The organism is Acidovorax sp. HMWF018 (assembly GCF_003061035.1).
Lineage (GTDB): Bacteria > Pseudomonadota > Gammaproteobacteria > Burkholderiales > Burkholderiaceae_C > Acidovorax > Acidovorax delafieldii.
On record NZ_QAIM01000043.1, the window covers coordinates 1 to 41,540 of the forward strand.

Here is a 41,540-nt window from a genome sequence, read left to right on the forward strand (position 1 = left end):
CTGCAAGGACGGCATCAGCCACAACGAGATCGAGGACGCGAAACCCGAGCACATCGAGGCCGGGTGCAACGTGCTGCTGCACGCCATGCTGGAGCGGGCTGGTACCTAATGCTATACAAAATATAGCGGCAGATCCATGATTCCGTAGCGCTTGCACCAGTTTGGATGCAAAAAGCGGGTGGAGCGGATCAGTCCAGCTTCGTCAGCCCCAGAAAGTGGTCCAGCATGTGGAAGTGGTCTTCGAAGAATTCCTCTTCCAGGCCCGCCAGCTGGTCGATGGGGGTCCACTGCACCAGCGCCGCATCATCGTCCGCCTGCACCACTGGGAAGGGCGCATCGCCCAGGTCAAAGTAGTGTGCATGCGTGATGGTGCGACCGCGCTGGCTGCGGTCGGGGTGGTCGAACACGGCCACTGACTGCAGCGCGGCGCGCATGCGGACCTCGGGCAGGTCGCAGTGGGTTTCTTCCACCAGTTCGCGCAGGCAGGACTGCCACACGGTTTCTCGCTGCTCGATGAAGCCGCCGGGCACGGCCAGCTGGCCCTTGCCGGGTGCGTGCGCGCGGCGGATCAGCAGCACATGGTCCTGGCAGCGCAGCACGGCGTCCACCGTCACGAACACCGGCGGGTAGGGTGCGGCAGACCAGGCCTGGCGGTAACCACGCAGCATGCGCCACTCCTCCTGTAGCGCGGGGTAGTGTGGGGTCTGCGCAAAGTGCTCCAGCGTGGCGATGGTGCTCTCGGGAATCTCTGCGGCCAGCGGCGCTACGGCGGCGCGCGCGGTGGCGGGCGTGGCGCCAAAGTACGCGTCCCGGATGGCGGTGGCGTCGATGCGGCCCTGGCGTTCTATGTGAATGAGCTGCCAGCCTGGAAAGGCGCTGAGGTAGCCGCTGGTCGCATCCTTGAAGTGGCCCACCAGGCCGATGCTTGCGCCCGGGGCGGTGAGGCGCGCCACGGCCCTGCGCACCGCCTGCACCCACACGGCTTCGTTGTAGTAGTCGCGCATGGGCAGCACCTGCACCCGGGCGCTGTCTGCGGGGGCCAGGGCAGCGCGCTGCATGGCTTCGCGCTCTTGCCAGGTGAAAGGGTTCTTGGGCGAGCGTGCCTGCCACGCCGAGCCGATCACCACGATGACCTGCGGGGCGCTGTCCAGTGCACGTTGCAATAGCGCCATGTGGCCGCTGTGGACGGGCTCAAAACGTCCGATATAGATGGCGGTGTCGACCATGTGTCTCCGGCTGGTGGTGCGCTTCAGGTCCCTTCGCGTTGCTGGCGGGGGGCCGCCCATGTCCTCGCGGTGGCTGTCGCTTGCCAGGGGCTGACCGGGGCATTGGGGCGGCGTTGGAGCAGGTCGAGCAAGCAATGGGGCTGTATGCGCTGGATGTATATATGCTGGTAGCTATCTTTTTTGTAGTGATTTTACCGCCAGCCAGTGTCGTGGGTGGGAGGTGACCGTGGCAGGGCGCCCTGGCGGCGGCGGAGGGGCGGCGCTGCCAACCGCCTCTGAAGTTGCTATTGTGCGACCCGGCGGTTCATGCCGTGCATGGGGCGGGGGTGCAGGGCAGCGTGGCAAAAAAGAGATGGACCGGGCCGCACAAACGTGGCGACAATGCGCCGCTTGCACGCTGCGCGCAAAGTTTCTGTAGCGCGAATCCGTCCTTTTCGTGCTGTGGTCCCGAGATGCCGGCGTGCAAGCCCACCTGTGTGAACCTGGGGGACTGCGCCCGATATGGCGTGTCCGCACCTCCAATAACAGGCCCGCCGTGCGCTGGCCACCGAGGGAGATCCATGTCGTTGCGGCTCAAATTCAATCTGGTGCTGGCGGGCGTGCTGCTGCTGGCGGTGCTGGGCGCGGGCGCCTATGTGCACCGTTTCCTGCAGCAGTCTGCCATCGAGGAGGTGCAGCACAACTCGCAGATCATGATGCACGCCGCCATGGCCATCCGCGACTACACCACCGAGCTGGTCAAGCCCCACCTGGACGTGACGCTGGCCGAGAAATTCCTGCCCCAGACCGTGCCCGCCTATGCCGCCACCGAGACCCTGCGCCGACTGCAGAACCGGTTCCCCGGTTACGAATACAAGGAGGCGGTGCTCAACCCGACCAACCTGCGCGACCGTGCCAACGAGTGGGAAGAGCGCATCATCAGCGACTTTCGCGAAGGCCGCGCCGACCTCAAGAAGGAAGTGACCGGCGAGGTGGGCGAGGGCATGCACCGTGCCATGTATGTGGCCCGGCCCATCACCATCAAGCAGCCGCAGTGCATGGCCTGCCACAGCACGCCCGCCGTGGCCCCACCCACCATGCTCAAGGTCTATGGCGACAAGAACGGCTTTGGCTGGGGCATGAACGAAACGGTCGGCATCCAGGTGGTGAAGGTGCCCATGTATTTCCCGCTTGAGAAGGCGCGTCAGACCTTCAACACCGTGATGACGGCGCTGGTGGGCAGCTTTGTGCTGCTGTTCGTGGGCCTCAACCTGTCGCTGTCGTCGCTGGTGATCGAGCCCATGGCACGGCTCAACCGCAAGCTGGAAGACCTCGCCACCAAGGACTTCCTGACGGATCTGGTCAACCGCCGGCGCTTTTTTGAGAGGCTGGAGACTGAGATGGCCGACACCCGCATCAAGAAGGGGAGTCTGTCGGTGGTGATGTTCGACATCGACTTTTTCAAACGCATCAACGATACCTTTGGGCATGACTCTGGCGATGTGGTGCTCAAGAGCACCGCGCTGCGTGTGCGCGAGTTGCTGCGGTCGTCCGACTGCGCTGCGCGTTTTGGAGGCGAGGAGTTCATCATCCTGCTCAAGGAAACCCCGGTGGACGCTGCCATGGCGATGGCGGAGGCTGTGCGCGCGCGCATTGCAGGGGTGCCATTCGACGCCGTGGGCCATGTCAGTGCCAGCTTTGGCGTGGCCACCTGGGACCACAAGGAAGACAGCCATGCGCTCATCAAGCGCGCGGACACAGCGTTGTACAAGGCCAAGTCCAGCGGCCGCAACTGCGTGATCCAGGCCGAAGACGCCGCCTGATTCGCGTTGTTGCGTGGTTTCAGGCCGTAGCGGCCTTGGCGTCCTCGTAGTCCGCCCGGTAGTCTGCCGCCAGCGCGGTTTTCTGCTTCTCCGTCAGCAGTTTGCCTGCCATCTGGAAGAAGCGGTGCTCCTCTTCCTTCAGGTGGTGTTCCACCTTCTCAGCCAGCTTCTTGGCCAGTGGCAACCAGGCAGGGCTCGATGGCTCGGTCTCTTCCAGTGACTCCACCAGTTCGTCGATCTGGTGGTGTTCTGAAATGGCGTGGCGCGACAGATCAATGCCTGCGTCGTGTGCCATCAGCGGCACATAGAAGTGGCGGTCCTCGGCCTGGGCGTGGGCGGCGAGTTCCTTCTTGAGTTGCTCGAACAGGTCACGCCGCTCGGGCGTGTCGCCGCTGGTGTCGGTGAGTGCGCTGTACAGCACGCGCTGGCGCTCGTGGCTCTCGCGCAGGGCTTCAAAAATGGTGGTCGTATCGGTCATGGTGGGCTGTGTGTTGTGTTGCAGTGACGAAGGTGTGCAGGACTACTTGAGCACCTTGCGCGCGGCGCCCACTCCGATGGCCGCCAGCACCACAAACACCACGGCAACCACCAGGAACAGCACAAACAGCACCTTGGCAATGCCCGCTGCACCTGCGGCCACACCGCTGAAACCCAGAGCCCCTGCCACGAGGGAAATCAGGGCAAAAATGATGGCGTACTTCAGCATGGTGGTCGCTCCTTGCGGTGGATGTTGAGGCAGCGCGGGGCTGCGAAAGGGTGTGCAGGAACGATACCGGCGGCCTGTGGCGTGCGCCGTCAGTGCAAGCGGGCGGCGGGTGTAGGAGAGCGCCGCTGGCGGGCGGGTGGTGAAGCGCCAAAAGAAAAGCCGCAACGCGTGGCGTTGCGGCTTGGGATGTGGAGCGGCTCTGATGGTCTTTTGGCCTGCGCTCACATCGCTTGCGCGATACGAACTTCGCCCGAAGGCCGATACCGCGCTATTCGCGCAGCGGGCTTTACAGCCTTGCCCGTACGTTGGCTGCGGCACGGGCCTTGCGGCCCTTCACATCGCTGCGCGATATGAGCCTGCGCCGAAAGCCGGACAAGCTCGCTTCGCTCCGGGCCTTTACAGGCCCGCCGCTGCGCGCAGCGCAGCAGCCTTGTCCGTCTTTTCCCAGCTGAACTCGGGTTCTTCGCGGCCGAAGTGGCCGTAGGCTGCCGTCTTTTCGTAGATGGGGCGCAGCAGGTCCAGCATCTGGATGATGCCCTTGGGGCGCAGGTCGAAGTGCTCGCGGACCAGGGCGGCCAAGCGCTCGTCCGACACCACGCCGGTGCCTTCGGTGTAGACGGTGATGTTCATCGGCTCGGCCACACCAATGGCGTAGGCCACCTGGATCTGGCACTGACGCGCCAGGCCGGCAGCCACGATGTTCTTTGCCACGTAGCGGGCGGCGTAGGCGGCCGAGCGGTCCACCTTCGTTGGATCCTTGCCGCTGAATGCGCCGCCGCCGTGGGGGCAGGCACCACCGTAGGTGTCCACGATGATCTTGCGGCCGGTGAGGCCGCAGTCGCCCTGCGGGCCGCCGATGACAAAGCGACCCGTGGGGTTGATCAGGTAGCGGGTGTTCTGCAGCCATTCCTTGGGCAGCACAGGCTTGATGATCTCTTCAATGATGGCTTCGGTGAACGAGGCCTTCATCTTGGTTTGCGTTTCGCTCTGGTCGGGGTGGTGCTGGGTGGAGAGCACCACGGTGTCGATGCTGTGGGGCTTGCCGTCCACATAGCGCATCGTCACTTGCGACTTGGCGTCAGGGCGCAGGAAGGGCAGGCGACCATCCTTGCGCAGCTGGGCCTGGCGTTCGACGAGGCGGTGCGCGTAATAGATGGGCGCGGGCATCAGCTCGGGCGTCTCGTCGCAGGCGTAGCCGAACATCAGGCCCTGGTCGCCAGCGCCGGTGTTCAGGTGGTCGTCGGACGCGTGGTCCACGCCCTGGGCGATGTCATTGGACTGCTTGTCGTACGCCACGAGCACGGCGCAACCCTTGTAGTCGATGCCGTAGTCGGTGTTGTCGTAGCCGATGCGCTTGATGGTGTCGCGCGCCACCTGGATGTAGTCCACATGCGCGTTGGTGGTGATCTCGCCCGCCAGCACCACGAGGCCGGTGTTGGTCAGCGTTTCAGCGGCGACGCGGCTGCGGGGGTCCTGTTTGAAGATTGCATCGAGAATCGCGTCCGAGATCTGGTCGGCCACCTTGTCGGGGTGGCCTTCGGAGACGGATTCCGAGGTAAAGAGAAAGTCGTTCGCCATTTGAATAAACTCCTGTGTTCCGGCATTTGGGGCGTTGCCCTCACCCCGAAGGAGATCTGGCGAACGCTTTAGCAGATTTTTTTAACGTCGCCCTGCAAGTTGCTCATTTAACTCAGCGACCCCGTTATTTTAATGCCAGTCGTCTTTCGATTCTTTTCCGTATTTCCGCTGTGGTTGCTGCACATCATGGGCGCGGCCATGGGCTGGGTGGCGTTTGTGGCGTCTCCCACCTACCGGCGCCGGTTTCTCTCCAACTCGGCGCTGGCGGGCTATGCGTTTGGCGATGTGCGCGCCGCCGTGGCTCATGCGGGCCGCATGGTGGCCGAGCTGCCACGCCTTTGGATGGGCGCGACCATGCCCTGCGCACTCACGGGCGAAGCCTGTGTGGAGCAGGCCTATGCAGCCGGTCGCGGTATTGTTTTTCTGACCCCGCACCAGGGGTGTTTTGAACTGTCGGCACAGGCCGCTGCACGCCGCTGGAGCGCGGAGCGTGGCCCCATCACGGTGTTGTACCGCCCGGCACGCCAGGCCTGGCTGGCCAAGGTGATGGAGACCGCACGCAACCGCCCCGGTATGCTGGCCGTGCCCACCACGCTGGCGGGTGTGCGCCAGATGATCAAGGCCCTGCGCCGGGGCGAGGCCGTGGGCCTGCTGCCCGACCAGGTGCCGCCCGAGGGGCAGGGCCAGTGGGCACCTTTTTTTGGGCGCGACGCCTACACCATGACCCTGGCCGTGCGCCTGGCGCAACAGACCGGTGCGACCGTGGTGCTGGCGCGTTGCGAGCGTCTGTCCTGGGGGCGTGGCTACGTCACGCATTTCGAGCCCTTGCCCCAGCCGCTGTCCGACGAGATGGACCAGGCCGTGCTGCAAATCAACCAAGCCATGGAACATCTCATCCGCCAATGCCCCGAGCAATATCTGTGGGGCTATGGCCGCTACAAGCAGCCGCGTGGCGAGGCTGCTCCGGTCGAACCTGCCGCCGGAGGCGCCGCATGAAGGGCCTCACAGGGCGTTTGGGTGTGTGGTTCATGCGGGTGCTGGCGCTGCTGCCGTTGCCGGTGTTGCGCGGCATGGGCTGGCTGCTGGGGCAGGTGGCCTTTGTGCTGGTGGCGCCCCGCCGCAGGGTGGCGTTGCGCAATCTGGCGCTGTGTTTTCCTGACTGGACCGAAGCGCGCCGCCGTGCCGTGGCGCGGGCCAGCTTTGTCGCGTTCTGCCAGACCTGGCTGGACCGCAGCTGGCTGTGGGCCGCGCCGCGTTCGGTGGTGGAGCAGCGTGTGCGTTTGACCGGGGCGGTGCACGAGCTGGAGGGCGATACGCCCACCATCTTGTTTGCGCCGCATTTTTACGGCATGGATGCAGGGGGCCTGGCCTTGCCGCTGCGCAGCGGCCGTGCGTTCACGTCCATCTTTGCCACCCACCCTGATCCGGCGGTGGATGCTTGGTTCATGGCCGGGCGCCAGCGTTTTGGCGATGTGCGCATGCTCAACCGTTCGGACGGCGTCAAACCCATCATCGCCAACCTGCGCAAGGGTGGCTTGCTGTACCTGCTGCCCGACATGGACTACGGCCGCAATGATTCGGTGTTTGTGCCGTTCTATGGCGTGACGGCAGCCACCATTCCGTCGCTGTCGCGGTTTGCGCGACTGGGTCGCGCCAAGGTGGTGGGTGTGTATTCGCGCATGACGCCCACCGGGTACGTGGCCGAGGTTTCGCCCGCTTGGGCCAACTACCCCACCGACAATGCCGAGGCCGACACGGCCCGCATGAACCGAGAACTGCAGGCCGTGATCGACACCATGCCCGAGCAGTACTACTGGGTGCACAAGCGCTTCAAGACCCGCCCGGAGGGCGAGCCCTCGGTGTATTCCCGCTGAAATATCAGCAAAAATGGCCTGAAGCGCTAGTGCATCATGCGCTGATAGCTATTGTTTGGATAACAAAAAACGCTGCAGTTCCATGGCCACGCGCTCGGGGTGCTCGTGCACGACCCAGTGCGATGCCTGCTCCACCTGCTGCACCTGCAGCCGGGGGATCCAGCCGGGCAGGCCGCCGAGCAAGCCGGGCAGGAGGGCGGGGTCGTCCATGCCCCAGAGCACCAGCGTAGGCACATCCACCGTCAACATCGACTCGGGCAGGGTGATGGCCTGGGCGCCGGGGTCGCCCTCGCGCGGCGGGCGGATGGGGCTGGCGCGGTAGTAGTTGCAGGCACCCTGCAGGCCCTGCTGCCACAAGGCCCGGTACTGGGCGCGCACCTCGTCGGTCAGCCATGCGGGGGCGCTGCCGTCCGGGGCGTTGAAAAAGGCGAACAGGCGGCGGAAGTCGTCTTCGGCCAGCAGGGCCTCGGCATCGGGCCTGCACAAAAAATGCATGTACTGGCTGCCCGCCTGCTGGGCGGCGTTGTGCGACAGCTCGCGCACAAAGGCGCCGGGGTGGGGCGAGTTGATGATGGCCAGGCGCTTCATCAGCTGTGGCTGCTGGTTGGCCAGGTTCCATGCCACGGCGCCGCCCCAGTCATGGGCCACCAGGCATTCCAGCGCACTGCCGGGGCATTCGTGCGCGATCAGCGCGACCAGGTCCTGCACCAGGTGTTTGGCGCGGTACGCATCCACCGCCTGCGGGCTGCTGGACGGGCCAAACCCTCGCAGGTAGGGCGCCACGCAGCGGTAGCCGCCGTTCTCGGGGCGGGCAAAGTGCAGCAGCAGTTCATCCCAGATGAAGGCCCCCTCGGGGAATCCGTGCAGGAACAACAGCACCGGGCGCCCGGGGATGCCGCTCACGCGGCAGTGCAGGGTGATTCCGTGGGGGAGGTCAACAGGGCAATCTTGGATCATGGCGCTATGCATTCTGTAGCTGCCAGCGCATGATGCAATTGCGCTTGCGGCTAGTTGGGCTCGGATTCGCTGGTGGGCGAAGGCTGTGCGGGGCTGCTGCTGTCCGCAGCCGCAGGGGGCTCTTCGACGAGGGGCTTCACAGGGTGCGCCCACTGCCACAGCAGCTGGGCCACTTCATCCACCCCTTGCTTTTTGAGGGCCGAGAACATCTTCACCTCGCCGCCACCCGCGTGCAGTCGCGTAATCGACAGCACCTTGGCCTGTTCGGCGCGCGTGAGCTTGTCGGCCTTGGTCAGCACGATGAGGAACTTGAGGCCTTCCTCGACCCGGGGGCGCACCACTTCGAGCAGCGCCTCGTCCAGCTCGGTCAGGCCCAGGCGGGGGTCGCACAACAGCACGATGCCCGTGAGGCCGGGGCGGCTGACCAGGTAATTCACCATCACCTGCTGCCAGCGCACCTTGTCCGAGCGCGATACGGCGGCATACCCATAGCCGGGCAGGTCGGCCAGCACGGCGTCCATCACCCCTTGTTTGCCCAGCGAGAACAAATTGATGTGCTGGGTACGCCCCGGCTTCTTGGAGGCAAATGCCAGCTGCTTTTGCTGGGTGAGGGTGTTGATGCAGGTGGATTTGCCCGCGTTGGAACGGCCCACGAAAGCGATTTCGGGCACGTCGATGGGCGGCAGGTGGTGCAGTTGCGCCGCGGTGGTCAGGAACCTGGCGGTGTGCATCCAGCCCATGGCGATTTTGGCGTCAGGTGCGGGCGGGAGAGAGCCAGCAACTGGCGCAGAGGGGGGTGTCGTCATGGGGAGTTGGGAGAGAAAGAACCATCATTGTAGAATCGCGAGGTTTTGCGCACATAAACACACACCCTCGATATGAAGTTGCTCGCCTCATTGCTGACGGCTGCCGCACTGGCAGCACCTGTTTTTTCGGCCTTTGCAGCGGGTGATGCACCCAAAGCGGCCAAGCCGGATCTCGTCAAGGGCGAGGCCAGCTTCACTGCGGTGTGTGCGGCCTGCCACGGCGCAGACGGCAACTCGGCCATCGCGGCCAACCCCAAGCTGTCGCAGCAACACCCCGAATACCTGGTCAAGCAACTGCAGGAATTCAAGTCCGGCAAGCGCAACAACGCCATCATGAAGGGCTTTGCCACGGCCCTGTCGGATGACGACATGCGCAACATCGCCTACTGGCTCACGTCCAAGCCTGCCAAGGCCGGCTTTGCCAAGGACAAGGACCTGGTGGCCATGGGTGAACGCATCTACCGTGGCGGCATTGCCGACCGCCAGATCGCCGCTTGCGCTGGCTGCCACAGCCCCAATGGCGCTGGCATCCCTGCGCAGTACCCCCGCCTGTCGGGCCAGCACGCAGACTACACGGCGTCGCAGCTGAACATGTTCCGCGACGGCTCGCGTGCCAACAGCATCCAGATGACCCAGGTGGCTGCCAAGCTCAATGACAAGGAAATCAAGGCCGTGGCGGACTACATCGCCGGCCTGCGCTGATTGATTGCTTGATATTTGTCATGACCCGGCCTGATTGACCGGGCGGCACGGAACCTACCGCCAATAACAACCCCAAAAAGGGCGGGTCCATCGCAGCGATGGTCCCGCCCTTTTTCTTTCGCGCTTCGCAGACACCGCTCCCACCCATGTCCGACAACACCCAGGGCCTTCGCATGAAGTCCGGCTCCCAGGCCCTGCGCGCCGGGGTCGAGCTGCTGTCTTCCATGCGGTTTGCCATCTCGCTGCTGACGGTGATCTGCATCGCCTCGGTCATCGGCACCGTGCTCAAGCAGCACGAACCGGCGGCCAACTACGTCAACCAGTTCGGTCCGTTCTGGGCCGAGTTGTTCGGCGCCATCCAGCTCAACGCGGTGTACAGCGCCTGGTGGTTTCTGCTGATCCTGGCGTTCCTGGTGATCAGCACCTCGCTGTGCATTGCCCGCAACACGCCCAAGATCCTGGTGGACCTCAAGGCCTACAAGGAAAACATCCGCGAGCAGAGCCTCAAGGCGTTCCACCACAAGGCGCAGGCCGATCTGCCCGAATCGGCCGAGGCCGAGGCACGCCGCATTGGCACACTGCTGGCAGGTGGTGGGTGGAAGGTGCGCCTGCAGCAGCGCGACACAGCCGCAGGTCCAGGCACCGGCTGGATGGTGGCGGCCAAGGCTGGCGCCGCCAACAAGATTGGCTACATCGCAGCGCACAGCGCCATCGTGCTGGTGTGTGTGGGCGGCCTGCTGGATGGCGACCTCATCGTGCGCGCGCAGATGCTGCTGGGCGGCAAGTCGGTCTACACCGGGGGCGGGCTGATCGCCGATGTGAAGCCCGAGCACCGTCTGTCCGAGCGCAACCCCACCTTCCGGGGCAACCTGCTCGTGGCCGAGGGCACACAGTCGAGCACCGCCATCCTGAGCCAGTCCGACGGGGTGTTGCTGCAGGACCTGCCGTTTGCGATCGAGCTCAAGAAGTTCATCGTGGAGCACTACTCCACCGGCATGCCCAAGCTGTTCGCCAGCGAGATCATCATCCACGACAAGGCCACGGGCGAGAAGACACCCGCGCGCGTCGAGGTGAACCACCCGGCCAGCTACAAGGGCATCGAGATCTACCAGTCGAGCTTTGACGACGGCGGCTCGCACCTCAAGCTGCGTGCCGTGCCCATGGTGGCGGGCGCCAAGGCATTCGACGTCGAGGGTGTGGTGGGCAACTCCACCCAGCTCACCAACAAGGGCGGCGGCTCCGGTAGCGACACGCTGACGCTGGAGTTCACGGCGCTGCGTACCATCAACGTCGAGAATTTTGGTGGGGCTGGCCCTGGCGCCAGCGGTGCAGACGTGCGCAAGGTGGACCTGCGCGAATCGGTGGAGTCGCGCCTGGGGGCAGCCAACAAGACCGTCACCAAAAAAGAACTGCGCAATGTGGGCCCCAGCGTGAGCTACAAGCTGCGTGATGCGGCTGGCCAGGCCCGCGAGTTCCATAACTACATGCTGCCGGTGGACACGGGCGACGGCGTGCCGGTGTTCCTGCTCGGTGTGCGCGAGTCTCCGGCAGAGCCCTTCCGCTACCTGCGTGTGCCGGCCGATGACAAGGGCAGTATGGATGGTTTCATGCGCATGAAGGCTGCGCTGGCGGACCCCCAGGCCCGGGAGCAGGCGGTGCGCCGCTATGTGTCTCAGGCCATGGATGCCTCGCGCCCGGAGCTGGCCGAGCAGCTGCAGCAGTCTGCCGTGCGTGCGCTGGCGCTTTTTGCGGGCAAGGGCATGGTCGATGGCAAGCCCACGGGCGGGCTGCAGGCCGTGTCGGACTTCATGGAAGCCAATGTGCCCGAGGCCGAGCGCGCGCGCGCAGGCGAGGTCTTGGTGCGCATTCTGAATGGCACGTTGTTCGAGCTGGCCCAGCTGTCGCGCCAGCGCGAGGGGCTTCCGCCATTGCCGCAGGACGAGCAGACCCGGGGTTTCATGACACAGGCCGTGCTCTCGCTCAGCGATGCGCAGATCTACCCTGCACCCCTGGCGTTTGAACTCAAGGACTTCACCCAGGTCCAGGCCAGCGTGTTCCAGGTGGCGCGAGCCCCTGGCAAGAATGTTGTCTATCTGGGCTGCGCCTTGCTGATCCTGGGCGTTTTTGCCATGCTCTACGTGCGCGAGCGGCGCGTGTGGGTCTGGGTGGCGCCGCAGGATGGCCGCACCCACGCCACCATGGCCCTGTCCACCAACCGCAAGACCATGGATGGCGACCAGGAGTTTCTCCAGCTCGCACAAAAACTGATCGGGGCATCGCCCCGCGAAGGCACCGCATGAACACCGCGACTTCTTCCTCGACCGTCACCACGATCACCCTGAACGAGGGGTTCTTCGCTCGCCGCAACTGGTTTGACTGGCTGTTTGCCGCCATCGTGGCCGTGGGGGCGTTGTATGCGCTGCAGCGCTACGGGGCCTTCATGGATGTCTACGAAAAGGGCATTTTGCTGGGCGCCATTCCGAGCACCATCTGGCTGGGCTGGTTCTGGCGCCCGCTGCGCGTTCTGATGCTGGTGGTGGCGGCCGTGGCGCTCATGGCCATTGGCCTGTACCAGCAAGACGGGGCAGGCAGCCTGGCGCGGGCCGACACGGTGTTCGGCCTCAAGTATTTCCTGTCCAGCCAGTCGGCCATCCTGTGGATGAGCATGCTGTTTTTCATCAGCACGGCGTTTTACTGGGTGGGGATGTTTGCACGTGGCGAAGGCAAGACCATGAGCATGCTGGGCTCGCGCATTGCGTGGGTGGCGGTGGCCATGGCGCTCATTGGCACCCTGGTGCGCTGGTACGAAAGTTACCTGATCGGCCCGGACATCGGCCACATCCCGGTGAGCAACCTCTACGAAGTGTTCGTGCTGTTCTGCTGGATGACAGCGGCGTTCTACCTGTACTACGAGCAGCAGTACGACACGCGCGCCCTGGGCGGCTTCGTGATGCTGGTGGTGAGCGCGGCGGTGGGCTTTTTGCTCTGGTACACCGTGGTGCGCGAGGCGCATGAGATCCAGCCGCTGGTCCCCGCGCTCAAGAGCTGGTGGATGAAGCTGCACGTGCCTGCCAATTTCATCGGCTATGGCACGTTTGCGCTGTCGGCCATGGTGGCGTTTGCCTACCTGATCAAGCAGCAGGCCACTGAAACCCGTTGGTACAAGCTGGCGCCGCTGTGGCTGCTGGGTGTGGTGCTGTGTTTCGAGCCCATCGTGTTCCGCCAGGGGGCGACGGAGAATGGCGGCAGCTACTGGATGGTGTACTTCGGCATTTCTGCGCTGATCGTTGCGGGCATTCTGCTGGGGCGCAAGCGCATCGCGGCGCGTCTGCCCTCGTTCGAGATTCTGGATGACGTGATGTACAAGTCCATTGCGGTGGGCTTTGCGTTCTTCACCATCGCTACGGTGCTGGGTGCGCTGTGGGCCGCCGAGGCCTGGGGCGGCTACTGGAGCTGGGACCCCAAGGAAACCTGGGCCCTGATCGTCTGGCTCAACTACGCTGCGTGGCTGCACATGCGGCTCATGAAGGGCTTGCGCGGTACCGTGTCCGCCTGGTGGGCGCTGGTTGGCCTGGCGGTGACAACGTTCGCGTTCCTGGGCGTCAATATGTTCCTGAGCGGCCTGCACAGCTACGGCACGCTGTGATGATTCAAGGCCTGCTAACGACTCCCCGCGAGATGGTTGGCAGGCGCGGCAGGCATGTCGGGCATTCGGTGGCGCGCAACAACTATTGCGTCTTCGGTGTAACCTGAGCGGTCCAGGGAACGAACTAACAGTTGTTCTGCTCTACCGCTGCAGCTGTCTCACCCCACATGACCGGAGCCACCATGCTGATCCCCTCGCGCGATTCGGGTTTTCACCACCCCCATTCCTCCGAAATCACCCCCCGCTCGGTCTATGAAGACCGCCGCCAGATGCTCAAGCTGATGGCGGGTGGCGCCGCAGGTGCGGCAATGGCGGCCTGGGCGGGCCGTGAGGCCCTGGCGCAGCAGGTGGCAGTCACGCGTCCCGGCAAGCTGGCGCCTCTGGCGGGCGCCAAGTCGGCGGTGGCAGGTGCGGTTTCCATGGAGAAGCTCACGGACTACAAGGACGCGAGCACCTACAACAACTTCTACGAATTTGGCACCGACAAGGCCGACCCCGCCCGCAATGCGCACACCCTCAAGACCAGTCCGTGGACTGTGGAGGTCGAGGGCCTAGTCAAGAAGCCCGGCAAATACGGCATTGAAGACCTGATCAAGCTCAGCGCGCAGGAAGAACGCATCTACCGCTTGCGGTGCGTGGAAGGCTGGTCCATGGTCATCCCGTGGGTGGGATACTCGCTGGCCGAGCTGATCAAGCGGGTGGAGCCCCAGGGCAGCGCCAAGTACGTCGAGTTCGTGACCCTGGCCGACAAGGCCACCATGCCATTCGTCGGCTCGCGCGTGCTGGACTGGCCTTATGTGGAAGGCCTGCGCATGGACGAAGCCATGCACCCGCTGACCTTGCTGGCCTTTGGCATGTACGGCGAGGTGCTGCCCAACCAGAACGGTGCACCGGTGCGCCTGGTGGTGCCATGGAAGTACGGCTTCAAGAGCGCCAAGAGCATTGTGAAGATCCGCTTTGTCGAAAAGGAACCAGGCACCGCGTGGAACAAGGCGGCCCAGCAGGAGTACGGGTTCTATTCCAACGTGAACCCCAATGTGGACCACCCCCGCTGGAGCCAGGCGACCGAGCGACGCATTGGCGAAGACGGCTTGTTTGCCAAGAAGCGCAAGACGCTGATGTTCAACGGCTACGAAGCCCAGGTTGGCCAGCTTTACGCCGGCATGGACCTCAAGAAGTTCTACTGATGGCCCTGGTCTCGGCGCCATCGTTGGCGGTGTATGAGGCTGTGGTCTTCTCTTGATCGCGATGCGAAAACTACTGCTCCACCCCGTCGCCAAGCCAGCGGTGTTTGTGTTGTGCCTGTTGCCGCTGGCATGGTTGGTCTATGCGGCGGTGGCGAACCAGCTGGGAGCCAACCCTGCAGAGGCATTGATCCGGGCAACCGGTGACTGGACACTGCGGGCGCTCTGCCTGGTGCTGGCCATCACTCCACTGCGCGTCATCACCTCCACTCCTCAGCTGGCTCGGTTTCGGCGCATGCTGGGGCTGTTCGTGTTTTTTTATGGCGTGCTGCACCTGCTGAGCTACAGCTGGTTCGACATGGGTTTTGACATCCCGGACATCCTGCACGACATCGCTAAGCGGCCATTCATTCTGGTGGGTACATTGGCCCTGGTGCTGCTGGCCCTGCTGGCCGCCACGTCATTCAATCGTGCGATCAAGGCCCTGGGTGGGAAACGCTGGCAGGCCCTGCACCGCACCGTGTATGCGGTGGCCGGGTTGGCGGTGCTGCACTTTTTCTGGATGCGTGCTGGCAAGAACAACTTTGGCGAAGTGGCGGTCTACGCCGGCATCCTCGGCGCGCTGCTGGGCTGGCGGTTCTGGCAACGACTGCGCAAGCGGTCGGCCACACCGGCAGTTGCTGCGGCACGACGGACAGCCGCAGGACCGTCTTGAGGTTGACTACTACCAAATTGATAGCTGTCAGCGCATATTTTCAATCCGCTAGCAGCCGATTTGGCTGATTTTTAACCGTTGACTGCCCGCAGCGCTGGGCGCATTTGCCGGGTCACTGGGTCGATGTACCCGGTGGGAATCTGGTAGGCGCGGTCATCGAACAGGTCAATGCCACACATCAGGTTCTCGATCCATTCAAAGAAGTCGTTGATGGCTTCCTTGCCCATGATGGGAGCGCCGTGCTGCGGCACCAGCATGGCAATGTCGAGCTGCCGGGCCATGCGTGCCCATAGGCGCAGGATCTTGTTGGACACCATGTAGCGGCGGTGGAAGCCCTCCATGCGCGGGATGTGCGCCTTGAGGTCGGTCACCGGGACACGGGCCTCGGCTCCCGACATCATGGATACCCCCAGGTCGCCCGTGAACAGGATGCGGCTGACCGGATCGTAGAAGTGGAAATTGCCTTCGGAGTGCATGAAGTGCGCGGGTAGCAGCACCAGCTCATGGCGTCCCAGGGGCAGGTGGCCGCCGCCGTCCGGCACACCGATCACCCGGCTTTCTGTCTTGCCCACCTTGGTGAAGTGCGGCGCAAAGCGCTCCCAGACGCGCGAGATCACCAGGTTGGCCTTGGTGCTGGTCATCCAGCGGTCCAGCGATGCGATGATGTCTGGGTCTGCGTGCGAAGCGATCAGGTACGACAGCTTGTGGGGCGGGAAATGTTTGGTCATCCCCATGAACAGCTCGTTGAACGCGAGGTTGCCGCCCGGGTCGATGATCGCGCCGGTGTCGTCGTCCACGATCAGGAACTGATTGGCCTGCACGGCCTGCCCATCTTCCTCAATGAGGTCGGTGAACATCAGGCAAGCATGATTTTTGTCGCGGTAGAGTTCCAGGGCCATGGCCATCCTGCGGTGCAATAAAGCGCAGACTGTACGAGTACCCCTAGAGTTTGTGCTTGATGGAAATCAAGCGAAACCGCATTGCCTGGCGATCCTGCGCAGGCGGCTGGGTGCGTCAGCGTGGCTGGGAGGCGGTGGCAGCGGGCGTTGGCGCACCGCTGACGTCGTTGCCCGGGGTGAGTGTTTGCGGTAGCGTGGCACGCTGGCTTGCCGCAGGGCCGGTGGGCAGATACAACGGCCCCCGCTGACCGCAGCCGAAGAGGGCTGCCGCACTGGCAGCAAGGACAAGCGTCCTGACTAGAATTTGGGGAGCTTTCAACATGCGCAAATTGTAATGACCGACCTCGAATTCATGGACCACGCCGAACAACTGCTGCTTGCCGTCGAACGCAGTTGTGATCGCATCAATGACACCTCGGATGCCGATGTGGACAGCCAGCGCTCGGGGGGCATGGTGACCTTGACATTTCCCAACCGCAGCCAGATCGTGATCAACCTGCAAAAACCGCTGCACGAGGTGTGGATGGCCGCCCGGTCTGGCGGCTATCACTATCGTTTTGATGGCAGCCATTGGCAGGACACCAAGGGCGCCGGAGAATTTTTTGCATGCCTCACGCGCGATGCCTCGCAACAGTCCGGGATGTCGCTGCAGTTTGCCCCGTAACTTACTCTGCGCCCGCTCAGCGGAGGAGGGGCGCTGCGGAGTATGCGGCGCTCAGTTTCGGAACAAGTCCAGGATGCGGCTGCGCTCTTCAGAAGGCGGAGGTGCTTGGGGCGCTACTGCGGGAGACGCGGACCGGTCGTCCACCCCCACGCTCGAAACACCCGCATTGCGTGCGTACTCCTCGTAGAACCACTCACCGCCCACATTCACGACACCGGGTGGCACTGTAGGCTCCATCACTGGCACGCCCTTCAGCGCACGCTCCATGAAGCTGATCCACACGGGCAGGCTGAGCCCGCCACCGGTTTCCCGGCTGCCCAGATTGCGTGGCGTGTCATATCCAATCCAGGTGACAGCCGCGATAGTGGGCTGGAACCCTGCGAACCACGCGTCCACCGAATCGTTGGTAGTACCGGTTTTGCCATAAAGATCGGGGCGCTTGAGAGTGGCCTGGGCCCGCGCTGCAGTGCCGGTGCGGGTCACCTCCTGCAACAGACTGCTCATCACAAAGGCATTGCGTGCGTCGATGGCCCGGGGCTGCTCGTTGAGCGCTGGTGGGGTAATTTCTGAAATCACTCGCCCCTTGTGGTCAGTCACCTTGGCAATCAGCCAAGGATTGACGCGGTAGCCCCCGTTGGCAAACACGGAATAAGCGGATGCCATTTGCAGGGGCGTAACCGAGCCCGCACCCAGCGCCATGGTCAGGTAGGCCGGGTGCTTTTCTGGGTCGAATCCAAATCGTCCCACCCATTCCTGAGCGGTTTTGGGTCCTACGGCTTGCAGGATCCGGATGGAGATCATGTTTTTGGACTTCGCCAAGCCCGTGCGCATACTCATGGGGCCGTCGTACTTGCCGTCGTAGTTCTTGGGTTCCCAAGGCTGACCGCCGGTGATACCCGCATCAAAGAACAGCGGAGCATCGTTGATCACGGTGGCAGGCGTGAAGCCCTTTTCGAGCGCTGCTGAATAGATGAACGGCTTGAAGCTCGAACCAGGCTGGCGCCATGCCTGCGCTGCATGGTTGAACTTGTTCTTGTCAAAGTCGAATCCACCTACCAATGCCCGGATGGAGCCATTGCGGGGGTCAAGGGCTACAAAAGCCCCTTCCACTTCGGGCAGCTGTGTAATCTCCCATGCGCCCTTTGGTGTCTTGACCACTCGGATGACGGCGCCGCGCCGGATCTTGATATTGGGCGGCGCTTTGTCGCTGAGCCCCGACTGCGCTGGTTTGAGTCCATCGCCGGTGATCTCCAGTGAGTCGCCATTGGCTCGTGCGGCCAGGATGCGTTTGGTGGATGCTTCCAGCACCACAGCGGAGAGTACGTCTCCGTTGTCGGGGTGGTTGGCAAGGGCGTCATCAATGGCGTCCTCCACTTCCTGGGCTGCTGTGGGCAACGCAACGAACTTCTCTGGTCCCCGGTACTGCTGGCGCCGCTCGTAGTCCATGATCCCGCGCCGCAGGGCCACATAGGCGGCCTCTTGCTCCGCTGCATTGAGGGTGGTGTACACGTTGAGGCCGCGTGTGTAGGCCTCATTGCCGTACTGGGCGAAGATTAGCTGGCGGGTCATCTCGGCGACGTATTCCGCGTGGATGCGCGTGTTGTCGGGCCCCGTACGGATTTTCAACTCTTCTTTCTTGGCTTGCTCTGCTTGTTGCGCAGTGATGAAGCCGTTCTCTTCCATCCGTTCGATGATGTACTGCTGTCGAGCGCGGGCACGTTTGGGATTGCTGATGGGGTTGTAGGCAGATGGTGCCTTGGGCAAGCCCGCAAGCATTGCTGCTTCAGCAATGGAAACGGATTTCAGCGGTTTTCCAAAATAAGCCTCGGAGGCTGCCGCAAATCCATACGCACGATTGCCAAGGAAAATCTGATTCATGTAAATCTCAAGAATCTGATCCTTGGTCAGCAAATGCTCCAATTTGAAAGTTAGTAAGATTTCGTAAATTTTGCGAGTAAATGTTTTTTCTGAGGAAAGATAAACATTTCGCGCAACCTGCATGGTGATCGTCGAGGCGCCTTGGCTTTTCACACGGCCCAGATTGGCGAGGCCCGCACGCAGCACGCCTTTGTAGTCCACACCACCGTGCTGGAAGAAGCGAGAGTCTTCGATCGCCAGCACTGCGTCTTTCATGACCTGCGGAATCTCGTCGATGGGCGTGAGGTTGCGACGCTCTTCGCCAAACTCGCCCAGTAAGGCCCCTTCCGCAGAGTACACCCGCAGCGGCAATTTGGGGCGGTAGTCCGCCAAGTCAGAGATGTCCGGCAGGTTGGGGTAGGCCACCGACAGAGCCACAGCGATCGTGAGCGCCAGGCCCACGGCCGCAGCCGCCGCCAGTCCAGTGATCCACAGAGCGATGCGAACCAACCAGCGAAGCCAACTGGGACGGGTGCGAGCAGGAGAGGAGTCCGACTTGTCAGAGGACTTCGAGGGGGAGGGCGGCATATCGCTCCGATGGGGTAAGACCACCCATTATAAAAATGTCCACCGCTGGGGCTGGAAATCCGATTTCGTACTTGGCAAGGTGTCGCTGAAAGGCTTCCCGTAGTGGCCAAGCGGTATTGCAGTGCTCTGAAATTTCGTCTGCTTTTGGCAACGCTCTTCGGGCGTTACAGGGGGAAAAATCTTTGCCGGAGAACTATCTTACTGATAGCATTCATGTGAAGTGTTAAGTTTTGTTGCCTCATTTTGGCAAGTTACAGGGGACCAATCTTGATCTCAATGGGGTCTTTGTTCAATCGCCAGTCTGCTCCGCTGCTGGGAATCGACATCAGCTCCTCCAGTGTCAAGCTGGTGGAGTTAGGGCGCGATAAGGCAGGTAGTCTGGTCCTAGAGCGTTGCGCGATCGAGCCGCTGGAGCGAGGCTGGATCACCGATGGCAACATCGAAAAATTTGACGAAGTGGCCGACGCATTGCGTCGACTGGTCAAGAAGAGCGGCACTCGAACCAAAAACGTGGCACTGGCATTGCCCCCCTCCGCTGTGATCACCAAGAAGATTACGCTGCCGGGTGGAATGACGGAGCAGGAGCTTGAGGTTCAGGTCGAATCCGAAGCCAACCAGTACATCCCGTTTTCGCTCGACGAGGTGAGCCTAGATTTTTGCGTTATTGGTCCGAGTAAAAACGCGCCGGGGGACGTTGACGTTTTGATTGCTGCGTCTCGGCGCGAAAAAGTCCAAGACCGACAGGGCTTGGCGGAGGCAGCTGGGTTGAAGCCCGTGGTGGTCGATATTGAATCCCATGCATCGCGATTGGCTGCAGGGCGTCTCATTGAAGCGCTGCCGAATAAAGGCGTCGATGCGATGGTGGCGCTTTTCGAGGTGGGAGCCTTGACGACCAGTATGCAGGTGATTCGGAACGAAGAGGTTCAGTACGACCGCGACCAAGCCTTCGGCGGCGCCCAGCTGACCCAACTGATTGTTCGGCAATATGGTTTCTCTGTGGAAGAAGCCGAGAGTAAAAAGCGCAGCGGTGATTTGCCGGAAGACTATCAATCAGCGGTCCTTCGTCCCTTTGTTGACAGCATGGCCCAAGAGATTGGCCGAGCCCTCCAATTCTTCTTCACCAGCACGCCGCACAACCGTGTGGACCACATCATGCTGGCTGGCGGCTCTGCCCCACTACCAGGGCTAACCGAGGCTGTCACCCAGCAAACCGGTTTTGCGTGCAGTGCTATCAATCCCTTTGATGGTATGGAAATCGGGAGTTCCGTGCGACTGAAAAAAATGGTGCGAGAAGCGCCGTCTTACCTGACCTCTTGCGGTCTCGCTATGCGGAGGTTTCTGCAGTGATCCTCATCAACCTACTACCTCACCGTGAGGAGGCTCGCAAGCGTCGCAAGGAAGCCTTTCAGGCGACGATGTTTGCATCTTTGCTTTTAGGGCTTGCTATTGCCGGGGCCATCTACTGGTGGTTTCAGATCATGATCACGGATCAGCAGAATAAGAACGCCTTTCTCCAGCAGGAGATAAAGGTGTTGGAGGGGCAGATCAAGGAAATTGCATCCATTGAAGATGAAATTGCTTCTCTGCGTGCGCGCCAGAAGGCTGTGGAGGATCTACAGTCTGACAGAAATCTTCCAGTTCACTTGCTTACCGAATTGGTTAAACAGCTCCCTGACGGGGTATATGTCACAGCCATCAGGCAAGCTGGGCAAACGATTACCATGCAAGGGATGGCGCAGTCGAACGAACGCGTTTCTGAGTTGTTGCGTAATTTGGCAAGCAATACGCCGTGGTTGGCGAAGCCAGAATTGGTGGAAATTACTGCTAGCACTGTAGCGCTAACCTCGCGAGATCAGCGCCGAGTTTCTGCCTTCAACTTGAGATTCCAACTGGTACGCGCCAGCGACGCCCAAAAGTCCATAGCGGCAGCGAGTGTTGCGGCTTCTTCGCCTGGAGGTAAGTGACATGGCGAAAACAAAGGAAAAGAAGATAAATTTCGCTGAATGGATGGAGTCTGTCCAACGGCAGTTTCGGAACTTGGATTCCAGGGATCCTTCGGTTTGGCCAGCTCTGCCAAAGGTAATCCTCTGCATCTTTATTGCGGGAGCTGTCGCTGCGGTGTCGTGGTTTGCATTTTTGCAAGATTATGAAGTGCAATTGGATGGGGAACGCAATAAAGAACTGGCACTACGAACTGATTATCAAAAGAAGCTGGTGAAGGCCGTCAGTCTGGATGCATTAAAGAAGCAGCGTGAGCAAATCCAGCAGTATGTTATACAACTGGAGAAGCAACTTCCCAGCAAGGCTGAGATGGCTGCCCTGCTATCGGACATCAATCAATCTGGTTTGGGGCGCAGTCTGCAGTTTGAGCTTTTTCGACCAGGTCAAGTAGTTGCCAAAGATTACTATGCTGAATTACCTATTTCTATTCGGGTGACTGGGAAATACCACGATATTGGTGCTTTCGCTTCGGATGTTGCGCACTTGTCTCGTATCGTCACACTGAATAATATGACTATTACGCCCGGAACTCGTGATGGTTTAATTATGGACGCGACCGCGCGCACTTTCAGATATCTGGATGCTGAGGAGATCCAGGCACAGAAGAAAGCCGGGGGAGCTAAGTGATGAGAACTTATGCTGGGCTACTTATTGTTGGCTGCGCCTTGATGCTTGCCGGCTGTGCTCCCTCAGGTGAGGATGAGTTAAGGGTATGGATAGCTGAGCAACGGGCGAATACAAAGCCGAGCGTTCAGCCTTTAACAGAGCCGAAAAAATTTATTCCTGAGCCTTACACGCAAGACGGGGCTGTAGAACCATTCAATCAAATCAAATTAACCCAGGCGTTAAAACGCGACTCTAATCAAGTAGCTTCAAATGCGGCATTGATTGCACCGGAAATGGCGCGTCGAAAAGAGCCGCTGGAAGCTTTTCCGCTGGATTCGATTGCGATGGTGGGGAGTTTGAATAAATCAGGAGCGCCAACCGCTTTGATAAAAGTGGACAATTTAATTTATCAAATAAAGGTTGGAAGTTATCTCGGGCAAAACTATGGAAAAGTCGTGCGAATCACCGAGAGCTCAATTCAGCTGCGCGAAATAGCGCAGGATGCAACTGGGGATTGGATAGAGCGTTTCGCCACGCTTGATCTACAAGAGGGTAAAAAATGAAACAAAATAGTGGCACATTACTTAATTTTTGCCGTGGCGCTGCTATAGGCGTTTCAACGCTTTTTCTATCATTCGGCGCATTGGCCGGAGGGGATATCAGTGCTGTTTCTGGTAGCGTCCAAGCTGGCGTGGAAACATTGAGAATAGATTTCTCTGAGCCGATTGAGTCCTCGCCCACGGGTTTCGCGACGCAGTCCCCTGCGCGTATCGCGCTGGATTTTCAGGGTGTTGGGAATAGCACTGGAAAATCGGGGCACGATATTAATCTTGGTAATCTGAAATCGGTCAATATCGTGCAGGCGGGGGGGCGTTCACGTATTGTGCTGAGTTTGAAGACACCTTCTTCATACAAAACGGAAGTTCAAGGGAGGTCGTTATTTATTTCTCTGGATTCCTCCGTTGTGACCGGCAGTGTTTCTAGTCAGGTTTCGGCTTTTTCGGAGAGTCAGAACAGTAATGTGCTGCCTTTGAAGGATATAGATTTTCGCCGGGGTGCGGATGGCGCTGGGAGGGTGATTGTAAATCTCTCAAGCAATCAGGTGGGTGTTGATTTGCAGCAGCAGGCCAAAGGCATAGCGATTGAATTTATGCGATCCTCACTGCCTGAAGGACTGCGTCGCAAACTGGATGTTACGGATTTTGGAACACCGGTACAAACTGTAACTACAAGTCAAGCTGGTGAGCGCGTTCGCATGCTCATCGAGTCAAACGGCGAGTGGGAACACAGTGCGTACCAGAGTGATAATCAGTTTGTCGTTGAGATTCGCCAGAAAAAAATAGATCTTGCTAAATTAACTCAAGGCCCTGGATATTCTGGAGAGAAATTGTCGTTAAATTTTCAGAATATCGAAGTTCGATCTTTGTTGCAGGTTATTGCTGATTTTACAAACTTCAATATAGTTACGTCTGACACTGTTACTGGAGCATTAACACTGCGGCTCAAGGATGTACCGTGGGATCAAGCGCTGCAAATCATCATGGACGCCAAAGGTCTCGGCATGCGGAAGACGGGGTCAGTTCTGTGGATCGCCCCCAAGGACGAAATAGATGCTCGTACAAAGAAGGATTTTGAAGCTGCCCAAGCTATACAAAAGCTGGAGCCTCTCAAAACGCAAGCGTACCAGCTCAATTATGCCAAAGCTTCTGATATTCTCACCCAATTAACGACTAGCACTGGATCAACCAGCACCACAAGCACTAGATTTTTATCAGAGCGCGGCAGTGCGATCTCTGAACCAAGAACAAATCAGCTGTTCGTGACTGATACTCCTAGCAAGCTGGAAGAGGTGCGTCTGTTGTTAGCCAGTTTGGATGTGGCTGTGCGACAAGTACTTATTGAAGCGCGAATCGTTGAGGCTCGTGACACCTTTGGCCGATCATTAGGCGTTCGTTTGGGGGCTACCGACTTGCGTGCTAATAGAGGCGGTGATGGTGGTTACGGTATTGGAGGCAATAATCGAGTCGCTTTCGGTACTTCTTACAACGATGCTGTTGCGTCAAGTGGTGCGGGTGGGACTACCAGTACCAGCGGTAAATTTGTAAATCTGCCTGCAAGCCTCTCTAACGTGAGCAGCGTTGGGAACTTTGCACTGTCTATATTCAATTCCGCGGCTAATCGGTTTCTTACCCTGGAGCTTTCCGCCATGGAAGCCGATGGCAAGGGGCGGATAGTCTCTAGCCCTCGTATAATTACTGCAGATCAGACCAAGGCATTGATTGAACAAGGCACTGAGTATCCTTACGCTGTGACTGCTCCTAATGGGGCCACGACTCTGGCTTTTAAAAAGGCGGTGCTCAAGCTTGAAGTAACACCTCAGATAACTCCTGAAGGAAATATTATTCTGGACTTGGATGTGAACAAGGACAGCCGAGGTGAAACAACAACTCAGGGTGTTGCCATTGATACAAAACATGTAAAAACGCAAATTTTAATCGAGAATGGTGGAACAGTTGTGATCGGTGGGATTTTTGAAATGGAAGAAACCAATCAGGAAAACAAAATTCCTTTTTTTGGCGATGTTCCAGTGGTAGGTAATCTCTTTAAAAATCGAACAAAAGAATCCACCAAGCGCGAAATGCTTGTTTTCATTACGCCAAAGGTAATTTCGGATAATGGTCCTAGAAAATAACTAATTCTTTATCAATAGACTATGAAAAAACTATTTAAAGCCTTGCTTGCTATCACTGTAAGCGTGATGGTTGTCGCTTGTGGCGGCGGCGGCGGCGGCGGCGGCACTCCGAACGGTCCATCCGCAACCTTGAGAGTCTACCCCCCTGTGAGCGCAATTAGTTTGCCTGTGGGCGCTAGTGGGTCCACAGATATTGAAGTGCGTGGCGGTAAAGCACCTTATGGTGTAATCAGCTCCGATGCCTCCGTTAGTGCTTTTCTTTCAGCTGACGGGATACTATTTATTTCTGGAAATAGTGATGGGACTTCAACGTTAACGGTATACGACGAGAGTCTCCCTGTTCAGCAAGTGAAAATTACTGTAACCGCCAAAGCGGTTCCATTGGTCAGCAGTGCCGGAACTGCAGTTACATTGCGGCCGAATCAGTCCCTTCAGTTCAATGTGCGGGGTGGTGTTGGTCCATATTCTGTTAACAGTTCAGATACAAGCACTGTCAGTGCATCTATCTCTGGATCTACGGTGACACTTCTCGGACTTCCGAAAGCAGGAACTGCGACTATTTTGATCACTGATGCGGCAGGTGCTACGTTAAGTGTCACGGCCACAGTGCAGGTGGGCACGATGTCGGTTTCGCCTGCCTCTATAACTGGGCCCGCTGGTACCAGTAATTCCGTGACTGTCAACGGTGGCGTGGCTCCGTACACCGTGAGTTCAACTAACACCGCTGTTGCTACAGCGACTATCTCCGGCTCATCTGTGTCGGTATCACTGGTCTCGCAAGGTGCATCTGATATCAAGATTACGGATGCAGCTGGTACCTCAGTGGTGGTTTCTGTTACTGTGACCACTAATGTCTTGCAGGTTTCACCTGCTAGTCAAACAGTGGATGAAAAGAGTGCGACCTCCACAACTCTTACTTATTTGATCGCAGGAGGCACTGCGCCTTATACTCCCTTGGTGAGTCCGGCTGACAAAGCCTTTTTCACCACACTATCCGTAGCTGCCAACACGCTGACAGCGACCCTTCCTGATTCCACCACGGGTCCGAGATGTGTAACTGCTGATAAGGTGATTCCAATCGACGTTTACGACTCAAAACTCGTTAAGCAAACTGTTTCAGTGACGATTAAAGACGGCGGTGCTGTGGCTTGCCCATGATGATGCTTTAGTCTAAATAAAAGGCCAATTTTATATTGGCCTTTTTTGTTTTGGTGACTGTAATTTGGTACGGGTAATAAAATATGAATGTGATCAATATTGATTTGGGTGATAGAACTTATGAAATACTAGTGGGTGAAAACATCGACTTGGTTCAGTCGCTCAAAGGCATTGTTTCCGATTTTCGGATGGCTGTAATTGTTACAAATGTTATTGTTGCTGGGTATCATTTAGATCGGGTAAAAAAATCTCTAGCTCGAATATTCGAGGACGTTCGTGTTATCGAGCTGCCAGATGGAGAGTCTCATAAGAGTTGGGATTCTTTAAACAATATATTTCACTCACTTTTGAGTTGGCAATGTGATCGAAAGACGACCCTGTTCGCTCTTGGTGGCGGTGTGGTTGGTGATCTAACTGGCTTCGCGGCTGCCACCTATATGCGTGGTATACCATTTGTACAGTTGCCCACGACATTGCTCGCTCAAGTTGACTCTTCGGTAGGTGGGAAAACTGCGATTAATCATCCGTTGGGGAAAAACATGATAGGGGCTTTTTACCAGCCTCAACTGGTCATCTGCGATTTTTGTACATTGAGTACTCTGCCTGATCGTGAGCTTCGCGCTGGTTTAGCTGAGGTTATTAAATATGGGCCGATTGCAGATATCGCCTTCATGGAATGGCTGGAGCAAAACTTGAACGCAGTTATGGCCAAGGAGGCCGCGGCACTTGCTCATGTGGTTCAGCGTAGTTGTGAGATCAAAGCTTGGGTCGTAAGCAAGGATGAGAAGGAGTCAGGCTTGCGCGCGATATTGAACTTTGGTCACACTTTTGGTCACGCCATCGAAGCAGGGATGGGTTACGGTGTTTGGTTACATGGAGAGGGTGTTTCGGCCGGGATGGTCATGGCCGCTGAACTCTCCCGACGCTTGGGGTTGGTAGGCGCTGACTTTGTTCAGCGGCTGATCTCTTTGATCCAGCTCGCTGGTTTACCCACCAAAGGGCCAGTATTAGATGCTAACGACAACGCCGGTCGATATTTGGAGTTGATGCGGATTGATAAAAAAGCCGAAGCAGGCGAAATTCGGTTTGTTGTGATCGATGGCCCCGGTAGAGCACTCGTACGCCCGGCGCCAGACTCCTTGGTCCGTGAAGTTATTGATGCCTGCAGCGAGTGAATATTTGTGGTTGCTTGGATTGCCTTTTTCGAGAAGCGTAGGTGCCGTTTGATGGGGGGCTACTAAGGTGATTGGGCTCGTAGATCTGTTGCCCTTCGCATCTGCCCCCGCGCAGACCCGCGGTCGGCGTCATTCGGAGTGTCCGCCGCCCACTCGAACTGAATACCAGCGCGACCGCGACCGAATAGTCCATTCCACGGCATTCCGACGGCTTGTCTACAAGACACAAGTCTTCCTCAACCACGAGGGGGATCTATTTCGTACCCGGCTAACTCATTCGTTAGAAGTCGCGCAACTCGGGCGATCCATCGCACGGTCGCTGCAGATTAACGAAGACTTGGTTGAGGCCATCTCGTTAGCCCACGACTTGGGGCATACCCCGTTCGGGCATGCGGGGCAGGACGCCTTGAATGGCTGCATGGCCGACTTTGGAGACTTTGAACACAACTTGCAGAGCTTGCGAGTGGTGGACAAGCTGGAAGAACGATACCCGTTGTATGACGGACTCAATCTCACATTCGAGACCCGAGAGGGGATTCTCAAACACTGCTCGCGCACTCATGCTTTGCAGTTGGAGAGTGAGGAGCCCAATGGTGTTGGTGCCCGCTTCCTGCGCAATGAGCGGCCGAGTCTGGAGGCGCAGTTGTGCAATTTGGCCGACGAGATTGCTTACAACGCACACGATATCGATGACGGCGTGCGCTCTGGGTTGATTACTCTGACGCAGCTGCAAGAAGTGCCCTTGTTTGATGCGTACCGTTCGGCAGCCCAGATGGAGCATCCCGGCCTCGCCACGCCATCAATGCAGCGCCGCTTGTTGTATGAGGCGATACGGCGGATGCTGAGTGCGCAGGTGTACGACGTCATTGACACCACAAAAGCCGCGCTGCACGAGCATGCACCAGCCCATCCCGATGAGGTGCGGAAGCTTCCAGTTCTGGTGAGCTTCAGTGGTGAGATGCGCGAGCGCTCTACCGTACTCAAGCGGTTCCTCTTCAAGCATCTGTACCGGCATCCCCGGGTCATGGAGACTACGGGCCATGCCCAAGAAATCGTGCGTGAGTTGTTCGATGCCTATATGGCCCAGCCTCACGAAATGAAAGCTGCCTTTACCGCGCGAGCCCTGGAGGGCGATAGCTATGGGCGAGCGCGGGCGGTGGCCGACTTTATTGCCGGGATGACGGACCGCTTTGCGGTGCGGGAGCATGAGCGCCTGACAGGGCGCCGACTCCTGCAGGAATAGCGCACGGTTCCGAGGTGAAGCGAGATGCGTTGATTTTTTTGGGGGGGCGTCGCTGGTGTCGCGCGACTTCAGGCTCCGTTAGATGTGGCCGCCTGAAGCGTATTTGCTGTGTGGGCTTGCGTATCTATTCTTTTCCTCCGCTGCCCTCCCGCCGATGTGAGCGTGCACTGAGGGGTCCATGAGGTTTCCAGATTGGACCGCCGCTGTCGCGAGATCTGCCAACAACTCACACCGATAAAATCCCAACTCTATCCCTGCGCTTCTGCGCGCACCCATGACATCTTCCTCCACCAACGCCGCTAAGGCGCTCCTCCATTTTGTATCCACTGATACCTACGTCCAGGACACTGTCTGGTGGTTGGAGCGGGCCGTCATTGGATTGAATCTCTGTCCATTTGCCAAGTCGGTGCATGTCAAAGGGCAAATTCACTATGTGGTGAGCTTGGCCACGACCGGGGAGGATGTGCTGGAGGTGTTGCGCGAAGAACTTCAGGCGCTCGCAAAAACACCCGCAGAAGTCAGGGACACCACCTTGCTGGTGATGCCGCATTGCCTGCAGGATTTTCTGGATTTCAACGACTTTCTTGGTGACGTGGAGGACGTGGTGCACGTTCTCGGGTTGGCGGGCACGCTGCAGGTCGCAAGCTTTCACCCGCAGTTTCAGTTCGCCGGCACAGATGCGGACGACGTGACTAATTGCACCAATCGCACTCCATACCCTACGCTGCACTTGTTGCGCGAGGCCAGCATTGATCGGGCGGTGTCGGTCTTTCCCGAGGCGGAAACCATCTTTGAGCGCAACATGGAAGTACTTGAAGAGATGGGCATGGCCGGTTGGCTGGCGTTGGACGTGGGCCCTCATGACAAAGGCGGTGCGAACATGGCCGCCACTGCCGCCAGCGATGACAATCCGCCAGCACAAGGCACCGGTTTATGAATAAAAAGAACCCATCTGCAGTGACGACCGACAAGCGAATTCGCGATGCGGGAAAATCCAAGAACGAGAGTGCTGAGCTGCAGGAACTGCGCCCTGGCCAATCGGTAGAGCTGCTCAAGGAGCTGCACATCCTCACGCGGGATGGCCGTCTCAATCAGGACTCACGCCGCAAGCTCAAGCAGGTGTACCACCTGTTCAACTTCATCGAGCCCCTGCTCACGGAGCTGTCCGCCCAAGGCGGTGGGCCCACGTTGGCGGACCACGGCGCGGGCAAGTCCTATCTGGGTTTCATCCTGTACGACCTGTACTTCAAGGCTCTGGGCCACGGGCGTATCTACGGGGTGGAGACCCGGGCGGAACTGGTAGAGAAGTCGCGGGTGCTCGCGCAGCGCCTTCATTTTGAGCGGATGTCGTTTCTCAATCTATCCGTGGCCGAGTCTGCGGATGCCCGTGAGTTGCCCGACCAGATCGATGTGGTCACCGCCTTGCATGCTTGCGACACCGCCACTGACGACGCGATTGCCTTCGGGCTGCAAAAAAAGGCCCGGGCTATGGTTCTGGTGCCCTGTTGCCAAGCGGAGATGGCAGCCTGCCTGCGCCAAGGCAAGGCCTTGCAGTTGGCGCGCACGCCCCTGGCGGAACTGTGGCGTCACCCCTTGCACACCCGCGAACTCGGCAGCCAGGTGACCAATGTGCTGCGCTGCCTGTACCTGGAGGCCAATGGCTACCAGGTCACTGTGACCGAGCTGGTGGGATGGGAGCACAGCATGAAGAATGAACTCATCATCGCGCGCTACACCGGACAGAAAAAACGCAGCGCGGCCGAGCGGTTGCGGGCGCTTCTCGGCGAATTTGGCCTGGAACACGCCATGGGGGCGCGGTTTGGCATTGGTGTGGTGGCAGACCCAGTGGAGAACTTGGCTACGCATTGACGCGTGCCCAAAAGGCGCGCAAGGGCAGGCCAGAATCAAGCATGCGCCTCGCTATCTTCGTGGCGGATGATGGGCGTCGCCAGCTTGCATCGATGAGAAATAGGGGACAGGTCTATGATCGTAACTCCCATATTCCTGATCAAGACCCATGGCCCGTTTGCCACGCCTGACCCTGCCGGGTCATTTGCACCACGTCATCCTGCGGGGTAACAACCGTCAGCCGATCTTCCGCGGAGTGGAAGATTTCGACGCGCTGCTGGCGCTGTTGATGGACAACGCGCAGAAATATGCCGTGGCCGTCCATGCTTATGTGCTGATGGATAACCACTTTCACCTGCTGGTTACGCCAGCCTCACAAGACGGACTGCCCCAGATGATGCAAGCGGTGGGGCGCCGGTATGTGCAGTACTTCAACCGTCGGCATGCCCGCACTGGTACTTTGTGGGAGGGGCGCTACCGTTCCACGGTATTGCAGCCGGAACGGTATTTGCTGGCGTGCATGGTGTACCTGGACCTCAACCCTGTACGGGCCGGATTGGTGCAGCAGCCCGCTGACTACGCCTGGTCCAGCCACGCACACTGGTTGGGCTTGCGTAACGACCGGTGGTTGACGCCCCATGCGCTGTATTGGGCTTTGGGCAACACCCCGTTTGCGCGCGAGGCAGCCTATGCCGCACTGGTGCAGGCGGGCCTGGGGGCGTCGGTGCAAACGGCGTTGACCGACTCGGCACTCAGCGGGTGGGCTTTGGGCGACACCGAGTTTCTTGCGGGCCTGCAACAGCAGACCCCGCGCCGCGTGACTCGGGGAATGCCTGGCAGGCCTCGAATGGCAAAAAATCATGCAAAAACCGACGATGGCGATTGAAATCATTGGCCTCATTGCTATTGATTTTAATATGTCCCCAATAATATGCTCATCTGAATTGTGGTTTGCTTAATGGGAATCTGACCCCAATTAAACTGCTTGCCAAAATATGCTGCAATGCACTAACCTCGGCTCCCCTGCGAAAAATATAGGAGTGCGCCATGACCACGGCTGCCGAGATCCAGCATCTGCAACAACACGGTTTGTATTCATCGGGTAACGAACACGACGCCTGCGGCCTCGGGTTTGTGGCCCACATCAAGGGCATCAAGCGCCACGACATCGTGACGCAGGCTCTGAAGATTCTGGAAAACATCGACCACCGTGGCGCGGTGGGTGCCGATCCGCTGATGGGCGACGGCGCTGGCATCCTGATCCAGATCCCTGACGCGCTGTACCGCGAAGAGATGGCCAAGCAAGGCGTGACCTTGCCAGCGGCTGGCGAATACGGTGTGGGCATGATCTTCCTGCCCAAGGAACATGCCTCGCGTCTGGCTTGCGAGCAGGAGATGGAGCGCGCCATCAAGGCCGAAGGCCAGGTACTGCTGGGCTGGCGCGATGTGCCGGTGAATGTGGACATGCCCATGTCCCCCACCGTGCGCAAGAAGGAGCCCATCCTGCGCCAGGTGTTCATCGGCCGTGGCAATGACGTGATCGTGCAGGACGCGCTGGAGCGCAAGCTGTACGTGATCCGCAAGACGGCCAGCGCCAACATCCAGGCCCTCAAGCTCAAGCACAGCAAGGAATACTACGTTCCGTCCATGTCCAGCCGCACCGTGGTCTACAAGGGCCTGCTGCTGGCCGACCAGGTGGGTGTGTACTACAAGGACCTGTCCGACGAGCGTTGCGTCTCGGCCATCGGCCTGGTGCACCAGCGTTTCTCCACCAACACGTTCCCCGAATGGCCGCTGGCCCACCCGTACCGCTACGTGGCGCACAACGGTGAAATCAACACCGTCAAGGGCAACTACAACTGGATGAAGGCCCGCGAAGGCGTGATGGCCTCGCCCGTGCTCGCGGCCGACCTGCAAAAGCTGTACCCCATCAGCTTTGCCGACCAGTCCGACACCGCTACGTTCGACAACTGCCTGGAACTGCTGACCATGGCTGGCTACCCCATCAGCCAGGCCGTGATGATGATGATCCCGGAGCCCTGGGAGCAGCACACCACCATGGACGAGCGCCGCCGCGCCTTCTATGAATACCACGCCGCCATGCTGGAGCCTTGGGACGGTCCCGCCTCCATCGTGTTCACCGACGGCCGCCAGATCGGCGCCACGCTGGACCGCAACGGCCTGCGCCCCTCGCGTTACTGCATTACCGACGACGATCTGGTCATCATGGGCTCCGAGTCGGGCGTGCTGCCCGTGCCCGAGAACAAGATCGTGCGCAAGTGGCGCCTGCAGCCCGGCAAGATGTTCCTGATCGACCTGGAACAAGGCCGCATGATCGACGACGACGAGCTCAAGGCCAACATCGTCAACACCAAGCCCTACAAGCAGTGGATCGAAAACCTGCGGATCAAGCTGGACAGCATCGAGACGGGTGAAGCCGCCGCGGTCCCTGCAGCTGCCGGCCTGCCGTTGCTGGATCGCCAGCAGGCCTTTGGTTACACCCAGGAAGACATCAAGTTCCTGATGGCGCCCATGGCCAAAAACGGCGAAGAAGGCATCGGCTCCATGGGCAACGACAGCCCGCTGGCCGTGCTGTCGGGCAAGAACAAGCCGCTGTACAACTACTTCAAGCAGCTGTTCGCCCAGGTGACCAACCCGCCGATCGACCCGATCCGCGAGGCCATCGTGATGTCGCTGAACAGCTTCATCGGCCCCAAGCCCAACCTGCTGGACATCAACCAGGTCAACCCCCCGATGCGGCTCGAAGTGAGCCAGCCCGTGCTCGACTTTGCCGATATGGCCAAGCTGCGCGACATCGAGAAGTACACGCAAGGCAAGTTCAAGAGCGCGACCATCGACATCACCTACCCGCTGAGCTGGGGCCGTGAGGGCGTGGAAGCCAAGCTGGCCTCGCTGTGCGCGCAGGCGGTGGACGCCATCAAGGGCGGTGCCAACATCCTCATCATCAGCGACCGCGCGGTGAGCGCGACGCAAGTCGCCATCCCCGCGCTGCTGGCGCTGTCGGCCATCCATCAGCACCTGGTGGGCGCAGGCCTGCGCACCACGGCCGGCCTGGTGGTCGAAACGGGTACCGCGCGCGAGGTGCACCACTTCGCGGTGCTGGCAGGGTACGGCGCCGAGGCCGTGCACCCCTACCTCGCCATGGAAACCCTGGCCGAGATGCACAAGGACCTGGGCGGCGACCTGTCGGCCAACAAGGCCATCTACAACTACGTCAAGGCGATTGGCAAGGGCCTGTCCAAGATCATGTCCAAGATGGGCGTGAGCACCTACATGAGCTACTGCGGCGCCCAGCTGTTCGAGGCCATCGGCCTGAACACGGAAACCGTGGGCAAGTACTTCACCGGCACCGCCAGCCGTGTGGAAGGCATCGGCGTGTTCGAGATCGCTGAAGAAGCCATCCGGATGCACAAGGCCGCGTTTGGCGACGACCCCGTGCTCGAAACCATGCTGGACGCCGGTGGCGAATACGCCTGGCGTGCCCGTGGTGAAGACCACATGTGGACGCCTGACGCGATTGCCAAGCTGCAACACAGCACGCGCGCCAACAACTGGAACACGTACAAGGAATACGCACAGATCATCAACGACCAGAGCAAGCGCCACATGACGCTGCGCGGCCTGTTCGAGTTCAAGATCGATCCGTCCAAGGCGATCTCGATTGATGAGGTCGAACCTGCCAAGGAAATCGTCAAGCGCTTCGCCACGGGCGCCATGTCGCTGGGCTCCATCTCCACCGAGGCGCACGCCACCCTGGCGGTGGCCATGAACCGCATTGGCGGCAAGAGCAACACCGGTGAAGGTGGCGAGGACGCGGCACGCTACCGCAACGAACTCAAGGGCATCCCGATCAAGAAGGGCGACACCCTGAAGAGCGTGATCGGCGCCGAGAACGTCGAGGTCGATCTGCCCCTGCAGGACGGCGATTCGCTGCGCAGCCGCATCAAGCAGGTGGCGTCGGGCCGCTTCGGCGTGACGGCGGAGTACCTGTCGTCCGCCGATCAGATCCAGATCAAGATGGCCCAGGGGGCCAAGCCCGGCGAGGGCGGTCAGCTGCCTGGCGGCAAGGTGTCCAACTACATCGGCAAGCTGCGCCACAGCGTGCCGGGTGTGGGCCTGATTTCGCCACCGCCGCACCACGACATCTACTCCATCGAGGACTTGGCCCAGCTGATCCACGATCTGAAGAATGTCGCACCGCACGCAGGCATCAGCGTCAAGCTGGTGTCCGAAGTGGGCGTGGGCACCATCGCCGCAGGCGTGGCCAAGTGCAAGAGCGACCACGTGGTGATCGCAGGGCATGACGGCGGCACGGGCGCTTCGCCCTGGTCGTCCATCAAGCACGCGGGCGGTCCGTGGGAAATCGGCCTGGCCGAAACCCAGCAGACGCTGGTGCTGAACCGCCTGCGCGGCCGCATCCGTGTGCAGGCCGACGGCCAGATGAAGACCGGCCGCGACGTCGCCATCGGCGCACTGCTGGGTGCTGACGAGTTCGGCTTTGCCACGGCGCCGCTGGTGGTGGAAGGCTGCATCATGATGCGCAAGTGCCACCTGAACACCTGCCCCGTGGGCGTGGCCACGCAGGACCCCGAGCTGCGCAAGAAGTTCTCTGGCAAGCCAGAGCATGTAGTGAACTACTTCTTCTTCATCGCGGAAGAAGTGCGCCAGATCATGGCCCAGTTGGGCATTCGCAAGTTTGACGACCTGATCGGCCGCACCGATCTGCTCGACATGCGTCAGGGCCTGGAACACTGGAAGGCACGCGGCCTGGACTTCAGCCGCCTGTTTGCCCAGCCGAACGTGCCCGCCGATGTGCCCCGCTTCCACGTGGACGTGCAGGATCACAACATCGAGCACACACTGGACCGCAAGCTCATCGAGCGCAGCAAGCCTGCCATCGAAAAGGGTGAGCGCGTGCAGTTCATCGAGGTGGCGCGCAACGTGAACCGTTCGGTCGGTGCGATGCTGTCCGGCGCGGTCACCCGTGTGCACCCCGAAGGCTTGCCTGACGACACCATCCGCATCCAGCTGGAAGGCACGGGCGGCCAGTCGTTCGGCGCGTTCCTCACCCGCGGTATCACGCTGTACCTGATCGGCGACGCCAACGACTACACGGGCAAGGGCCTGTCGGGTGGCCGTGTCATCGTGCGCCCTAGCATCGACTTCCGGGGCGAGGCGGTGCGCAACACCATTGTGGGTAACACCGTGATGTACGGCGCCACCACGGGTGAGGCCTTCTTCAGCGGCGTGGCCGGTGAACGCTTTGCGGTGCGTCTGTCGGGTGCCACGGCCGTCGTCGAAGGTACGGGCGACCATGGCTGCGAGTACATGACTGGCGGTACGGTGGTGGTGCTCGGCAAGACCGGCCGCAACTTTGCAGCAGGCATGAGCGGCGGCGTAGCGTATGTTTACGACGAAGACGGACAGTTCGACACGCGCTGCAACCTGTCGATGGTGACGCTGGAGCGCATCCTGCCCGCCACTGAGCAGGAAGCCACGGTCCCCCGCTCGATCTGGCACAACGGCCAGACGGATGAGGCCCAGCTCAAGAAGCTGCTGGAAGACCACAACCGCTGGACGGGCAGCAAGCGCGCGCGCGAGCTGCTGGACAACTGGGCCGCATCGCGCAGCAAGTTCGTCAAGGTCTTCCCGACCGAGTACAAGCGTGCGTTGGCTGAAATTTATGAACGAAAAGTGCTGGAGGAGTCCGCTACACCAGCGGTAGCTGCTACCAAAAAAGAAGTGGCCCCCGCCAAGTAAGGCGTCGCCACACCCTTCGCACAGCATTCATAGACAAGGACATCGTCATGGGAAAAACTACCGGCTTCATGGAATACGAGCGCATCGAAGAGGGCTACAAGCCCGTGCCCGAGCGCCTGAAGCATTACAAGGAATTTGTCGTCGGGCTCGATGAGAGCCAGGCCAAGGTGCAAGGCGCGCGCTGCATGGACTGCGGCACGCCGTTCTGCAACAACGGCTGCCCGGTGAACAACATCATTCCCGACTTCAACGACCTCGTGTACCACGCGGACTGGAAGAGCGCGATCGAGGTGCTGCACAGCACCAACAACTTCCCTGAGTTCACCGGCCGCATCTGCCCCGCACCTTGCGAGGCTGCCTGTGTGCTCAACGTGAACGACGATGCTGTGGGCATCAAGAGCATTGAGCACGCGATCATCGACCGCGCCTGGGCCGAAGGCTGGGTGCAGCCGCGCCCCGCCAAGCACCAGACGGGCAAGAAGGTGGCTGTGGTGGGCTCCGGCCCCGCAGGTCTGGCGGCTGCGCAGCAACTGGCCCGCGCTGGCCACAGCGTCACGCTGTTCGAGAAAAACGACCGTGTGGGCGGCCTGCTGCGCTACGGCATCCCCGACTTCAAGATGGAGAAGTCGCACATCGACCGCCGCGTGAAGCAGCTCGAAGCCGAAGGTGTGGTGATTCGCACCGGCGTATTCGTGGGCGCCGCGAAGGACGGCCTGGGCAAGGATTCCAAAGTCACCAACTGGGCCAAGGAAACCGTCACGCCCGAACAGCTGAACAAGGAGTTTGACGCCGTGCTGCTCACCGGTGGCGCCGAGCAGTCGCGCGACCTGCCTGTGCCAGGCCGTGAACTTGACGGTATTCACTTCGCCATGGAATTCCTGCCCCAGCAGAACAAGGTCAACGCGGGCGACAAGCTCAAGGGCCAGATCATGGCGACGGGCAAACATGTCATCGTGATCGGCGGCGGCGACACCGGCAGCGACTGCGTGGGTACCAGCAATCGCCATGGTGCAGCCAGCGTCACCCAGTTCGAGGTGATGCCCCAGCCCCCTGAAGTGGAAAACCGCCCCCTGACGTGGCCTTACTGGCCGCTCAAGCTGCGCACCAGCTCCAGCCACGAAGAAGGTTGCGTGCGTGAGTTCGCGATCTCCACCAAGGAGTTCACGGGCGAAAAGGGCAAGGTCAAGAGCCTGACTACGGTGCAGGTCGAGTTCAAGGACGGCAAGCTGGTCGAGATTCCTGGCACCGAAAAACACTACCAGGCCGATCTGGTGTTGCTGGCCATGGGTTTTGTGAGCCCGGTCGCGCCGGTGCTGGAGGCCTTCGGTGTCGAGAAGGATGCCCGAGGCAATGCCCGCGCCACCACGGACTTTGACGGCGGTTATGCCACCAACGTGCCCAAGGTGTTTGCGGCGGGCGATATCCGCCGGGGTCAGTCACTGGTGGTTTGGGCCATCCGTGAAGGCCGCCAGGCCGCGCGTGCGGTGGACGAGTTCCTGATGGGATATTCGGACCTGCCCCGCTGATCCTGCGGTTTCTCGCACCCTCCAAGCAACGGCGCCTTCGGGCGCCGTTTGTGTTGATGGGGCCTTTGACGGTGGGGCAATGGCCGGGCGTCAGCCTTCTGGACGCTTTGTTGGCACAATCAGGGGTTCTGTCAATCCGGGCTTGCCTCGGTCTCGCTCGGTCGGGATCGCTGGCGGTTGTGCTTTTTCTTTACAAACATGCATGAATGTATGTTTGTGTCTTCGGCTACCATCTGCGCTCCATTTTCCGGGGGCGGATGTCGTTTTGGCAGGCCTCAGATCAGACATCCATTTCTTGCATGGCCGAGTCCACATTTCTTGCCGAGTTGCGCAACGTCACGTTTTCGTACGGTGACCGCGTGATCCTGCGCGACGTGACCCTGGCGGTGCCGCGCGGCAAGGTCACGGCGCTGATGGGCGCATCGGGCGGGGGCAAGACCACGGTGCTGCGTCTGCTTGGGGGGCAGCACAGGGCCCAGAGTGGCCAGGTGTTGGTCAACGGTCAGGACGTGGGGCGCATGGACGTGCAGGCCTTGTACGCTGCGCGCCGGCGCATGGGCATGTTGTTCCAGTTCGGGGCGCTGTTCACCGACCTGAGCGTGTTTGAGAACGTGGCCTTTCCGCTGCGTGAGCACACCGATTTGTCCGAGGAACTGATCCGCGATGTGGTGCTGATGAAGCTGCATGCGGTGGGCCTGCGTGGTGCACGCGACCTGATGCCCGGCCAGATATCGGGTGGCATGGCGCGCCGCGTGGCGCTGGCCCGAGCGATCGTGCTGGACCCAGAACTGGTCATGTACGACGAACCCTTTGCGGGCCTGGACCCCATCTCGTTGGGCACGGCTGCGCAGTTGATCCGTCAGCTCAACGACGCCATGGGCCTCACCAGCATCGTGGTGTCGCATGACCTGGAGGAGACTTTCCGCTTGGCGGACCATGTGATCATCCTGGGCGAAGGCGTTGTGGCGGCGCAGGGCACGCCTGAGGAGGTCCTCGCCAGCCGTGACCCGCTGGTGCACCAGTTTGTCAACGCTCTACCGACTGGCCCGGTGCCGTTCCATTACCCCGGCCCGGCCGTTGCCGAGGATTTCGGACCTGCAGGAGGACGTGCACTGTGAGTTGGTACAAGCCCTCCGACGTCGGTTTTGCTGTGCGCCACAAGCTGGCTGACATTGGCATGGGCGCGCGGTTGTTTGGGCGGCTGGTGCGGCTCCTGGGTGCGACCTTGATGCGGCCCTCGCTGGTGCGCGACCAGGTGCATTTCCTGGGCAACTATTCGCTGGCCATCATTGCCGTGTCGGGCCTGTTCGTGGGGTTTGTGCTGGGCTTGCAGGGCTACTACACGCTGCAGCGCTATGGCTCGTCAGAGGCCCTGGGCTTGCTGGTGGCACTGAGTCTTGTGCGCGAGCTGGGCCCCGTGGTCACGGCGCTGCTGTTTGCGGGCCGCGCAGGCACGTCGCTCACAGCAGAAATTGGCCTCATGCGCGCGGGGGAGCAGCTCAGCGCCATGGAGATGATGGCGGTGGACCCGGTGCAGCGCATCCTGGCGCCTCGCTTCTGGGCAGGGGTGATCACCATGCCCCTGCTGGCGGCGGTGTTCAGTGCGGTGGGCATCATCGGCGGCTGGATCGTAGGGGTGCTCATGATCGGCATTGACCCCGGGGCGTTCTGGAGCCAGATGCAGGGCGGGGTGGATGTCTGGAAAGACCTGGGCAACGGCGTGCTCAAGAGTGTGGTCTTTGGCTTCACGGTAACTTTTGTGGCGCTGCTGCAGGGCTATGCAGCCAAACCCACCCCTGAGGGTGTGTCGCGCGCCACCACGCGCACCGTGGTCATGGCGTCTTTGGCGGTGCTGGCACTGGACTTCGTGCTCACCGCACTGATGTTCAGTATCTGACGCTGGCGGTGCTGGCAGTTCTAGGAATCAAACATATGCAACGCTCCAAAAACGATCTGTGGGTAGGGCTCTTCGTGATGCTGGGCGCGGTGGCACTGGTGTTTCTGGCGCTGCAGTCGGCCAACCTGCTGAGCCTTCAATTCCATTCGGGCTACCGTGTCACCGCCAAGTTCGACAACATCGGCGGTCTCAAGCCCCAGGCGGCGGTGCGCAGCGCTGGGGTGGTGGTGGGGCGCGTGGAGTCCATCACCTTTGACGACAAGACCTTCCAGGCGCGGGTCACGCTGGCCATGGAAGACCGCTACGCCTTCCCCAAGGACAGCTCCCTCAAGATCCTGACCAGCGGCCTGCTCGGCGAGCAGTACATCGGGATCGAGGCGGGTGCCGACGAAAAAAATCTGGCGGCGGGAGACACGATCACGTCTACCCAGTCGGCGGTGGTGCTTGAGAACCTTATCGGACAATTTCTTTACAGCAAAGCCGAAGACGGCGCAAAACCTGCAGGGACAGGTGGAAAAAAATGATGCATTCACTCCATACACTCCGTGCCCGCATTGATGACGGCAGGTTGTCGATGTCCCGCCTTGCAGCCAGCCTGGCCTTGTTGCTGGGGGCTGTGCTGCTCACCGGGTGCGCCACGGTGGCCAACCCTGATCCCCGCGACCCGCTGGAGTCTTACAACCGCAGCATGACCAACTTCAATGAACAGGTCGATGCCATGGTGCTCAAGCCCGTGGCGACGGCCTACAAGGAGGTCACGCCCGCACCGGTACGCACGGGGGTCAGCAATTTCTTCGGGAACCTGAGCGACGTCTGGTCGTTTGTGAACAACGTGCTGCAGCTGCGCGGTGAAGCCGCTGCGTCCAGCTTCATGCGGGTCAATGTGAACACGTTCATGGGCCTGGGCGGTTTGCTGGACATCGCCAGCGAGCTGGGCATCGACCGCTACAAGCAGGACTTCGGCCTGACCCTGGGGCGCTGGGGCGTGGGTACTGGCCCCTATCTGGTGCTGCCCATCCTGGGGCCTTCCACCGTGCGCGACACATTCGCGCTGCCGGTGGACATGAAGGGCAACGTGGTGAGCTATGTGGACCCGGTCTCGGCCCGCAACTCGCTGTATGCGCTGCGCGCCGTCGAGGTGCGCTCCAACTTGCTGCGCGCGGGCTCTGTGCTCGACAGTGCGGCCCTGGACAAGTACAGCTTTACGCGTGACGTGTACCTGCAGGTGCGCAGCCACGCCGGTGAGGCGCCGAATGCGGACGGCAAGGACGACGGCGGCGCCAGCAATGGCGTGCTGCCCGAGGAACCTCCTGCGCGCTGATGGCATGCCGGGCGGGGCACATGCACCGATGCGCCGCCCTGGGTCTGGCCCTGTTGCACTTGCTTGCAATCCGCAACCGCTGCGACGCATGCCAGTGGGCCCGCACCTCCACAATGATTTGACGGGCACAAGCCCGCACCGATGAAAGCCGAGAAGATGATGAACCGACGTTCCCTGGGCCGTGCCGCCCTTTGCATTGCAGCCAGTGCCGTGCTGAGCCTGCCGTTGTCTGCCCTCGCAGCCGACGAGGCGCCCGACGCGCTGATCAAGCGGCTGTCCGCCGATGTGCTCAACACCGTGAAGTCCGATAAGGCCATCCAGGCCGGGGACCTGAGCAAGGTGATCGCCCTGGTCGATAAAACGGTGATGCCCAACGTCAACTTCCGCCGCATGACCGCCGCAGCCGTGGGCCCCGGCTGGCGCCAGGCCACGCCCGAGCAGCAAAAACGCCTGCAGGACGAGTTCAAGATCCTGCTGGTGCGCACCTATGCCGGCGCGCTGGCCCAGGTCAATGACCAGAGCATCCAGGTCAAGCCCCTGCGCGCAGCCGCCGAGGACAAGGACGTGCTGGTGCGCACCGAAATCGTGGGCCGGGGCGACCCCATCCAGCTCGACTACCGCCTCGAAAAGACTCCTGGTGATGGCGCAGGCTGGAAGATCTACAACCTGAATGTGCTGGGCGTCTGGCTGGTGGAAACCTACCGAGGCCAGTTCGCGCAGGAGATCAATGCCAAGGGCATCGACGGCCTGATCGAGACACTGGCCGCCCGCAACAAGACCAATGCGGGCACTGCCAAGGGCTGACCGCCCCCTCGCCATGCTGGTCCTGCCCCCCGAACTCACCCACCGCCAGGCTACTGCCTGCCTGCACATGCTCAAGCAGGGGTTGCGGGTTCACCGCGACAGCGCGGTGGTGGTGGACGCCCATGGGCTGACGGTGTTCGACACCTCGGCCTTGGCCGTGCTGCTCGAATGTCGGCGTGAAGCCCTGTCCGAAGGCAAGCAGTTTTCCGTGCAAGGCATGCCCGCTGGTCTGGCGGGCATGGCAGGGTTGTATGGGGTGGATGCGCTGCTGGTCGCCGCACCTT

The 41,540-nt window shown here is 60.4% G+C and carries 37 protein-coding genes; 28 read left to right on the top strand and 9 right to left on the bottom strand.

Features of this window, described 5'->3' with window-relative positions; genetic code table 11:
• Positions 1–188: 188 nt before the first annotated feature.
• Positions 189–1,226: a bifunctional nicotinamide-nucleotide adenylyltransferase/Nudix hydroxylase gene (locus DBR23_RS01290; protein ID WP_108497048.1), complete on the bottom strand. Its 1,038-nt coding sequence runs from the start codon at positions 1,224–1,226 to the stop codon at positions 189–191.
• Between the two features lie 560 nt (positions 1,227–1,786).
• On the opposite strand from DBR23_RS01290, the gene DBR23_RS01295 reads away from it, so the two are divergent.
• Positions 1,787–3,028, top strand: a complete 1,242-nt coding sequence (locus DBR23_RS01295) for a diguanylate cyclase (RefSeq protein ID WP_108497049.1) — start codon at positions 1,787–1,789, stop codon at positions 3,026–3,028.
• 19 nt (positions 3,029–3,047) lie between these two features.
• Here the strand turns inward: DBR23_RS01295 and DBR23_RS01300 are convergent, their stop codons facing one another.
• The 3 genes from DBR23_RS01300 to metK form a co-directional block, all read right to left on the bottom strand.
• Positions 3,048–3,506, bottom strand: a complete 459-nt coding sequence (locus DBR23_RS01300; RefSeq protein ID WP_108497050.1) for a hemerythrin domain-containing protein — start codon at positions 3,504–3,506, stop codon at positions 3,048–3,050.
• 42 nt (positions 3,507–3,548) lie between these two features.
• Positions 3,549–3,734 carry a DUF1328 family protein gene (locus DBR23_RS01305; RefSeq protein ID WP_056060124.1) on the bottom strand — a complete coding sequence of 62 codons (186 nt, stop codon included), beginning with the start codon at positions 3,732–3,734 and terminating at the stop codon, positions 3,549–3,551.
• Between the two features lie 396 nt (positions 3,735–4,130).
• Entirely contained in the window at positions 4,131–5,312 is a 1,182-nt protein-coding gene (metK, locus tag DBR23_RS01310) for a methionine adenosyltransferase (protein ID WP_056060126.1), read from the bottom strand.
• A gap of 132 nt (positions 5,313–5,444) precedes the next feature.
• Between metK and DBR23_RS01315 the strand changes: the two genes are divergently transcribed.
• Positions 5,445–6,308 carry a lysophospholipid acyltransferase family protein gene (locus tag DBR23_RS01315; RefSeq protein WP_108497051.1) on the top strand — a complete coding sequence of 288 codons (864 nt, stop codon included), beginning with the start codon at positions 5,445–5,447 and terminating at the stop codon, positions 6,306–6,308.
• On the top strand, positions 6,305–7,186 hold the full coding sequence (locus DBR23_RS01320; protein ID WP_108497052.1) for a lysophospholipid acyltransferase family protein: 882 nt from the start codon (positions 6,305–6,307) through the stop codon (positions 7,184–7,186). The genes DBR23_RS01315 and DBR23_RS01320 overlap by 4 nt, the downstream gene beginning before the upstream one ends.
• Positions 7,187–7,234: 48 nt before the next feature.
• Here DBR23_RS01320 and DBR23_RS01325 read toward each other — a convergent pair whose 3' ends face one another.
• Positions 7,235–8,143, bottom strand: a complete 909-nt coding sequence (locus tag DBR23_RS01325; RefSeq protein ID WP_108497053.1) for an alpha/beta fold hydrolase — start codon at positions 8,141–8,143, stop codon at positions 7,235–7,237.
• A 50-nt stretch (positions 8,144–8,193) separates the two neighbouring features.
• Positions 8,194–8,949 (bottom strand): ribosome biogenesis GTP-binding protein YihA/YsxC, encoded by a 756-nt coding sequence (yihA, locus tag DBR23_RS01330; RefSeq protein ID WP_108497054.1) that lies wholly within the window; start codon positions 8,947–8,949, stop codon positions 8,194–8,196.
• Between the two features lie 72 nt (positions 8,950–9,021).
• On the opposite strand from yihA, the gene DBR23_RS01335 reads away from it, so the two are divergent.
• The 5 genes from DBR23_RS01335 to DBR23_RS01355 all read left to right on the top strand — a co-directional run bounded on the left by DBR23_RS01335 (position 9,022) and on the right by DBR23_RS01355 (position 15,196).
• A complete protein-coding gene (locus DBR23_RS01335; RefSeq protein ID WP_108497055.1) occupies positions 9,022–9,651 on the top strand; it encodes a cytochrome c in 630 nt (209 codons plus the stop codon).
• 146 nt (positions 9,652–9,797) lie between these two features.
• On the top strand, positions 9,798–11,951 hold the full coding sequence (locus tag DBR23_RS01340; protein ID WP_108497056.1) for a cytochrome c biogenesis protein ResB: 2,154 nt from the start codon (positions 9,798–9,800) through the stop codon (positions 11,949–11,951).
• On the top strand, positions 11,948–13,297 hold the full coding sequence (gene ccsB / locus DBR23_RS01345) for a c-type cytochrome biogenesis protein CcsB (protein ID WP_056060142.1): 1,350 nt from the start codon (positions 11,948–11,950) through the stop codon (positions 13,295–13,297). The genes DBR23_RS01340 and ccsB overlap by 4 nt, the downstream gene beginning before the upstream one ends.
• 182 nt (positions 13,298–13,479) lie before the next feature.
• Entirely contained in the window at positions 13,480–14,484 is a 1,005-nt protein-coding gene (msrP, locus tag DBR23_RS01350) for a protein-methionine-sulfoxide reductase catalytic subunit MsrP (RefSeq protein WP_056062014.1), read from the top strand.
• 61 nt (positions 14,485–14,545) lie between these two features.
• Positions 14,546–15,196, top strand: coding sequence for a sulfite oxidase heme-binding subunit YedZ (locus DBR23_RS01355; RefSeq protein WP_108497057.1), 651 nt, complete (start codon positions 14,546–14,548; stop codon positions 15,194–15,196).
• A 71-nt stretch (positions 15,197–15,267) separates the two neighbouring features.
• On the opposite strand, the gene DBR23_RS01360 is transcribed toward DBR23_RS01355, so the two are convergent.
• Positions 15,268–16,095 (bottom strand): MBL fold metallo-hydrolase, encoded by an 828-nt coding sequence (locus DBR23_RS01360; protein ID WP_108497082.1) that lies wholly within the window; start codon positions 16,093–16,095, stop codon positions 15,268–15,270.
• A 115-nt stretch (positions 16,096–16,210) separates the two neighbouring features.
• Positions 16,211–16,417 carry a lipoprotein gene (locus tag DBR23_RS01365; protein ID WP_108497058.1) on the bottom strand — a complete coding sequence of 69 codons (207 nt, stop codon included), beginning with the start codon at positions 16,415–16,417 and terminating at the stop codon, positions 16,211–16,213.
• Between the two features lie 12 nt (positions 16,418–16,429).
• On the opposite strand from DBR23_RS01365, the gene cyaY reads away from it, so the two are divergent.
• Positions 16,430–16,759, top strand: coding sequence for an iron donor protein CyaY (cyaY, locus tag DBR23_RS01370; protein ID WP_056060182.1), 330 nt, complete (start codon positions 16,430–16,432; stop codon positions 16,757–16,759).
• Between the two features lie 51 nt (positions 16,760–16,810).
• On the opposite strand, the gene DBR23_RS01375 is transcribed toward cyaY, so the two are convergent.
• Positions 16,811–19,204, bottom strand: a complete 2,394-nt coding sequence (locus DBR23_RS01375) for a penicillin-binding protein 1A (protein WP_056747240.1) — start codon at positions 19,202–19,204, stop codon at positions 16,811–16,813.
• 267 nt (positions 19,205–19,471) lie between these two features.
• On the opposite strand from DBR23_RS01375, the gene DBR23_RS01380 reads away from it, so the two are divergent.
• From DBR23_RS01380 to DBR23_RS01465, 19 genes are all read left to right on the top strand, one after another.
• Positions 19,472–20,551 (top strand): pilus assembly protein PilM, encoded by a 1,080-nt coding sequence (locus DBR23_RS01380; protein WP_108497059.1) that lies wholly within the window; start codon positions 19,472–19,474, stop codon positions 20,549–20,551.
• The gene (locus DBR23_RS01385) at positions 20,548–21,168 is read left to right on the top strand and encodes a PilN domain-containing protein (protein ID WP_108497060.1); all 621 of its coding nucleotides are present in this window, start codon (positions 20,548–20,550) and stop codon (positions 21,166–21,168) included. Before DBR23_RS01380 ends, DBR23_RS01385 begins: the two co-directional genes overlap by 4 nt.
• A 1-nt stretch (position 21,169) precedes the next feature.
• Entirely contained in the window at positions 21,170–21,832 is a 663-nt protein-coding gene (locus tag DBR23_RS01390; protein ID WP_108497061.1) for a type 4a pilus biogenesis protein PilO, read from the top strand.
• Complete coding sequence (locus tag DBR23_RS01395) at positions 21,832–22,374, top strand: pilus assembly protein PilP (RefSeq protein ID WP_108497062.1); 543 nt, start codon at positions 21,832–21,834, stop codon at positions 22,372–22,374. The genes DBR23_RS01390 and DBR23_RS01395 overlap by 1 nt, the downstream gene beginning before the upstream one ends.
• Positions 22,371–24,503: a type IV pilus secretin PilQ gene (gene pilQ, locus DBR23_RS01400; protein WP_108497063.1), complete on the top strand. Its 2,133-nt coding sequence runs from the start codon at positions 22,371–22,373 to the stop codon at positions 24,501–24,503. Before DBR23_RS01395 ends, pilQ begins: the two co-directional genes overlap by 4 nt.
• Positions 24,504–24,524: 21 nt before the next feature.
• The gene (locus tag DBR23_RS29120) at positions 24,525–25,661 is read left to right on the top strand and encodes a hypothetical protein (RefSeq protein ID WP_146191189.1); all 1,137 of its coding nucleotides are present in this window, start codon (positions 24,525–24,527) and stop codon (positions 25,659–25,661) included.
• An 83-nt stretch (positions 25,662–25,744) separates the two neighbouring features.
• The gene (gene aroB, locus DBR23_RS01405) at positions 25,745–26,836 is read left to right on the top strand and encodes a 3-dehydroquinate synthase (protein WP_108497064.1); all 1,092 of its coding nucleotides are present in this window, start codon (positions 25,745–25,747) and stop codon (positions 26,834–26,836) included.
• A 70-nt stretch (positions 26,837–26,906) separates the two neighbouring features.
• Positions 26,907–28,079, top strand: coding sequence for a deoxyguanosinetriphosphate triphosphohydrolase (locus DBR23_RS01410; RefSeq protein WP_108497083.1), 1,173 nt, complete (start codon positions 26,907–26,909; stop codon positions 28,077–28,079).
• Between the two features lie 274 nt (positions 28,080–28,353).
• Positions 28,354–29,016 (top strand): DUF1415 domain-containing protein, encoded by a 663-nt coding sequence (locus DBR23_RS01415; protein ID WP_108497065.1) that lies wholly within the window; start codon positions 28,354–28,356, stop codon positions 29,014–29,016.
• Positions 29,013–29,948 carry an SAM-dependent methyltransferase gene (locus tag DBR23_RS01420; RefSeq protein ID WP_199227606.1) on the top strand — a complete coding sequence of 312 codons (936 nt, stop codon included), beginning with the start codon at positions 29,013–29,015 and terminating at the stop codon, positions 29,946–29,948. Before DBR23_RS01415 ends, DBR23_RS01420 begins: the two co-directional genes overlap by 4 nt.
• Positions 29,949–30,096: 148 nt before the next feature.
• On the top strand, positions 30,097–30,813 hold the full coding sequence (locus DBR23_RS01425) for a transposase (protein WP_108497066.1): 717 nt from the start codon (positions 30,097–30,099) through the stop codon (positions 30,811–30,813).
• Positions 30,814–30,974: 161 nt separating this feature from the next.
• Positions 30,975–35,708: a glutamate synthase-related protein gene (locus DBR23_RS01430; RefSeq protein ID WP_108497067.1), complete on the top strand. Its 4,734-nt coding sequence runs from the start codon at positions 30,975–30,977 to the stop codon at positions 35,706–35,708.
• A 47-nt stretch (positions 35,709–35,755) separates the two neighbouring features.
• On the top strand, positions 35,756–37,234 hold the full coding sequence (locus DBR23_RS01435; protein WP_056060207.1) for a glutamate synthase subunit beta: 1,479 nt from the start codon (positions 35,756–35,758) through the stop codon (positions 37,232–37,234).
• A 299-nt stretch (positions 37,235–37,533) separates the two neighbouring features.
• Positions 37,534–38,352 (top strand): ABC transporter ATP-binding protein, encoded by an 819-nt coding sequence (locus DBR23_RS01440; protein WP_108497068.1) that lies wholly within the window; start codon positions 37,534–37,536, stop codon positions 38,350–38,352.
• Positions 38,349–39,131 (top strand): lipid asymmetry maintenance ABC transporter permease subunit MlaE, encoded by a 783-nt coding sequence (gene mlaE, locus DBR23_RS01445; RefSeq protein ID WP_099731118.1) that lies wholly within the window; start codon positions 38,349–38,351, stop codon positions 39,129–39,131. Before DBR23_RS01440 ends, mlaE begins: the two co-directional genes overlap by 4 nt.
• Before the next feature lie 35 nt (positions 39,132–39,166).
• Entirely contained in the window at positions 39,167–39,655 is a 489-nt protein-coding gene (gene mlaD / locus DBR23_RS01450) for an outer membrane lipid asymmetry maintenance protein MlaD (RefSeq protein ID WP_056060215.1), read from the top strand.
• A 50-nt stretch (positions 39,656–39,705) separates the two neighbouring features.
• On the top strand, positions 39,706–40,452 hold the full coding sequence (locus DBR23_RS01455; protein ID WP_233250220.1) for a VacJ family lipoprotein: 747 nt from the start codon (positions 39,706–39,708) through the stop codon (positions 40,450–40,452).
• A 156-nt stretch (positions 40,453–40,608) separates the two neighbouring features.
• Positions 40,609–41,256 carry a phospholipid-binding protein MlaC gene (locus DBR23_RS01460; protein WP_056747251.1) on the top strand — a complete coding sequence of 216 codons (648 nt, stop codon included), beginning with the start codon at positions 40,609–40,611 and terminating at the stop codon, positions 41,254–41,256.
• Positions 41,257–41,269: 13 nt separating this feature from the next.
• A partial coding sequence (locus DBR23_RS01465; protein ID WP_108497085.1) for an STAS domain-containing protein occupies positions 41,270–41,540 on the top strand: 271 nt, incomplete at its 3' end.

Bases quoted from the DNA above. Each gene is read 5' to 3' on its own strand.
- ccsB (WP_056060142.1), top strand. From the start codon at position 11,948: ATGAACACCGCGACTTCTTCCTCGACCGTCACCACGATCACCCTGAAC.
- DBR23_RS29120 (WP_146191189.1), top strand. From the start codon at position 24,525: ATGAAAAAACTATTTAAAGCCTTGCTTGCTATCACTGTAAGCGTGATG.
- msrP (WP_056062014.1), top strand. From the start codon at position 13,480: ATGCTGATCCCCTCGCGCGATTCGGGTTTTCACCACCCCCATTCCTCC.
- DBR23_RS01335 (WP_108497055.1), top strand. From the start codon at position 9,022: ATGAAGTTGCTCGCCTCATTGCTGACGGCTGCCGCACTGGCAGCACCT.
- mlaD (WP_056060215.1), top strand. From the start codon at position 39,167: ATGCAACGCTCCAAAAACGATCTGTGGGTAGGGCTCTTCGTGATGCTG.
- DBR23_RS01340 (WP_108497056.1), top strand. From the start codon at position 9,798: ATGTCCGACAACACCCAGGGCCTTCGCATGAAGTCCGGCTCCCAGGCC.
- pilQ (WP_108497063.1), top strand. From the start codon at position 22,371: ATGAAACAAAATAGTGGCACATTACTTAATTTTTGCCGTGGCGCTGCT.
- DBR23_RS01365 (WP_108497058.1), bottom strand. From the start codon at position 16,417: ATGTTGAAAGCTCCCCAAATTCTAGTCAGGACGCTTGTCCTTGCTGCC.
- cyaY (WP_056060182.1), top strand. From the start codon at position 16,430: ATGACCGACCTCGAATTCATGGACCACGCCGAACAACTGCTGCTTGCC.
- DBR23_RS01375 (WP_056747240.1), bottom strand. From the start codon at position 19,204: ATGCCGCCCTCCCCCTCGAAGTCCTCTGACAAGTCGGACTCCTCTCCT.
- DBR23_RS01320 (WP_108497052.1), top strand. From the start codon at position 6,305: ATGAAGGGCCTCACAGGGCGTTTGGGTGTGTGGTTCATGCGGGTGCTG.
- DBR23_RS01390 (WP_108497061.1), top strand. From the start codon at position 21,170: ATGGCGAAAACAAAGGAAAAGAAGATAAATTTCGCTGAATGGATGGAG.
- DBR23_RS01305 (WP_056060124.1), bottom strand. From the start codon at position 3,734: ATGCTGAAGTACGCCATCATTTTTGCCCTGATTTCCCTCGTGGCAGGG.
- DBR23_RS01425 (WP_108497066.1), top strand. From the start codon at position 30,097: ATGGCCCGTTTGCCACGCCTGACCCTGCCGGGTCATTTGCACCACGTC.
- DBR23_RS01325 (WP_108497053.1), bottom strand. From the start codon at position 8,143: ATGATCCAAGATTGCCCTGTTGACCTCCCCCACGGAATCACCCTGCAC.
- DBR23_RS01395 (WP_108497062.1), top strand. From the start codon at position 21,832: ATGAGAACTTATGCTGGGCTACTTATTGTTGGCTGCGCCTTGATGCTT.
- aroB (WP_108497064.1), top strand. From the start codon at position 25,745: ATGAATGTGATCAATATTGATTTGGGTGATAGAACTTATGAAATACTA.
- DBR23_RS01415 (WP_108497065.1), top strand. From the start codon at position 28,354: ATGACATCTTCCTCCACCAACGCCGCTAAGGCGCTCCTCCATTTTGTA.
- DBR23_RS01455 (WP_233250220.1), top strand. From the start codon at position 39,706: ATGTCCCGCCTTGCAGCCAGCCTGGCCTTGTTGCTGGGGGCTGTGCTG.
- DBR23_RS01435 (WP_056060207.1), top strand. From the start codon at position 35,756: ATGGGAAAAACTACCGGCTTCATGGAATACGAGCGCATCGAAGAGGGC.
- DBR23_RS01430 (WP_108497067.1), top strand. From the start codon at position 30,975: ATGACCACGGCTGCCGAGATCCAGCATCTGCAACAACACGGTTTGTAT.
- DBR23_RS01315 (WP_108497051.1), top strand. From the start codon at position 5,445: ATGCCAGTCGTCTTTCGATTCTTTTCCGTATTTCCGCTGTGGTTGCTG.
- DBR23_RS01295 (WP_108497049.1), top strand. From the start codon at position 1,787: ATGTCGTTGCGGCTCAAATTCAATCTGGTGCTGGCGGGCGTGCTGCTG.
- metK (WP_056060126.1), bottom strand. From the start codon at position 5,312: ATGGCGAACGACTTTCTCTTTACCTCGGAATCCGTCTCCGAAGGCCAC.
- DBR23_RS01300 (WP_108497050.1), bottom strand. From the start codon at position 3,506: ATGACCGATACGACCACCATTTTTGAAGCCCTGCGCGAGAGCCACGAG.
- DBR23_RS01290 (WP_108497048.1), bottom strand. From the start codon at position 1,226: ATGGTCGACACCGCCATCTATATCGGACGTTTTGAGCCCGTCCACAGC.
- yihA (WP_108497054.1), bottom strand. From the start codon at position 8,949: ATGACGACACCCCCCTCTGCGCCAGTTGCTGGCTCTCTCCCGCCCGCA.
- DBR23_RS01460 (WP_056747251.1), top strand. From the start codon at position 40,609: ATGATGAACCGACGTTCCCTGGGCCGTGCCGCCCTTTGCATTGCAGCC.
- DBR23_RS01355 (WP_108497057.1), top strand. From the start codon at position 14,546: ATGCGAAAACTACTGCTCCACCCCGTCGCCAAGCCAGCGGTGTTTGTG.
- DBR23_RS01440 (WP_108497068.1), top strand. From the start codon at position 37,534: ATGGCCGAGTCCACATTTCTTGCCGAGTTGCGCAACGTCACGTTTTCG.
- DBR23_RS01420 (WP_199227606.1), top strand. From the start codon at position 29,013: ATGAATAAAAAGAACCCATCTGCAGTGACGACCGACAAGCGAATTCGC.
- DBR23_RS01360 (WP_108497082.1), bottom strand. From the start codon at position 16,095: ATGGCCCTGGAACTCTACCGCGACAAAAATCATGCTTGCCTGATGTTC.